General features: G+C 51.0%; 62 protein-coding genes, 6 tRNA genes and 9 pseudogenes (1 of these 77 only partly in view). 25 read left to right on the top strand and 52 right to left on the bottom strand.

Going from position 1 to position 53,868, the window contains the following annotated elements:
- Both lnt and ACNAU7_RS08970 read right to left on the bottom strand, forming a co-directional pair.
- A protein-coding gene (gene lnt, locus ACNAU7_RS08975) for an apolipoprotein N-acyltransferase (protein ID WP_416302002.1) crosses the window boundary here: on the bottom strand, positions 1-693 show its 5' portion. The gene continues 867 nt to the left of window position 1, outside the view; only the first 693 of its 1,560 coding nucleotides appear in the window; it begins with the start codon at positions 691-693; its stop codon lies off the left edge, out of view.
- 68 nt (positions 694-761) lie between these two features.
- Positions 762-1,368, bottom strand: a pseudogene (locus ACNAU7_RS08970) (DUF808 family protein).
- A gap of 195 nt (positions 1,369-1,563) precedes the next feature.
- Between ACNAU7_RS08970 and ACNAU7_RS08965 the strand changes: the two are divergent.
- The 3 genes and pseudogenes from ACNAU7_RS08965 to ACNAU7_RS08955 all read left to right on the top strand — a co-directional run.
- Positions 1,564-1,782 (top strand): annotated as a pseudogene (locus tag ACNAU7_RS08965) (potassium:proton antiporter); the annotation flags it as partial.
- Positions 1,762-1,887, top strand: a pseudogene (locus tag ACNAU7_RS08960) (IS5/IS1182 family transposase); the annotation flags it as partial. The pseudogenes ACNAU7_RS08965 and ACNAU7_RS08960, both read left to right, overlap by 21 nt.
- Before the next feature lie 223 nt (positions 1,888-2,110).
- Positions 2,111-2,401, top strand: a complete 291-nt coding sequence (locus tag ACNAU7_RS08955; protein ID WP_416302015.1) for a hypothetical protein — start codon at positions 2,111-2,113, stop codon at positions 2,399-2,401.
- Between the two features lie 62 nt (positions 2,402-2,463).
- Here the strand turns inward: ACNAU7_RS08955 and ACNAU7_RS08950 are convergent, their stop codons facing one another.
- From ACNAU7_RS08950 to tgt, 3 genes are all read right to left on the bottom strand, one after another.
- Positions 2,464-2,865 (bottom strand): c-type cytochrome, encoded by a 402-nt coding sequence (locus tag ACNAU7_RS08950; RefSeq protein ID WP_416302001.1) that lies wholly within the window; start codon positions 2,863-2,865, stop codon positions 2,464-2,466.
- Between the two features lie 190 nt (positions 2,866-3,055).
- Positions 3,056-4,138, bottom strand: a complete 1,083-nt coding sequence (gene hemH / locus ACNAU7_RS08945; RefSeq protein ID WP_416302000.1) for a ferrochelatase — start codon at positions 4,136-4,138, stop codon at positions 3,056-3,058.
- A 9-nt stretch (positions 4,139-4,147) separates the two neighbouring features.
- Entirely contained in the window at positions 4,148-5,263 is a 1,116-nt protein-coding gene (tgt, locus tag ACNAU7_RS08940) for a tRNA guanosine(34) transglycosylase Tgt (protein WP_416301999.1), read from the bottom strand.
- A 178-nt stretch (positions 5,264-5,441) separates the two neighbouring features.
- On the opposite strand from tgt, the gene ACNAU7_RS08935 reads away from it, so the two are divergent.
- The 11 genes from ACNAU7_RS08935 to ACNAU7_RS08885 all read left to right on the top strand — a co-directional run bounded on the left by ACNAU7_RS08935 (position 5,442) and on the right by ACNAU7_RS08885 (position 15,439).
- A tRNA-Val gene (locus ACNAU7_RS08935) sits at positions 5,442-5,518 on the top strand.
- Positions 5,519-5,570: 52 nt separating this feature from the next.
- Complete coding sequence (gene thrS, locus ACNAU7_RS08930; RefSeq protein WP_416301998.1) at positions 5,571-7,484, top strand: threonine--tRNA ligase; 1,914 nt, start codon at positions 5,571-5,573, stop codon at positions 7,482-7,484.
- 17 nt (positions 7,485-7,501) lie between these two features.
- Complete coding sequence (infC, locus tag ACNAU7_RS08925) at positions 7,502-8,023, top strand: translation initiation factor IF-3 (RefSeq protein WP_079453755.1); 522 nt, start codon at positions 7,502-7,504, stop codon at positions 8,021-8,023.
- A 146-nt stretch (positions 8,024-8,169) separates the two neighbouring features.
- Positions 8,170-8,367: a 50S ribosomal protein L35 gene (gene rpmI / locus ACNAU7_RS08920; RefSeq protein WP_002232040.1), complete on the top strand. Its 198-nt coding sequence runs from the start codon at positions 8,170-8,172 to the stop codon at positions 8,365-8,367.
- 12 nt (positions 8,368-8,379) lie between these two features.
- Positions 8,380-8,739, top strand: a complete 360-nt coding sequence (gene rplT, locus ACNAU7_RS08915; protein ID WP_416301997.1) for a 50S ribosomal protein L20 — start codon at positions 8,380-8,382, stop codon at positions 8,737-8,739.
- Positions 8,740-8,979: 240 nt separating this feature from the next.
- The gene (gene pheS, locus ACNAU7_RS08910; protein WP_107862566.1) at positions 8,980-9,972 is read left to right on the top strand and encodes a phenylalanine--tRNA ligase subunit alpha; all 993 of its coding nucleotides are present in this window, start codon (positions 8,980-8,982) and stop codon (positions 9,970-9,972) included.
- Between the two features lie 52 nt (positions 9,973-10,024).
- On the top strand, positions 10,025-11,410 hold the full coding sequence (locus ACNAU7_RS08905; protein WP_416301996.1) for a DNA methyltransferase: 1,386 nt from the start codon (positions 10,025-10,027) through the stop codon (positions 11,408-11,410).
- Positions 11,407-12,336: a CfrBI family restriction endonuclease gene (locus tag ACNAU7_RS08900; protein ID WP_107862565.1), complete on the top strand. Its 930-nt coding sequence runs from the start codon at positions 11,407-11,409 to the stop codon at positions 12,334-12,336. The genes ACNAU7_RS08905 and ACNAU7_RS08900 overlap by 4 nt, the downstream gene beginning before the upstream one ends.
- 72 nt (positions 12,337-12,408) lie before the next feature.
- The gene (gene pheT, locus ACNAU7_RS08895; RefSeq protein WP_416301995.1) at positions 12,409-14,772 is read left to right on the top strand and encodes a phenylalanine--tRNA ligase subunit beta; all 2,364 of its coding nucleotides are present in this window, start codon (positions 12,409-12,411) and stop codon (positions 14,770-14,772) included.
- Positions 14,773-14,844: 72 nt separating this feature from the next.
- A complete protein-coding gene (locus ACNAU7_RS08890; protein ID WP_416301994.1) occupies positions 14,845-15,147 on the top strand; it encodes an integration host factor subunit alpha in 303 nt (100 codons plus the stop codon).
- Positions 15,131-15,439, top strand: a complete 309-nt coding sequence (locus ACNAU7_RS08885; RefSeq protein WP_416301993.1) for a hypothetical protein — start codon at positions 15,131-15,133, stop codon at positions 15,437-15,439. The genes ACNAU7_RS08890 and ACNAU7_RS08885 overlap by 17 nt, the downstream gene beginning before the upstream one ends.
- 72 nt (positions 15,440-15,511) lie before the next feature.
- On the opposite strand, the pseudogene ACNAU7_RS08880 reads toward ACNAU7_RS08885, so the two are convergent.
- From ACNAU7_RS08880 to ACNAU7_RS08715, 34 genes and pseudogenes are all read right to left on the bottom strand, one after another.
- A pseudogene (locus ACNAU7_RS08880) lies at positions 15,512-16,181 on the bottom strand (IS1595 family transposase).
- 579 nt (positions 16,182-16,760) lie between these two features.
- Positions 16,761-16,835, bottom strand: a tRNA-Glu gene (locus ACNAU7_RS08875).
- 17 nt (positions 16,836-16,852) lie between these two features.
- Positions 16,853-16,929 (bottom strand) — tRNA-Arg (locus ACNAU7_RS08870).
- A 111-nt stretch (positions 16,930-17,040) separates the two neighbouring features.
- Entirely contained in the window at positions 17,041-18,714 is a 1,674-nt protein-coding gene (recN, locus tag ACNAU7_RS08865) for a DNA repair protein RecN (protein WP_416301992.1), read from the bottom strand.
- Between the two features lie 183 nt (positions 18,715-18,897).
- Positions 18,898-19,500, bottom strand: a complete 603-nt coding sequence (gene scpB, locus ACNAU7_RS08860) for an SMC-Scp complex subunit ScpB (protein WP_416301991.1) — start codon at positions 19,498-19,500, stop codon at positions 18,898-18,900.
- The gene (locus ACNAU7_RS08855) at positions 19,466-19,597 is read right to left on the bottom strand and encodes a hypothetical protein (protein WP_256206984.1); all 132 of its coding nucleotides are present in this window, start codon (positions 19,595-19,597) and stop codon (positions 19,466-19,468) included. The genes scpB and ACNAU7_RS08855 overlap by 35 nt, the downstream gene beginning before the upstream one ends.
- 3 nt (positions 19,598-19,600) lie before the next feature.
- Positions 19,601-20,542: a ribosome biogenesis GTPase YlqF gene (ylqF, locus tag ACNAU7_RS08850; RefSeq protein WP_416301990.1), complete on the bottom strand. Its 942-nt coding sequence runs from the start codon at positions 20,540-20,542 to the stop codon at positions 19,601-19,603.
- An 81-nt stretch (positions 20,543-20,623) separates the two neighbouring features.
- On the bottom strand, positions 20,624-21,478 hold the full coding sequence (gene rapZ, locus ACNAU7_RS08845) for an RNase adapter RapZ (RefSeq protein ID WP_416301989.1): 855 nt from the start codon (positions 21,476-21,478) through the stop codon (positions 20,624-20,626).
- Positions 21,459-22,421 (bottom strand): HPr(Ser) kinase/phosphatase, encoded by a 963-nt coding sequence (gene hprK / locus ACNAU7_RS08840; RefSeq protein ID WP_107862558.1) that lies wholly within the window; start codon positions 22,419-22,421, stop codon positions 21,459-21,461. Before hprK ends, rapZ begins: the two co-directional genes overlap by 20 nt.
- 3 nt (positions 22,422-22,424) lie before the next feature.
- Positions 22,425-22,874 (bottom strand): PTS IIA-like nitrogen regulatory protein PtsN, encoded by a 450-nt coding sequence (gene ptsN, locus ACNAU7_RS08835; protein WP_107862557.1) that lies wholly within the window; start codon positions 22,872-22,874, stop codon positions 22,425-22,427.
- Positions 22,875-23,058: 184 nt separating this feature from the next.
- Positions 23,059-23,949, bottom strand: coding sequence for a 4-hydroxybenzoate octaprenyltransferase (gene ubiA / locus ACNAU7_RS08830; RefSeq protein ID WP_107862556.1), 891 nt, complete (start codon positions 23,947-23,949; stop codon positions 23,059-23,061).
- A gap of 29 nt (positions 23,950-23,978) precedes the next feature.
- On the bottom strand, positions 23,979-24,455 hold the full coding sequence (locus ACNAU7_RS08825; RefSeq protein ID WP_416301988.1) for a chorismate--pyruvate lyase family protein: 477 nt from the start codon (positions 24,453-24,455) through the stop codon (positions 23,979-23,981).
- A 14-nt stretch (positions 24,456-24,469) separates the two neighbouring features.
- A complete protein-coding gene (gene bioD / locus ACNAU7_RS08820) occupies positions 24,470-25,117 on the bottom strand; it encodes a dethiobiotin synthase (protein WP_416301987.1) in 648 nt (215 codons plus the stop codon).
- On the bottom strand, positions 25,114-26,415 hold the full coding sequence (gene bioA / locus ACNAU7_RS08815) for an adenosylmethionine--8-amino-7-oxononanoate transaminase (RefSeq protein ID WP_416301986.1): 1,302 nt from the start codon (positions 26,413-26,415) through the stop codon (positions 25,114-25,116). The genes bioD and bioA overlap by 4 nt, the downstream gene beginning before the upstream one ends.
- A gap of 213 nt (positions 26,416-26,628) precedes the next feature.
- Positions 26,629-26,868: a hypothetical protein gene (locus tag ACNAU7_RS08810; protein WP_301002862.1), complete on the bottom strand. Its 240-nt coding sequence runs from the start codon at positions 26,866-26,868 to the stop codon at positions 26,629-26,631.
- Between the two features lie 88 nt (positions 26,869-26,956).
- Positions 26,957-27,034, bottom strand: a pseudogene (locus tag ACNAU7_RS08805) (IS1595 family transposase); the annotation flags it as partial.
- A 115-nt stretch (positions 27,035-27,149) separates the two neighbouring features.
- Positions 27,150-27,929 (bottom strand): annotated as a pseudogene (locus ACNAU7_RS08800) (DNA adenine methylase).
- A gap of 78 nt (positions 27,930-28,007) precedes the next feature.
- Entirely contained in the window at positions 28,008-28,124 is a 117-nt protein-coding gene (locus ACNAU7_RS08795) for a zinc finger domain-containing protein (RefSeq protein WP_079877739.1), read from the bottom strand.
- 138 nt (positions 28,125-28,262) lie between these two features.
- The gene (locus ACNAU7_RS08790) at positions 28,263-28,439 is read right to left on the bottom strand and encodes a hypothetical protein (RefSeq protein WP_416301985.1); all 177 of its coding nucleotides are present in this window, start codon (positions 28,437-28,439) and stop codon (positions 28,263-28,265) included.
- Complete coding sequence (locus ACNAU7_RS08785; protein WP_416302014.1) at positions 28,436-28,888, bottom strand: hypothetical protein; 453 nt, start codon at positions 28,886-28,888, stop codon at positions 28,436-28,438. Before ACNAU7_RS08785 ends, ACNAU7_RS08790 begins: the two co-directional genes overlap by 4 nt.
- Positions 28,888-29,490: a phage tail protein gene (locus ACNAU7_RS08780; RefSeq protein ID WP_416301984.1), complete on the bottom strand. Its 603-nt coding sequence runs from the start codon at positions 29,488-29,490 to the stop codon at positions 28,888-28,890. The genes ACNAU7_RS08785 and ACNAU7_RS08780 overlap by 1 nt, the downstream gene beginning before the upstream one ends.
- Positions 29,491-29,740: 250 nt before the next feature.
- Positions 29,741-31,948, bottom strand: a complete 2,208-nt coding sequence (locus ACNAU7_RS08775; RefSeq protein WP_416301983.1) for a pyocin knob domain-containing protein — start codon at positions 31,946-31,948, stop codon at positions 29,741-29,743.
- 39 nt (positions 31,949-31,987) lie between these two features.
- Positions 31,988-32,566 carry a phage tail protein gene (locus ACNAU7_RS08770; RefSeq protein WP_416301982.1) on the bottom strand — a complete coding sequence of 193 codons (579 nt, stop codon included), beginning with the start codon at positions 32,564-32,566 and terminating at the stop codon, positions 31,988-31,990.
- Positions 32,566-33,453 carry a baseplate J/gp47 family protein gene (locus tag ACNAU7_RS08765; RefSeq protein ID WP_416301981.1) on the bottom strand — a complete coding sequence of 296 codons (888 nt, stop codon included), beginning with the start codon at positions 33,451-33,453 and terminating at the stop codon, positions 32,566-32,568. The genes ACNAU7_RS08770 and ACNAU7_RS08765 overlap by 1 nt, the downstream gene beginning before the upstream one ends.
- Before the next feature lie 20 nt (positions 33,454-33,473).
- Entirely contained in the window at positions 33,474-33,800 is a 327-nt protein-coding gene (locus ACNAU7_RS08760) for a GPW/gp25 family protein (protein WP_416301980.1), read from the bottom strand.
- Complete coding sequence (locus ACNAU7_RS08755; protein ID WP_416302013.1) at positions 33,797-34,393, bottom strand: phage baseplate assembly protein V; 597 nt, start codon at positions 34,391-34,393, stop codon at positions 33,797-33,799. The genes ACNAU7_RS08760 and ACNAU7_RS08755 overlap by 4 nt, the downstream gene beginning before the upstream one ends.
- A gap of 205 nt (positions 34,394-34,598) precedes the next feature.
- Positions 34,599-34,811 (bottom strand): helix-turn-helix domain-containing protein, encoded by a 213-nt coding sequence (locus ACNAU7_RS08750; protein WP_002243493.1) that lies wholly within the window; start codon positions 34,809-34,811, stop codon positions 34,599-34,601.
- Between the two features lie 11 nt (positions 34,812-34,822).
- Positions 34,823-35,104, bottom strand: coding sequence for a hypothetical protein (locus ACNAU7_RS08745; RefSeq protein ID WP_002234829.1), 282 nt, complete (start codon positions 35,102-35,104; stop codon positions 34,823-34,825).
- 36 nt (positions 35,105-35,140) lie between these two features.
- Positions 35,141-35,344, bottom strand: a complete 204-nt coding sequence (locus ACNAU7_RS08740; RefSeq protein WP_021438033.1) for a hypothetical protein — start codon at positions 35,342-35,344, stop codon at positions 35,141-35,143.
- A gap of 69 nt (positions 35,345-35,413) precedes the next feature.
- On the bottom strand, positions 35,414-36,757 hold the full coding sequence (locus tag ACNAU7_RS08735) for a tyrosine-type recombinase/integrase (protein ID WP_416301979.1): 1,344 nt from the start codon (positions 36,755-36,757) through the stop codon (positions 35,414-35,416).
- 231 nt (positions 36,758-36,988) lie between these two features.
- Positions 36,989-37,504: pseudogene (locus tag ACNAU7_RS08730) on the bottom strand (host-nuclease inhibitor Gam family protein); the annotation flags it as partial.
- Positions 37,505-37,613: 109 nt separating this feature from the next.
- On the bottom strand, positions 37,614-37,847 hold the full coding sequence (locus ACNAU7_RS08725; protein WP_416302019.1) for a hypothetical protein: 234 nt from the start codon (positions 37,845-37,847) through the stop codon (positions 37,614-37,616).
- Between the two features lie 105 nt (positions 37,848-37,952).
- Complete coding sequence (locus ACNAU7_RS08720) at positions 37,953-38,222, bottom strand: hypothetical protein (protein ID WP_416301978.1); 270 nt, start codon at positions 38,220-38,222, stop codon at positions 37,953-37,955.
- 89 nt (positions 38,223-38,311) lie between these two features.
- Positions 38,312-39,226 (bottom strand): AAA family ATPase, encoded by a 915-nt coding sequence (locus tag ACNAU7_RS08715; RefSeq protein WP_416301977.1) that lies wholly within the window; start codon positions 39,224-39,226, stop codon positions 38,312-38,314.
- Between the two features lie 45 nt (positions 39,227-39,271).
- On the opposite strand from ACNAU7_RS08715, the gene ACNAU7_RS08710 reads away from it, so the two are divergent.
- Positions 39,272-39,529: a GntR family transcriptional regulator gene (locus ACNAU7_RS08710; protein ID WP_304672758.1), complete on the top strand. Its 258-nt coding sequence runs from the start codon at positions 39,272-39,274 to the stop codon at positions 39,527-39,529.
- A 66-nt stretch (positions 39,530-39,595) separates the two neighbouring features.
- Here the strand turns inward: ACNAU7_RS08710 and ACNAU7_RS08705 are convergent, their stop codons facing one another.
- Together ACNAU7_RS08705 and ACNAU7_RS08700 are read right to left on the bottom strand one after the other, a co-directional pair.
- On the bottom strand, positions 39,596-41,548 hold the full coding sequence (locus ACNAU7_RS08705; RefSeq protein WP_416301976.1) for a Mu transposase C-terminal domain-containing protein: 1,953 nt from the start codon (positions 41,546-41,548) through the stop codon (positions 39,596-39,598).
- Between the two features lie 28 nt (positions 41,549-41,576).
- On the bottom strand, positions 41,577-41,753 hold the full coding sequence (locus ACNAU7_RS08700; RefSeq protein ID WP_416301975.1) for a DNA-binding protein: 177 nt from the start codon (positions 41,751-41,753) through the stop codon (positions 41,577-41,579).
- Between the two features lie 107 nt (positions 41,754-41,860).
- Between ACNAU7_RS08700 and ACNAU7_RS08695 the strand changes: the two genes are divergently transcribed.
- Both ACNAU7_RS08695 and ACNAU7_RS08690 read left to right on the top strand, forming a co-directional pair.
- Positions 41,861-42,256 (top strand): helix-turn-helix domain-containing protein, encoded by a 396-nt coding sequence (locus ACNAU7_RS08695; protein ID WP_070496323.1) that lies wholly within the window; start codon positions 41,861-41,863, stop codon positions 42,254-42,256.
- A 203-nt stretch (positions 42,257-42,459) separates the two neighbouring features.
- Positions 42,460-42,876: pseudogene (locus tag ACNAU7_RS08690) on the top strand (S24 family peptidase); the annotation flags it as partial.
- Positions 42,877-43,143: 267 nt separating this feature from the next.
- Here the strand turns inward: ACNAU7_RS08690 and ACNAU7_RS08685 are convergent.
- The 4 genes from ACNAU7_RS08685 to rnr form a co-directional block, all read right to left on the bottom strand.
- Entirely contained in the window at positions 43,144-43,332 is a 189-nt protein-coding gene (locus ACNAU7_RS08685; protein WP_416301974.1) for a hypothetical protein, read from the bottom strand.
- A 12-nt stretch (positions 43,333-43,344) separates the two neighbouring features.
- On the bottom strand, positions 43,345-43,626 hold the full coding sequence (locus tag ACNAU7_RS08680; RefSeq protein WP_416301973.1) for a hypothetical protein: 282 nt from the start codon (positions 43,624-43,626) through the stop codon (positions 43,345-43,347).
- A 142-nt stretch (positions 43,627-43,768) separates the two neighbouring features.
- The gene (locus tag ACNAU7_RS08675) at positions 43,769-43,954 is read right to left on the bottom strand and encodes a hypothetical protein (protein WP_416301972.1); all 186 of its coding nucleotides are present in this window, start codon (positions 43,952-43,954) and stop codon (positions 43,769-43,771) included.
- A 21-nt stretch (positions 43,955-43,975) separates the two neighbouring features.
- Entirely contained in the window at positions 43,976-46,330 is a 2,355-nt protein-coding gene (gene rnr / locus ACNAU7_RS08670; protein WP_416302012.1) for a ribonuclease R, read from the bottom strand.
- 88 nt (positions 46,331-46,418) lie between these two features.
- Here rnr and ACNAU7_RS08665 point away from each other — a divergent pair.
- From ACNAU7_RS08665 to ACNAU7_RS08630, 8 genes and pseudogenes are all read left to right on the top strand, one after another.
- Positions 46,419-46,505, top strand: a tRNA-Leu gene (locus tag ACNAU7_RS08665).
- Between the two features lie 32 nt (positions 46,506-46,537).
- Positions 46,538-46,624, top strand: a tRNA-Leu gene (locus ACNAU7_RS08660).
- Positions 46,625-46,662: 38 nt separating this feature from the next.
- Positions 46,663-46,753 (top strand) — tRNA-Ser (locus tag ACNAU7_RS08655).
- 174 nt (positions 46,754-46,927) lie between these two features.
- Positions 46,928-48,139 (top strand): tyrosine-type recombinase/integrase, encoded by a 1,212-nt coding sequence (locus ACNAU7_RS08650; protein WP_416301971.1) that lies wholly within the window; start codon positions 46,928-46,930, stop codon positions 48,137-48,139.
- Between the two features lie 39 nt (positions 48,140-48,178).
- Complete coding sequence (locus ACNAU7_RS08645) at positions 48,179-48,355, top strand: hypothetical protein (RefSeq protein WP_167435370.1); 177 nt, start codon at positions 48,179-48,181, stop codon at positions 48,353-48,355.
- A gap of 344 nt (positions 48,356-48,699) precedes the next feature.
- Complete coding sequence (locus ACNAU7_RS08640) at positions 48,700-48,870, top strand: hypothetical protein (protein ID WP_021439734.1); 171 nt, start codon at positions 48,700-48,702, stop codon at positions 48,868-48,870.
- A gap of 538 nt (positions 48,871-49,408) precedes the next feature.
- A pseudogene (locus ACNAU7_RS08635) lies at positions 49,409-50,342 on the top strand (KilA-N domain-containing protein).
- Between the two features lie 197 nt (positions 50,343-50,539).
- Positions 50,540-51,019 carry a DUF4760 domain-containing protein gene (locus tag ACNAU7_RS08630; RefSeq protein ID WP_002241413.1) on the top strand — a complete coding sequence of 160 codons (480 nt, stop codon included), beginning with the start codon at positions 50,540-50,542 and terminating at the stop codon, positions 51,017-51,019.
- 202 nt (positions 51,020-51,221) lie between these two features.
- Here the strand turns inward: ACNAU7_RS08630 and ACNAU7_RS08625 are convergent, their stop codons facing one another.
- From ACNAU7_RS08625 to ACNAU7_RS08595, 7 genes are all read right to left on the bottom strand, one after another.
- Entirely contained in the window at positions 51,222-51,437 is a 216-nt protein-coding gene (locus ACNAU7_RS08625) for a hypothetical protein (RefSeq protein WP_192882675.1), read from the bottom strand.
- Positions 51,379-51,720, bottom strand: a complete 342-nt coding sequence (locus ACNAU7_RS08620; RefSeq protein WP_416301970.1) for a hypothetical protein — start codon at positions 51,718-51,720, stop codon at positions 51,379-51,381. The genes ACNAU7_RS08625 and ACNAU7_RS08620 overlap by 59 nt, the downstream gene beginning before the upstream one ends.
- On the bottom strand, positions 51,721-52,260 hold the full coding sequence (locus ACNAU7_RS08615; RefSeq protein WP_416301969.1) for a TIGR02594 family protein: 540 nt from the start codon (positions 52,258-52,260) through the stop codon (positions 51,721-51,723).
- A gap of 65 nt (positions 52,261-52,325) precedes the next feature.
- The gene (locus ACNAU7_RS08610; protein ID WP_416301968.1) at positions 52,326-52,583 is read right to left on the bottom strand and encodes a hypothetical protein; all 258 of its coding nucleotides are present in this window, start codon (positions 52,581-52,583) and stop codon (positions 52,326-52,328) included.
- Positions 52,584-52,593: 10 nt separating this feature from the next.
- Complete coding sequence (locus ACNAU7_RS08605) at positions 52,594-52,968, bottom strand: hypothetical protein (protein WP_304668677.1); 375 nt, start codon at positions 52,966-52,968, stop codon at positions 52,594-52,596.
- A gap of 18 nt (positions 52,969-52,986) precedes the next feature.
- Positions 52,987-53,460: a hypothetical protein gene (locus tag ACNAU7_RS08600; protein WP_416301967.1), complete on the bottom strand. Its 474-nt coding sequence runs from the start codon at positions 53,458-53,460 to the stop codon at positions 52,987-52,989.
- Positions 53,457-53,868 (bottom strand): DUF4376 domain-containing protein (locus ACNAU7_RS08595; RefSeq protein ID WP_416301966.1); only part of this gene is annotated, 412 nt, incomplete at its 5' end. The genes ACNAU7_RS08595 and ACNAU7_RS08600, both read right to left, overlap by 4 nt.

The following is a 53,868-nucleotide window of genomic DNA, read 5'->3' as shown; positions in this document are numbered from 1 at the left end:
GGCGACGGTGCTGCGGCTGCCGTCTGGGCGGGTAAAGTTGGTCTGTTGGGCGGTGTAGCCTGCGGCAAGCAGGGCGGCAATCAGGATAATTGGAAGCAGGCGTTTGCCCGAACGTGTGGTGTTATCACTCGCCAAAACCAGCCAGACACTGAGAAAGGCGGTCGCCAGTGTAACCATATGGATGCCGCCCAAGGGGGCGAAACCTGCCAGCGGGCTGTCCGGGGTGATTTGGGAGTAGCCGATTGCGCCCCAGCCGAATCCGGTCAGGAAACGTTCGCGGGCAAACTCGGTCAGTGTCCACAGGATGGGCAGTACCAAACCGATTTTTATGCCCCGAGGCAGGATAAATTTTTTCCACAGCCAGAAACACAGTGCCGGATAAAGGGCAAGGTAGGCGGGCAGCAGGAAGGTCAGCGGTACGGCATAGAGGTCGGGCAGGCCGGAAACGTCGTGCAGGGCAGTGTGTATCCAGTAGAATTGCGCCGTGTATGCGGTCAGACCGAACAGGTAGGCGGAAGAGGCGGCAAAACGCGGACGCAGTTCGATGAGGCGGACGAAGGCGCCGAAAATCAACGGCATCAGCCAAAAGTGGTAGTAGGGTGCGAAGGTAAAGGGGGTGGCGGCGGCAAAAAGGATGAGCAAAGGCCAGTAGAGGGCGGGGTGCTGCCAGTATTTGTCCAGTTTGGAAAACATATTCGTCTGCCTGTTCGGAAGATGCCGCCTGAACGTCTTTCAGACGGCATCGGTATTTGAAAAAAGAATCAATGCCTGCCGAAACGATTCATCAGCGGCAAGGCGGGGTGCAGGCAATCGAACCGGAAAGCAGTCTGACAACGAGGTTGGCGAAGTACTCCGCCCAGCCAGCGTTCCAGTGTTGCGCGTGCAGGAAATCGTGTAGAAGGCCGAGATTGTGGGCGGCGCATCAGCAGCATGCCTAAGTCGTCGAGTTTGACGATGACGGCGACGATTCCGTACACCAAAACAGTCATGCCGATGCCGATTGCCGCCATTACGAGCATGCGCGTCATGTCGGTGCAGAAACTTGTGCGGCAGCTTTTCCACGCCTTCAAAGCACAGATAAATCCCGCCTGCCGTCAAAAGCGGCGTAATGAGTTGCGGCAGGAAGGCGGAAAGCAGCAGGGCCGCATGCACCAAAACCGGCTTGTTGGCAAAAGAACCTTTCGCCACCGACCAAACAATCGGCAACTCGCGTTCTGCCGATACGCCTGTAGCCCGGTTGACATTGAATGCCAAATCGTCGCCGACCACGCCGGCGGTTTTCTTTACGGCGGCTTTGGTCATCAGGGCAACATCGTCCAAAACGGCGGTGATGTCGTCCGGCAGGGTAAATAGTGAGGCAAATGCCATTAAAGAATCCTGAAATGCGGCGCAAAGTCCGACATTATATAGGAGAACGCGGATTTGGGCGGTTTCAGGCGGCATGAAACAGGAAAATGCCGTCTGAAGGCGGTGGCGGACGTGAAGTAAAGTTTCGTGAAAAGAAAATGCCGTGTTACAGTCTTTCGATTTTAATTTCATAAATTTTAAGGGAGAATCGTTAGCATGGATTGGATGGGCAGTCTGTTCCTGCCGGGTGGCGCACTGTTGTTTCTGAGCGTGGTTTCGACCACTTTGTCCGCACGTTTGGGAATGCCTTTGCTGCTGGTTTCTCCCGCCGGCGTGTTGGACGGGGCGGCGTAAGCCTTGGCGATTGCGGCGTTCCTGATGTTGGTCGCGCGTCCGCCGGCAGTGTTCGGCGGTTTGTGGAAATTCAATTATAGTGGATTAAATTTAAATCAGGACAAGGCGGCGAAGCCGCAGACAGTACAGATAGTACGGCAAGGCGAGGCAACGCTGTACTGGTTTAAATTTAATCCACTATATTTGGCTGGCGGAAAAGGAAATTGTCAGAATGTCGGCGTTTAAAGTGGTTGCCGAATCTGAAGCGGAGGGATACCATCCCGATACGGTCGAACCGATTTCCGATTCGTTTGACGCACGCTGTTTCGCATTGATACGCAACGGAAGCCGAATCGAAATGCAGTCCGACACCGTGCTTCAGGCGGGGGATTTGGCGTGGTACATCCTGTCCGACGGCAAGGTCGATAAAATGGCGAAATACTTTACCGAGACGGGTATCGGCGTCCGTGAGTATTTTGATTTCTTCGGCGAGTTTGTCATTTCGCCGGAAGCACGTTCGGGCGATTTGGCACTTGCTTACGGTTTGAAGCTGGAAGCGGGCGAAGAGGGTTTGAGCCTTGCCGAGCTTTTCGATAAGCGTTCCGACAGTCAGGAGCCAGTCGAGGGTGGCCGTATTGACATCGGCGGCTTTATGCTGACCGCAAAGGAGGTTGACGGTGGCGGCAATATCGGGTCTATGGGGCTGAAAGTACCGCGTTAGAAAGGTTTGATTTGAATGCCGTCTGAAGCCGGATTGCCGGTTTCAGACGGCATTTTGTCTGTTTAGTTTTTTTTGCTTTTTGCCTGTTTTACGTCTTTTTCGGTAACGCTTCCGCCGCCGTTGTCAAAGGCGTTCATGATATAAGTGGCGATGGCGGCAATGTCCGCATCGCTGATGGCAGTTGCGGGCATGAATCCGTTGTAGGTTTTGCCGTTGACTTTGATTGTACCGTTGATGCCTTTGACCATACTGTGCATCAGCACCTGCGGTTTTTTCATGATGAAGTCGGAGCGGTAGAGCGGCGGAAACATGGTTCCGCGACCTTCGCCCTTTTTGCCGTGGCAGGCGACGCAGTTGGATTCGTACACTTTTTGTCCTTTTGTCATGATGCTGTTGTCGGCGGCAGAAGCGGCGGCGCAGAGGCAGCCCAAGACGAGGGCGGTCGGCAGTCGGGTTGTGTTCATTGGTGTTTCCTTAATGTTTGAAACCTTGTTGTTGATTTTGCGTAGCGGGTGAAAGATTTTTTTGCCGAATCGGTAGTAAGGTTGCACTTGATGTGTTGTCCGGCATAGATGCCATCATACGCTAAAGTAGCGGGAAAATGCCGTCTGAACACGGCGTTCAGACGGCATTTTAGACATGGGTCAAACAGTTTCAACGCCAGCCACCAAGGTTTTCTTCGGCAAGTGCGACGAGTGCGTCTATCCAGTCGGGGTTGTCGTTGAGGCAGGGGATATAGCGGTAGCTTTTGCCGCCTGCTTCGTAAAACTGTTCGCGCCCCATCAGGGCGATTTCTTCCATGGTTTCCAAACAGTCTGCCAAAAAGCCCGGGCAGAATACGTCCAGCTCGGTTACCCCCTGTTTGGGCAGTTTGCCGAACAAATCCTGCGTGCTCGGTGTAACCCATTTTGCCCTGCCGAATTGGCTTTGGAACGATACGACATATTGGTCTTCGGTCAGATTTAGTGCTTCGGCAAGCAGTTTGGCGGTGTGGCGGCACTCGTCGGGATAGGGGTCGCCGAGGTCGTAGTGCTTCTGCGGTACGCCGTGAAAACTCAACATCAGTTTTTTCCCACGTCCGTGTTCCGCCCAATATCGGAGGATGTGGTTTTTCATCGCATCAATGTAGCCGGTATCGTCATAAAAGCGCGAAACGGTGCGGACGCTCATTTGGTTCCGTTGCAGCAGTAATTGTCCGCACACTTTATCTACTGCCGCTCCGCTGCTGGAGGCGGCATATTGCGGGTACATCGGGATGACCAGCAGTCTGCCCGCGCCTTGCGCCTTCAGTTCCGACAATACGTCTGCCACCGAAGGATTGCCGTAGGTCATAGCGTGGCGGACGATGAGGTCGGGCATACGTTCGGCAAGCGCGGCAGCTTGGCGTGCTGTGTAAACTTCTAGGGGAGAACCTTCCTTAAACCAGATTTTTTCATAGGCGTGCGCGCTTTTTTTGGGGCGGAACGTCAGTACCAGACCATGCAGAATGGGATACCACAGCCATTTGGGCAGTTCGACGATGCGCCGGTCGGTCAGAAAGGACTTCAGATAAGGTCGTACCGCCTGCGCGGTCGGTGCGTCGGGCGTGCCGAGGTTCAACAGCAAAACGGCGGTACGGTTTTGTTGCGTATAGGAAAGGGAGGGTTCTGGAAGGAATGGAAGCATGATCGGTTTCTGAAAAATAGTGGGGGTAGGGTAAAGCGGCAAAATGCCGTCTGAAGCGGCTTCAGACGGCATTGCCGGGAGTCAGTCTGTGCCGCGCGCGCGGTTTTCGTGGAATTGCGCCTGCCAGTCGGCAAATTTGCCTTGTTCGACGGCATCGCACATTTCCGCCATAATGACTTGGTAGAAATGCAAGTTGTGGATGGTGTTGAGCTGTGCGCCCAAGATTTCGCCGGTGCGGTGCAGGTGGTGCAGGTAGGCGCGGCTGAAGTTTTGGCAGGCGTAGCAGGTGCAGCTTTCGTCTATCGGACGCTTGTCGGACTTGTGTTTGGCGTTTTTGATTTTCAAATCGCCGAAACGGGTAAACAGCCAGCCGTTGCGCGCATTGCGGGTGGGCATCACGCAGTCGAACATATCGATACCGTGCGCCACGCCGTACACGAGGTCTTCCGGCGTGCCTACGCCCATCAGGTAATGCGGCTTGTGTTCGGGCAGCATCGGACCGACGGCGCGCAGCATACGGTACATTTCGGGCTTGGGTTCGCCGACGGACAAACCGCCGACGGCAAGGCCGGGAAAATCAAACTGTTCCAAACCGCGCAGCGATTCTTCGCGCAAATCCTCATACATCGCGCCTTGCACGATACCGAACAGCGCGTTCGGGTTTTTCAAATCTTCAAAGGCTTTTTTGCTCCGTTCCGCCCAGCGCAGGCTCATTTGCAGCGATTTTTGCGCTTGGCTGTGCGTTGCTTCTCCAGGTGTGCATTCGTCCAACTGCATCACGATGTCGGAATTCAATACGGTTTGGATTTTCATCGACACTTCGGGCGAGAGGAACAGTTTATCGCCGTTGATCGGGCTTTGGAATGTACAGCCTTCTTCGGTCAGCTTACGCATGTCAGACAATGAGAATACTTGGAAACCGCCAGAGTCGGTCAGAATCGGTTTGTCCCAGCCGATAAAGCTGTGCAGGCCTCCGAATTGCCCGATAACTTCCAAACCGGGGCGCAGCCACAAATGATAAGTGTTGCCCAAAATAATTTGTGCCTTGATGTCGTGCAGGTTTTGCGGGTTCATCGCCTTAACCGAACCGTAAGTACCGACAGGCATAAATACCGGCGTTTCAATTTTGCCGTGGTTCAACTCCAGCGTGCCGCGTCGGGCGAGACCGTCTTTTTTGTGTAAGGTAAATTTAAGCATAAGATTGAATGTCAGTTGGGCGACAGGGGTCGAAATATATTTTAAAAGACGGCATTATAAATGATTTCCCACGGTTTTTCAGACGGCATCCCCAAATCTTGCCGCAATGTTGCATAAAGAAACGCACATACCTCTTGCAAAAATTAAAACGACCCGATAAAATACAAAAATTCTTTGAAGGCACGTAGCTCAGTTGGTTAGAGCACCACCTTGACATGGTGGGGGTCGTTGGTTCGAATCCAATCGTGCCTACCAAATCCCCATAACGGCATTTATGCCGTTATTTTTTAATCTTTCGGAGCGTTTGATGTTGAATATTACCTTGCCGGACGGCTCAGTCCGCCAATACGAATCCCCCGTTACCGTGGCTCAAATTGCTGCGTCTATCGGTGCCGGTTTGGCGAAGGCGACGGTGGCAGGCAAGGTAAACGGCAAATTGGTCGATGCTTGCGATCCGATTGTTGAAGATTCTGCTGTTCAAATCATTACTCCGAAAGATCAGGAAGGCATCGAAATCATCCGCCATTCCTGCGCACATCTTGTCGGGCATGCCGTCAAGCAACTCTATCCTAATGCAAAAATGGTTATCGGCCCCGTCATTGAAGAGGGCTTTTATTACGACATTGCCACGGAAAAACCGTTTACACCGGAAGATGTTGCCGCCATTGAAGCGCGTATGAAAGAATTGATTGCCCAAGACTATGATGTGGTCAAAATCATGACTCCGCGTGCGGAGGCGATTAAAATTTTTCAAGAGCGCGGCGAAGAATACAAACTGCGCCTGATTGACGATATGCCCGAAGTGGAAGCGATGGGGATGTATCATCACCAGGAATATGTCGATATGTGCCGCGGCCCGCACGTTCCGAATACCCGTTTCCTGAAAAACTTCAAACTGACCAAGTTGGCGGGCGCATACTGGCGCGGCGACAGCAACAATGAAATGCTGCAACGCATATACGGTACGGCTTGGGCGACAAAAGACGAGTTGAAAGCCTATATTCAACGTATCGAAGAAGCCGAAAAGCGCGACCACCGCAAACTTGGCAAGCAATTGGATCTGTTCCATCTGCAAGACGAAGCACCGGGCATGGTGTTCTGGCATCCTAAAGGCTGGGCTTTGTGGCAAGTGATTGAACAGCATATGCGTAAAGAGTTGAATGCTGCCGGTTATAAAGAGGTCAAAACGCCTCAGATTATGGATAAAACCTTCTGGGAAAAATCCGGCCACTGGGAAAACTATAAAGACAATATGTTCTTGACCAGTTCAGAAAAACGCGAATACGCGGTGAAACCGATGAACTGTCCGGGTCATGTGCAAATTTTTAATAACGGTTTGCGCTCATATCGCGATTTGCCGATGCGTTTGGCCGAGTTCGGTTCTTGCCACCGCAATGAACCAAGCGGTGCATTGCATGGTCTGATGCGTGTTCGCGGTTTTGTGCAAGATGATGCGCATATCTTCTGTACCGAAGATCAAATCGTTGATGAAGCACGTGCATTCAATGAATTGCTGGTTCGTATTTACAAACAATTCGGCTTCCATGATGTTGCTGTGAAGTTGTCCCTCCGCCCTGAACAACGTGCAGGTTCTGACGAAGTTTGGGATAAGGCCGAACAAGGCTTGCGTGAGGCATTGACCGCTTGTGGCGTAGAGTGGGAAGAGTTGCCTGGCGAAGGTGCATTCTATGGTCCTAAGATTGAGTATCATGTCAAAGATGCCTTGGGTCGCTCTTGGCAGTGCGGTACCCTGCAGTTGGACTTTGTATTGCCGGAGCGTTTGAATGCCGAATATGTAACTGAAAACAACGATCGTGCGCGTCCTGTAATGTTGCACCGTGCTATTTTGGGTTCATTGGAGCGCTTCATCGGTATTCTGATTGAAAACCATGCAGGCTCATTCCCATTGTGGCTTGCGCCGGTTCAAATGGTGATTATGAATATTACCGAAAATCAAGCGGATTACTGCCGTGAAGTGGCTGCTAAATTGCAAGCCGCTGGCTTCCGTGTCGAATTGGATTTGCGTAACGAAAAAATCGGTTACAAAATCCGTGACAACAGCCAATACCGTTTCCCTTATCAAATCGTTGTCGGCGATAAAGAGAAACAAGAAAACAAAGTTGCGGTACGCCGCAAAGCAGAAGACTTGGGTTCTTTGAATGTAGATGATTTTGTTGCACAATTGCAGCAAGAAATTACTGATGCCCTCGTCAATCATTAATTTTTATAGGAGTATTCATCATCGCTCAAGAACGCGAAGCACGAATCAATGGTGAAATTACCGCCAAAGAAGTGCGATTAATCAGTGAGTCAGGCGATCAGCTTGGTGTCGTTTCAGTTCGTGAAGCTTTGGCTATGGCCGAAGAGCAAGATGTCGATTTGGTAGAAATTTCCCCGACTGCCAAGCCGCCCGTATGCAAACTGATGGATTACGGTAAATACAAATACCAACAAGCCAAGAAGCGCGACGAAGCCAAGAAAAATCAAAAGCAGGTACAAATTAAGGAAATTAAATTCCGTCCGGGTACGGATGAGGGCGATTATCAAATCAAGATGCGCAACATTAACCGCTTCCTTGCCGACGGCGATAAAGTCAAAGTAACATTGCGTTTCCGCGGCCGTGAAATGGCTCACCAACAACTCGGCGCGCAACTTTTGGAACGTGTGAAAGAGGATTTGGCGGAAGTGGCGCAAATCGAGTCCTTTCCCAAAATGGAAGGTCGCCAAATGGTGATGATGATTGCGCCGAAGAAAAAATAAAGCTATAATTCTCCGCTTACTCCGATTGCCGCTTCGGAGTAAGTTTTCAATTGCGGCAAAAAACCGTGGTATTGTGGGTTCAAGTGTTTGAAACCGATGTTTTAAAACCCCCTAATGCCTTATCCGATAACGAATGGAGTTTTCCCATGCCTAAAATGAAAACCAAGTCTAGCGCGAAAAAACGCTTTAAAGTACTGGGTAACGGCGGTGTGAAACGCGCTCATGCGTTCAAACGCCACATCTTGACTAAAAAGACCACCAAAAACAAACGCCAACTGCGCGGTACCTCTATGGTAAATGATCGCGATTTGGCTTCTGTTGCTAAAATGTTACCCTACGCTTAAGGAGTTTAGAATATGCCACGCGTAAAACGCGGTGTTACCGCCCGTGCCCGTCACCAAAAAATCTTCGCGTTAGCCAAAGGCTATCGCGGTCGTCGTAAAAACGTTTACCGCGTTGCTAAACAGGCGGTAATGAAAGCCGGTCAATACGCATACCGTGACCGCCGCCAACGCAAACGCCAATTCCGTCAATTGTGGATTGTCCGTATCAATGCAGGTGCGCGTGAAAACGGGTTGTCTTACAGCAAATTTATGAACGGTCTGAAACGCGCCTCTATCGAAATCGACCGCAAAGTATTGGCTGATTTGGCCGTGTTCGATAAAGCCGCTTTTGCAGAATTAGTTGAAAAAGCCAAAGCTGCTTTGGCTGCTTAATCCAAAAAATTGAAAAGGAAGCTGCGGCTTCCTTTTTTCTTTGTTTGCAGAAATTCTATGTAATTGATTTTCTTTCTTTAAAGTCTATTTTTTTAAATAAATTTGCGTTAAAATGCAGAAAATTTATCCAATGGATTGGCCGTGAAGAAAATAAGGTCGTCTGAAGAGTCTGATATGTCAGGCTATACAGGCGACCTCGTTGTTTCAGGTGGCATATCATTAATTGACAGACTTGATATTATGGAAAATGTAAACCGTATCGTTGCAGAAGGCATTGTTGCAGTAGAAGCTGCGCAAGATTTCAATACTTTAGAACAAATCAAAGCCCGTTATCTTGGCAAAACCGGCGAGTTGACCGGACTTCTGAAAACCTTAGGTCAAATGTCGCCTGAAGAGCGCAAAACCATAGGTGCGCATATCAATGAATGCAAAAACCAGTTTCAGATGGCCTTTAACAATAAACGCGATGCCCTCAACGAAGCCAAGCTGCAAGCCCGACTTGCCGCCGAAGCCCTTGACATTACCCTGCCCGGACGCGCTCAGGAAGGTGGCAGCCTGCATCCCGTAACCCTGACCTTGCAACGTGTGGTCGAACTCTTTCACGGAATGGGTTTCGAAGTGGCGGATGGGCCTGAAATCGAAGACGATTTCCACAATTTCCAAGCCCTGAACATCCCTGCAAACCATCCTGCCCGTGCGATGCAGGATACGTTTTACGTTGAAAACGGCGATGTTTTGCGTACGCACACTTCCCCGATTCAAATCCGCTATATGCTTGACAAAAAAGAGCCACCCATCCGCATTATCGCTCCCGGCCGCGTTTACCGTGTGGACAGCGATGCCACGCACTCGCCTATGTTCCATCAGGCGGAAGGTTTGTGGGTAGAAGAGGGCGTAACCTTCGCCGATTTGAAAGCCGTGTTCACCGACTTTATCCGCCGCTTTTTTGAACGCGATGACTTGCAAGTGCGTTTCCGTCCGTCTTTCTTCCCATTTACCGAGCCTTCTGCCGAAATCGACATCATGGGTGAAAACGGCAAATGGCTGGAAGTAGGCGGTTGCGGTATGGTACATCCTAACGTATTGAAAAACGTCAATATCGACCCTGAGAAATATACTGGTTTCGCTTTCGGTATCGGCCTCGACCGCTTCGCTATGCTGCGTTACAACGTGAACGACTTGCGTCTGTTCTTTGATAACGATTTGAACTTCTTGAAGCAGTTTGCGAAATAATCGTGCAGGCTGACTGAGAATTAAATTATATTTAAATATAAATGATATATATATGTTAAGCAAAGAGTATATTAAACAAATTAAACAACATACCCCTCATATTTTCCCTTTACTTATTGAAGAATACCAAAATAATGTTGGTAGTATATTGTTTATTTTGAAAAATTTAGGAAATCTGCCTAAAAATTTTCGAACTGATTGGATTGAGAAATTATTACAAAATGATAATGAGCAAGTCCGTTTTTGGGCAGTTAAGACATTAGGAAAGGTAGAAAATAGTCAGTTACTTGATTTGTTAAATTATGTAGTCCTAAGCGATAGTAGCACAATAGTAAAACGAGAGGCTGTTTCATCTATTGGACGCATGCGAGATCCAAAAATTCAGACGCTGCTATTACAATATTTGCAGAGTTACGATCCTAAAATTATTTGTCAGGCAATACGAGGTTTATTGCCATTTAAAGGACAACCTGAAATTGATAATGCTTTACGTAAATTAGTAAATCATGAGAATGAAATGGTTCGTTCTGTTATCTATAAAGAATATTTCACACAGAAGGTAAATAAAAAAACATTATTGCCCCATACTGAAACCTATCCTTTTTTGAAAAATGTCGTAGTTAATAGCGATGTCCGAGATGTGTTGCAGTTAGTACCTGAAGATAGTGTTCATCTAACTTTTACATCGCCACCATATTATAATGCACGTGATTATTCTATTTATCCAAGTTATGAGGCCTATTTGGTTTTTTTACAAGAAGTATTTAAAGAAATTCATCGCATTACAAAAGAAGGACGATTTTTAATTGTTAATACTTCCCCTGTTATTGTGCCACGGATTAGTCGTGCTCATTCTAGTAAGCGTTATCCAATTCCATTTGATTTACACCACCGTTTAATTCAAATAGGTTGGGAGTTTATTGATGACATTGTTTGGATGAAACCAGAATATAGTGTTAAAAATCGAATAGGTGGATTTCAACAACATCGTAAACCTTTAGCATATAAACCTAACTCAGTAACAGAATATTTAATGGTTTACCGAAAACAAACTGATAGATTACTGGATTGGAATATGAACCAATATGATAAACAAACTATTGAGGAAAGCAAAGTAGCTGATGGCTTTGAAACAACGAATGTTTGGCAAATTCATCCAAAATCTGACAAAGTACATTCAGCTATTTTTCCGGCAGATTTGTGTAAACGTATAGTGGAATATTATTCGTTTAAAGATGACTTGGTATTTGATCCATTTGGCGGAAGTGGCACATTGGGTCGTGTAGCGAAAAAATTAGGGAGGCATTTCTTTTTGACTGAGAAAGATGAAAAATATTTTGAATATATGCAAACTTTCCAGAAAAAAGATAGATTATTTCTTGAACGAGATACCAAATTTTTAACATTAACTGAATTTGCAGGCAGTATAATAAAATGAGAATAACCAATCAAGTTACAAAAAACATTATTAAGAGAGTTATTAAATCTGAAGATTATAGAATAGAAATTGTTAATTTGCTCAATGCGGAATTTTTACAGTTTTCTATTGATTTCTTTAAAAAAGTTGTTACCGCTAAATTAAATTCAAAAGATATTACAATTGATTGGTATAAGGAACATTTTTTAGCGAAAAATTCACCTAAAGGTGAATTAATTATTTATTCAGGATTAAATGAAAAAACAATTACAAATATGTATGGAACCGCTAAAAAATCTGTTGTTATTGATGCATCAATAGAGCATTTTGAAACACTTTATAGCAGTATTCAAACGTTAGTAGAAAATGAACAAAATGAAATTGATTTAACATTAACAATTAAATTAAAAAATGTAAGTGTGGATTTAAGTATTAGTGAAAGTTTGATTGTTATCAATACATTAGCAGTTAAGCGATCACAATTGCGTGGGGGATTATGGAGTACTGCAGGTAAAAGCGTTGAAAAATATTTAATGCTTACATTGTGCCAATTATATCAAGTTCCCGAAGATAATTATGATGCTAGTACATTTGTAAAAGATAAATCCAAAAGTGTAGATAGAGAAATTGATTTTTATTTAATTAAAAATCAAAATAGATATTTGTGCGAAGTGAAGCTAATGGGTAAAGGTAATCCTGAAAGCGCAGATGCTATTATCGCTCGTAATACACAAATTTTTATTGCAGATACATTATCTCAGCAAAATAAAAATCAATGCGATGAATTAAAAGTTGAATGGGTTGCTTTGCGCGAGCAGCAGGGTTTTCTTAAGTTTGAGAAAATTTTGCGAACATTTGATATTCCTTTTATTTCATATCAGTATGAGGATGGCAATAAGCTTGATTGTAATTTAGATGATATATTAAATCGTTTGTTGGATGATTAAGATTTAAGTAACTTAGAGGTCCTATTAAGTAACTTAAGAGGCTCTGTAGTGATAAAACAAAGGTTAAGTGACATGCAATTCTCCTATTCATGGCTGAAAACCCAAGCCGATACCGAACTTTCTGCCGATAAACTGGAACATCTTTTGACCATGGCCGGTTTGGAAGTGGAAGAAATCGATACTGCCGCCCCTGCTTTCAGTGGCGTGGTTGTTGCCGAAGTAAAATCCGTTGAAAAACATCCGGATGCCGACCGTTTGAACGTTACCCAAGTTGATGCCGGCACGGGTGAGTTGGTGCAGATTGTGTGCGGTGCGCCGAATGTGAAAGCGGGCATCAAAGTGCCGTGTTCGCTGCCGGGTGCGGTGTTGCCGGGCAATTTCAAAATCAAGCCGACTAAAATGCGCGGCGTGCCATCAAACGGTATGTTGTGTTCCACCGACGAACTCGGTCTGCCCGACGACGGTGTGAACGGCCTGCACATTCTGCCTGAAGACGCGCCCGTCGGCGTAAACATCCGCAAATATCTGGATTTGGACGACACAGTGTTCACGCTGAAAATCACGCCGAACCGCGCGGACTGCCTGAGCATCAAAGGCATTGCGCGCGAAGTGTCCGCATTGACGGGTTGCGCGTTCAGGCAGCCCGAAATCCATACCGCGCCGATCACGGGCAGTCGAAAACAGCCCGTGCAGATTGACGCGCCTGCCGACTGCGGCCGTTTTATCAGCCGCGTTATTGAAAATGTCAATGCGAAAGCGGATACTCCCGATTGGATGAAACAACGTTTGGAGCGCAGCGGCATCCGCAGTATTTCCGCGCTGGTGGACATCGGCAATTATGTGATGCTGGAAATCGGTCAGCCGATGCACGTTTTTGATGCCGACAAACTTTCCGGCAGCCTGCACATCCGCCGCGCGCGCGAAGGGGAAACGCTGGAATGCCTGAACGAGAAAACCGTTTCCCTGTCTGAAAACACGCTGGTCGTGGCGGACGAAAAAGGCGTGTTGAGTTTGGCGGGCTTAATGGGCGGCGCGGCGAGCGCGGTTTCAGACGGCACGCAAAATATCGTGCTGGAAGCGGCTTGGTTTGCGCCCGAAATCATCGCCGGCAAATCGCGCCAATACGGTTTCGGTTCGGATTCGTCGTTCCGCTTCGAGCGCGGCGTGGATTACCGTTTGCAGGCGGATGCCATTGAACGTGCTACCGAATTGGTGTTGCAGATTTGCGGTGGTGCGGCAGGCGAGATGGTGGAAGCGCAAGGCGAATTGCCTGAAGCGAAGCAGGTTGGATTGCGTTTGGACCGTCTGAAAACCGTGTTGGGCGTGGACATTCCTGCCGAACAGGTGGAAACCATTTTGCAACACTTGGGCCTGCAGCCCGAGAAAACGGCGGAAGGCTTCCGCGTTACCGCGCCGAGCTTCCGTTTTGACATCGAAATTGAGGCTGATTTGATTGAAGAAATCGGACGCGTTTACGGCTATGAAAACATCCCCGACGATTACACGTCAGGCCGTCTGAAAATGCTGGAACTGCCCGAAACACGTCGCTCGCGTTTTGCCGTTTACAACGAAATGGCGGCGCGTGGCTACCGCGAAGTGGTCAGCTATGCCTTCGTTGACGAGCAGTGGGAACAAGATTTTGCCGCCAACGCCGACCCCATCCGCCTGCAAAACCCGCTGGCGGCGCAATATGCCGTGATGCGTTCCACACTCATCGGCGGCTTGGTGGAAATTTTGCAAAACAACCTGAACCGCAAACAAAACCGCGTGCGCGTGTTTGAAATCGCCCGCGTGTTCGGCAAAGGTTCAGACGGCCGGTTTGTCCAAAACGAACGCATCGGCGGTCTGTGGTACGGCGCGGCAATGCCCGAACAATGGGGCGGGAAAACGCGCAATGCGGATTTTTACGACATTAAGGCAGATGTGGAAAATCTGTTGAAAAACAAAGCGGTCGAGTTCGTTAAAACCGGACATCCTGCCCTGCATCCCGGACGCGCCGCCAATATCGTTTCAGACGGCAAAGTCATCGGCTTTGTCGGCGAACTGCATCCGAAATGGCTGCAAAAATACGACCTGCCGCAAGCGCCGCTGGTATTTGAAATCGATATGGCGGTTGTGTTGGAATGCGGGAAAACGCGCTATCGGGCCGTATCGAAATTCCAGCCGGTGCGCCGCGATTTGGCGTTTGTCATGCCGGAAGCTGTGAGCCATGATGATTTGCTGCTTGTCTTGAAAGGCGCGGCAAACAAGTTGGTACAGGAAATCAGCGTGTTTGACGTGTATCGCGGCACGGGACTGCCCGAAGGGATGAAGAGCGTGGCGGTCAAAGTGATTTTGCAGGATATGGAAAACACGCTGACGGATGAGGCGGTCGAGCCGCTTATCGGAAAACTGATTGGCGCGGCAACGGAGGCAGGGGCGCGGCTTCGCAGTTAAAAATAAATATTCGCTTGAATTTTAAATAAAAATTGGTAATAATCCACAACTGTTACAACAGAAGGTAATCATATGACTCTCACTAAAGCCGAATTGGCCGATATTTTGGTAGACAAAGTCAGCAATGTAACCAAAAACGATGCCAAAGAAATTGTCGAACTCTTTTTTGAAGAAATCCGCAGCACTTTGGCGCACGGCGAAGAAATCAAAATTTCCGGTTTCGGAAATTTCCAGTTGCGCGACAAGCCGCAACGCCCGGGCCGTAATCCCAAAACCGGCGAGGAAGTGCCGATTACCGCCCGCCGCGTGGTAACTTTCCATGCCAGCCAGAAACTCAAAGGCATGGTGGAACACTACTATGACAAACAACGTTAATTTGAAGGTTCCCGCAAAACGCTATTTCACGCTGGACGAGTTGTGCGGACTGTTGCAAATCAGCCCCTATGGTTTTGCGCAATGGCAGCATGATCACGGTGTGGTTGTCGGTTACGGCGGCGAACACTACACCCGTTTGGATGTGGTGAAACTGTTGAAACTGAAGAGCACGTTTGCACCGTATGCAGAAGGTGCGGAATCGGGTTCGGACGGCAACCGTCTGGTTACGCTTCAGGAAATCGGAGACGGTCTGAAAGACCTGTTGGCTGATTTGGATAAGGAATTGTGCTGATTTGAGGCCGGTTGCAGGTATGCAGCCGGTTTTGTTTTACACGCTAAAAAAATAAGGGGCTGTCCTAGATAACTAGGATAAACTCGATTTTACTAATTGTTTTAAGATGGAACAAGAACTTTTATCTCACTGTTGTTAAAACGCCATTCGCACTCCTTTAAATACAGCTCAAAAATGCTCTTTGGGAATGCCGTTAAACTTGCGTAAATGACGTTTTGCCTGGTTCCAAAAGTTCTCACTTCCATTGATATGGTTTTGTCGTTCAGCAAAATGTGTGTTGTGATTGATACGAAAACGAAGTTTCAGCGAAGCTAAAATGGCTAAATTCGCCCACATCTAATACATCATAGCTACGATAACAATCCGTATAAACAATGCTGTCAGGTTTCACTTGTTCACGGATAATAGGAAATAAAGTAGCGGTTTGAGTATTCGGTACAGTAACCGTATAAACCTTATATATTGTGCCCCATCAGAGGGGCGCATTACTTTTCTTACCATTTCGCTTCAAAAGACCGAATACGGCGACTTTACCGGCAGCACCGCAACCGCGTTTGCCTTTGCGTTGCCCGCCAAAATAACTTTCATCTGCTTCTACTTCGCCATCAAACATTTCTAAATGCGGACTGTTTTGATAAATAAGTAATCGTAAACGATGAAAATAATAGGCTGCGGTATTTTTATTAACGCCTACTAACTCTGCTGCTGTTCTTGCAGTTACACCTGCGACAAATAGCTCAATGAGTTTATTTTGTTTATACTGGCTTAGACGAGTTTTCTCATAGGGATAATTCTAACTTAATTTGAATTTCCCTAGTTATCTAGGACAGCCCCTAAAGTTATGATACCTCCAAAGCCTAAATATATCGCAAATATTATTTGCATAATCGTTGTTTGCAGAAAGTTAGAACCCGTTATCACGTCTTGGATAAAGGCCAAAACTATTGTGATTCCGAAAATTAAAAAGAAAAATTTCGGAATCCTCATCCTTTTCTGAAACCTGATTGCGGTATCCATGGCTTTGTCTTTGTCATTTAAGTTTGTGTTTATGTTTTTAACTTTCTTTGTTGCTAGAATCCTTTTTAAATTGCAGACTTTACCAGTAATATCTGCTCCTCAACTGACAGGCATATTAAATGCCTAACCATAGACCTACTTTCATTCCAGTATCTATGCCAATACATTTAACATACTATAACGCCAAAACCCAACGATAATAGGTAATCAATGGATAAAATAGAATATATACTTCGAAGGAATATATCCGTATATAAAAACGGAAATTGAAAATGCCTCCGATATAATCGGAGGCATTTTGAATTGGCACGCCCACGGGGAATCGAACCCCGGTTACCGCCGTGAAAGGGCGATGTCCTAACCGCTAGACGATGGGCGCATATTATATTTTCTTACTGGCGCACCCGGAGCGATTCGAACGCCCGACCCTCTGGTTCGTAGCCAGATACTCTATCCAACTGAGCTACGGGTGCGGCACAATCACTTGTTCAAGTGATTAAGAAAGCGTGATAATACGGATTTATCTGAGTTCTGTCTATTATTTTAGACTTTTATTTTTAGTTATTTTTTATAACTTATTGATTTTAAAATAAACTATTTTCCGACGCAAGTTGCAGCAATTCTGCCGCATGTTGCCGCGTCGTATCGGTAATGATTTCCCCGCCCAACATACGGGCAACCTCTTCGATCCGTTGGATTTCATCCAATATACTGATTTTGCTGACGGTTTGCTCTCCCTTGCTGTGCTTGCGCACCCGCCAGTGGTTTTCGCCGCAGGATGCAACTTGCGGAAGATGGGTAACGGCAAGCACCTGATGTTTTCTGCCCAACGCACGTAATGCCTTGCCGACCATTTCAGCCACTCCCCCTCCAATACCGGTATCGACCTCATCAAAAATCAGGGTTGGAATTTCCGTGTATTGGCTGGTAACAACCTGTAAAGCCAAACTGATGCGGGCAAGTTCGCCGCCGGATGCGACTTTGTTCAGCGGACGGGGCGGATTGCCTTTGTTGGCGGCAACTTGAAACTGTACTTGCTCCAAGCCGTGCGACGTCGGGGAAGACGGCAGTAGGGCAATGTCAAAACGCGCACCTTTCATGGCAAGATGCTGCATATTTTCTGTCGTCTCTTCACTAAGCCTACCGGCAGCCTGATGGCGCATAGCGGAAAGAATGTGGGCGGCTTCCTGATATTCGGCAAGGTTGCGGGCAACGGTTTGCGTCAATGCTTCCAAATCGGCGGCAGCTTGCAGGCTTTGCAGGCACTCTTCGATTTCTGCCAACTTGGCAGGCAACTCTTCAGGTTCGATCCGGTATTTCCGCGCCATCCCCATCAGTTCGCCCATACGCTGTTCCTGTGCCGCCAATTCATTGGGATTGATGTCGCTCCAACCTGCCACATCGCGCATATTGGCACTGATTTCGCCCAATTCGGCTTCGATGCTTGCCAACATATTCAGGCTCTCGGCAAAGCGCGGCTCGATGTTTTGCAGATTGGCCAATAGCTTTTGACATTGATAGATATGGCGTTGGATGCCGTTGTCGCCGTCAATCTTGCTTCCGACTTCTTCGGCGGCCTGCAACAGCTCGGCAGAATGGGCAAGGCTGTCGTGGCTTTGGCTGAGGGCTTCCCATTCGCCTTGTTTAATGTCCAACTGATTCAGTTCGTTAAACTGCCATTCCAGACGCTCCCGCTCGATAATGACGGCATCGGCGTGTTCCTGCGCCTCTTGGAGGGCTTTTTTCGCATTGGCCCAATTTTGATAAAGCTGCCTGACGGTTTCCGCCTGCTCCCTGCTACCCGCAAATGCGTCCAACAATTCGCGCTGGGCGGCTTCCTGATTAAGCGAATGATGGGCGTTTTGCCCGTGGATGTCGATAAGCTGGCTACCGACGGATTTGAGTTGCGCCAAGGTAGCGGCCTGATTGTTGATAAAGCTGCGGCTTTTGCCTTTGGCATCGATAATGCGGCGGATACTGAGTTCTTCTTCTCCGTCGTTTAAAAGCCCCTGTTCATACAATTCTGCTTTTAAAATAGGCAAATGGGAAATATCGAACAATGCCGACAACTGCGCTTCTTTTGCACCGCTGCGGACTTGGCTGTAATCGGCTTTGTCGCCCAACAGCAGACCAATCGCATCCAAAGTAATGGACTTGCCCGCGCCGGTTTCTCCGGTCAATACGGTAAAGCCGCTTTGAAAATCCAGATTCAGATTTTCGACAATGACAAAATCACGCAAAGAAAGTGTTAGAAGCATCGTGAGGATTCCTTAGCAATTCTACCGACAAAAGCAATATCAATTTTAGATATACGAATTATAACTAAGATTTTTTAAATTAAAAATAAGTTTTTCCTTAATTTTGCTTAGTACTTGTTTTTATCTGCTTATTTGTTGCAATGCCGTCTGAAGCAATGTGCGTTTCAGACGGTATTTGGAATTTCAGTTGGGCAGGGTATCGGACGGTACGGCTTCCGGCTCTTCTTCATCCGTAAGCGGCATTTCTATCAAATCGGGCAAAACCAGTTCGCCCAGTTCGGTCAGCGGAGGAAGTTCTTCCAAACCGTCCAAGCACAAATCGCTGAGGAACGTTGCCGTTGTTGCCCACAATGCGGGTTTTCCCAATGTGTCCCGATGTCCGATGACTTCAATCCACCCCCGATCCTGCAAGGTCTGCATCACGTTCTGCGACACCGCCACGCCGCGTATACCTTCGATGTCGCCGCGCGTTACGGGCTGCTGGTAGGCGATAATCGCCAGTGTTTCCATCACGGCGCGGGAATAGCGCGGTGCACGTTGTTCTTGCAGGCTGCCCAGCCGCTCGAATGCCGTCTGAACAATCTGAAAACGCCAGCCTTCTTGCGTATGCACCAGTTGCAACGCCCTATCCTGCCAACGCGTTTTCAACTGCGCCAACACATCAATCAGTTTGTCCTGCGACAGTGGCGGCACACACAATTCGCGCATAGATTTCTCGTTCAGCGGTTCGGTTTGGGTCAGCAGTGCGGCTTCAATCAGCGCGTCGGGAGAAATTTTGTCGGTCATACGGGTATCCGTGCTGAAACGGCATGGGTTTGGATATGCCGTCTGAAATCGGTTGGAGTAGAGAGAAGCTGCCTGAAAAATATTTTTCAGACGGCATTCTTTATGCTTCCGAAGGTTTCTGTCCTTTGCGCTCTGCTTTTCTGGCTTCGCGTATGGCTTTGAGTTCGGCTTCTTTCTGACGGGCTTTTTTGAGCCAAGTTTCCCATTGGTTCGGCGTTTCGAGGGTGATTCTGCCGATTTTGCCTTCGCGGAAGTCGGTAAGGATGTTTTCGGCGGCTTTTTGGTAGTTGATCCGTCCGCCACTAAGGACTGCGCCGCGTTTTTTGGCTATCCATTCGAGCCACGAGTTGTCGTCCCAGTGGCTGCTGGGATCTTTGTCGGCTTGGTAGCGTTCTTGCAGCATGGGGAGGTAGTGGCGGCGGAGGTAGTCTAAAAGTTCGAGGGCGACTTCTTCTTCGTCCAATGCGTTGCGTCCGACTGAGCCGCCGGCGGCGAGGTTGTAGCCGCTTTCTTCGACAATGATTTTCGGCCACAGCATTCCGGGGGTGTCGTACAGCCAGAAGTCGTCGGCAAGAAAAAGGCGTTGTTCGGCTTTGGTGATGCCGGGTTCGTTGCCGGTTTTGGCGGATTTTTTGCCTATCATGCCGTTGATAAGGGTGGATTTGCCGACGTTGGGAATGCCGCAAATCAAAACGCGCAGGGGTTTGTCTATGCCTTGCCGGTGGGGAATCATCGCGCGGCAGGCTTGGGTGATTTTGCCGTGTGTGCCTGTTTCGGAGGAATCGAGGGCGATGGCACGGGTGTCGGGGCGGCTGTTGTAGTATTCGAGCCAGATTTTGGTGCGTTCGGGGTCGGCAAGGTCTTGTTTGTTTAGGATTTTGAGTTTGGGCTTGCCTTTGGAAAGCTGCGCCAACAGTGGATTTTCGCTGGAGGCGGGCATACGCGCATCCAGCATTTCAATCACCATATCGACGCTTTTGGCGCGCTCGGCGATGGCTTTTTTCGCCTTGTTCATATGGCCGGGAAACCATTGGATTGCCATGTCTGTTCTTTCTTCTCAATATTTTAAATGCCGTCTGAAACAAAAAAGCGGGGTTTCAGACGGCATAATTGTTTAACGGGATTAACGGCTCGGCAGGTTTTGCGCCTGTCTGTGCCGTATCAGCAATTCATAACGCCCTTTCAACCTTCGGGCGAGTTTTTCGACAATATAGACGGAACGGTGCTGTCCTCCCGTGCAACCGATGGCGACGGTAACGTAGCTCCTGCTTTCATCCTCCAAACGCGGCAGCCAACGCGTAACAAACCTTTCGATGTCGTCAACCATTTCCTGCACAAGCAGCTGTCCGTCCAAATAATCCTTGACCGGTTGGTCCGTACCGGTAAACGCCCTCAGTTCAAGATCGTAATACGGGTTGGGCAGGCTGCGCATATCGAACATAAAATCGGCGTTGTTCGGCACACCGTATTTGAACCCGAAGGACTCCAAAATCACCAGCAGCCCGGTACGTTCGACCTTCAGCCACTGCCGGACTGCATGGCGGAGCTGTTGGGCATTCATCTTGGAAGTGTCGATACAGTAGGCGATTTCCTTAAGCGGAAACAGCCATTCGCGCTCTTTTTTCAGGCTTTCCAACAACGTCATGTCCTGACCGGTCAGCGGATGTCCGCGTCGGGTTTCGGAAAACCGGCGGACCAGCACGGCCTCTTCCGCCTCGACAAACAAAACTTCAACCATGTGCCCCAGTCCGCGCAGATAAGCAATCTGTTCCCGCGCCTGTCCGATGTCTATGCCGGAACGTACATCGACGCTGACCGCCAATTCGGTTTCGTCCGCACGCTCGATATGATACGACACCAGCGCGGGCAACATTTCCAAGGGCAGGTTGTCCACGCAGAAATAACCCGAATCTTCCATTTGCCGGAGGGCGACGGACTTGCCCGAACCGGACAGGCCGCTAATCAGGACGATCTTCATTGTGTTGCTCGTTTTCTTTAAGCTGCGTCTGATGGCGTTCCAAAAATTCGCGCGTACTGTCTTTGCCGCGCAACTGCAAAATGTAATTGCGTACCGCCGCCTCAACCAAAACGGCGAGGTTGCGTCCGACGGCGACGGGCAGCGTAACCGAACGGACGTTGACGTTGAGGATGGATTCGGTTTCGGTGCGGATACTCAACCGGTCGAGCTGCTTCATATACTCGTCGTCCGCCTCGACCAAATTGATAATGAGTTGCAGGATTTTTTTGGGGCGGATGGAAGTTTCGCCGAAAATATGGCGGATATTGAGTATCCCCAAACCGCGCACTTCCAAAAAATCGCGCAGCATAGGCGAACAACGCCCTTCCAATGTTTCCGGACCGATGCGGAACAGCTCGACCGCATCGTCGGCAATCAGGCTGTGGCCGCGCGAAATCAGTTCCAATGCCAATTCGCTCTTACCCAAACCCGAATGTCCGGTAATCAGCACGCCGATTTCAAACACATCGAGAAATACGCCGTGTTTGATGGCTGAAGCCGCCAAGGTGCGTTGCAGGTAAATCCGCAACACGTCCATCAGATAGGGGCTTTCGAGTTTGGAAGTCAGCAGTGGAATATCGTTTTTATGGCAGTAGTCGCGCAGTCCCGGGGAAACCGGCAAGCCGTTTGCCACAATAACCAAAGACATGGAAATATCGAACAGGTCTCCGAACTGATAACCCGTTTCCCCCGATTCGAGGCGGTTCAGATATTCCGACTCTGCCAAACCGACCACTTGGATTTGGTTGGGGTGGATAAAATTCAGGTGTCCGACCAGGGCGAGGACGGGCTTGTCCGCCTCTACGCCGATACGGTTGTCCGCACCCGAATTGCCGGCGGCCCAGGCAAGTTGCAACTTGTATTGGTTGTCATCAAACAGTCGGCGGACGGAGATACTGGGCATATTTTATTCTTCGGTCAGAATGGCGCGGGCTTCTTCCGCAGAAGAAACGGTCATCAGCGATTCTCTGATGCTTTTTTGAGAAAACTTGCCGGCCAGTTTGGACAATACTTCCAAATGCTCGCCCGTCGCATTCTCAGGAACCAGCAAGATAAAAACCAGGGAAACCGGCTTGCCGTCCGGCGCGTCGAATACGATGGGTTCGCGCGTGCGGATAAACGCGCCCGTCGCCTGCTTCACGCCGGCGTGGCGGCCGTGTGGGATGGCGACACCCTGTCCCAAACCGGTCGAACCAAGTTTTTCACGGGCAAAAAGACATTCGAAAACATCAGCATGAGGCAATGATGCCTCGCGTTCCAAAAGCAGGCCCGCTTCCTCAAACAGCCTTTTTTTACTGCCCACCTCCATATCCAAAACAATATGGGACAAAGGCAAAATTTCGCCGATAAGGCTCATAAGCTTCTCTTTTCAGACATCGCAAAACAGAAGGATTGTACCGACTGCCGGGGCAAATCTCAATCCCGCATACGGTATGGGCTGACATAACACAGCGTTTTAAAAACATATTTTAACGCTTTTCGGCACAGATAGAAATGCCGTCCAAAGCAGTTTACGGCTCTTCAGACGGCATTGCCCTGCCTTATTTCGCGAAAAACGTATGGGCAAAAATGGCGGCAAACCACACCCAACCGATTCTGTTGTTTGCCAAAAACGTTTCAAAACAGATTTGCCGGACGCGGCTTTTGATGGCGGCATATTGGCGGTATTGCAGCAGCAGAACGATGGGGATTGCCGTCCAATATGCCCATGTCGCACCGATAACCGCCCCTAATACTGCCATCAGCAGGGTAAAGCCGCCATGACACAGCATAACGGCGGCGATGTCGTAATGCCCGAACGTGACGGCTGACGTTTTAATGCCGATTTTCAAATCATCTTCTTTGTCCGCCATCGCATAGACGGTATCGTAAGCTAACGTCCACAATACATTGGCAGCAAATAGGATCCACGCTTCAAAAGGTACGTTTCCGACGACTGCGGCAAACGCCATCGGGATACCGAAGGAAAAGGCAAGTCCTAGATAAAATTGGGGAATCGGAAAAAAACGTTTGGTAAACGGGTAAGTCAGCGCAAGAAACAGCGCGGGCAGGCTCATCAGCCATGTCAGATGATTCAGCGGAATCAGGCACAATGCGGCAAGCAGGCACAAAAATGCCGTCAGCAGCAGTGCTTCTTTTTTTCCGACCCGGCCCTGTGCGAACGGACGGTTTTTAGTGCGCTCGACAGCCCCGTCAAAATCGCGGTCGGCAAAATCGTTGATGACGCAACCGGCACTGCGCATTAAAAACGTGCCGATTGTAAACGCCGCCAATACCGCCAAATCGGGAATGCCGTCTGAAGCCAGCCACAATGCCCAGTAGGTCGGCCACAGTAAAAGCAGCGTCCCAATGGGCTTGTCCGCCCGCATCAGGCGAAGGTACACATCCAAACGGTCGGACAGGCGTAAAAATAAAGGGGATTTAGGATTCATATTGCCGCGCAGCTTGAAAAAACGGTATTTTATCCGATAAAGCGTTTCAGTTCGGGCAGAAAATACTCGGTCAGCAGCATTTCCTCGCCTTGATGGGAAAACCGAGAACGCCGCGCGGCAAAGTACCGCCCGCATCCTTCGCCGGCAACGGCAAACTCAAATGCCGAACGCGCCCCTTCCAAATCGGCTTGAAACAGACGTTCGCCCAAAGGACGTGTGCCGCAGTCCAAAATGTTTTGCCAAAACGCCGAACCGATACGGCATTCGCTCCTTGCCGCGACAACAGGGATACCGTCCAGCTTCAACAAAACTTCGCGCACCAGCCGCCCTCCGCATTCCGTTTCCAATTCGCCCAGTTTCAGTAGTTCCACCGAAAACAGATGCGGCAAGGTGCGCAATGCGGCGGTCAGCGACCGGGCTTTCAATAACCGGCTCATCGGCAGGTCGATGCCGTCTGAAACGGTGGCGGGCAAGTCGGGCAGCCATTTCCCAAATAGGTGTTCCATATTTTTCCCAATCTTTATACCGTGTCTGTTTTTGCCAACTCCATCCATTCCGCTTCGGAAAAATCGGCTTTCAGACGGCATTGCAGATAGTTCAGGCTGTCTTGCGCAACGTATTCGTCGGAACTGTCGTGGATATGGTTGAACACGAGACTGTGCAAACGAATACCGTATTGTTTGAGCGCGGCAAAACTGAGCAGGGTGTGGTTGATGCTGCCGAGCCGTCCGCCGGTAACGAGGATGACGGGATAATCTTGTTGCTGAATATAATCAATGGTTAACAGATTTTCCGTCAGCGGAACCATCAATCCACCCGCGCCTTCGACCAATACGATTTCGTATTGCGCCGCCAGTTGCTGCGTGGCGTTGCGGATTTTGTCCAAGTCCAAAACCCTGCCGTCCAGACGGGCGGCAAGGTGGGGCGAAGCGGGATAGCTGAAGATTTCAGGCATAGTCAGCCGCTGTTTGTCCGCTTCCTGCATCGGGATGCCCATAATTTTGCGGTGGGCGGCGATGTCGTCGGCAATGTCTTGGCAACCGGTTTGCACGGGCTTTTGCGTGATTACGCTTTTGCCCTGCTGCAACAATTTTTTTGCCAACACGCCGGTGGCGACGGTTTTGCCGATGTCCGTATCAATGCCGCTGACGAAGTAAACGCCTTTCATTTGCTGTGTTCCCTCAAAATTTTCACGGTTTTGTCGGCAAGTTCGGTCAAAATGCCGTCTGAAATGATGTAAGGCGGCATCAAATACACCAGCCTGCCGAACGGGCGCACCCAAATGCCCTGCGCCACGCAATCCGCTTGAAAACGCGCTATATCCACGCCTTTTTCCAGCTCGATTACCCCGATGGCGCCCAAAACGCGTACGTCTTTCACACCACGAATGTCCCACGCGGTTTTCAGACGGCATTTTAAGATGCTTTCAATGCGGCGGATATTTGCCTGCCAGTCTTGAGACAAAAGCAGCTTGACCGAAGCGCAGGCAACGGCACACGCCAGCGGGTTTGCCATAAATGTCGGACCGTGCATAAACACGCCCGCTTCGCCGCGCGAAATCGTTTCGGTAACTTTTTGCGAAGTGATTGCTGCCGCCAGCGTCATATAGCCGCCGCTCAAACCCTTGCCGATGCACATAATATCCGGCACGACCTCCGCGTGTTCGCAGGCAAACATCTTGCCCGTGCGCCCGAATCCGGTGGCGATTTCATCAAAAATCAAAACGATATCAAACTCGTCGCACAAATCGCGCAATCCGCGAAGATACTGCGGATGATAAAAATACATGCCGCCTGCGCCCTGCACGACCGGTTCCAAAATAAAGGCGGCAATATCCGCATGATGCGCTTCAAACAAGGCGCGGACAGGCTGCAAATCCGCCTCATCCCATTCATCGTCAAAACGGCTTTTCGGGTTATCGACAAAATAACGCTGCGGCAACGCGCTGCCAAAAATATGGTGCATCCCCGTTTCCGGATCGCAGACGGACATCGCGTTCCAAGTATCGCCGTGATACCCGCGCCGCACCGTCGCAATATTCTGCTTCGCCGTCAAACCCCGCGCCTGCTGGTATTGCACCGCCATCTTCAGCGCGACTTCTACCGAAACCGAGCCTGAATCCGCATAAAAAATACGGTCCAGCCCCTGCGGCAAAATCCCGACCAACAACTTGCCCAGTTCTACCGCAGGCTCATGCGTCAAACCGCCGAACATCACATGCGACATCTGTTTAATCTGCACCTCAACCGCCTGATTTAAAACGTGATGATTGTAACCGTGTATCGCACACCACCAAGACGACATCCCGTCAATCAGCCGTGTGTCGTCCGCCAATTCGATAAACACCCCTTCTGCACGTTTGACAGGATAAACGGGAAGCGGATCGGTCATGGAAGTATAGGGATGGAGCAGATGGGTACGGTCGAAATCAAGTAATGATGATGTGTGTTGATGTTCAGACGGCATAAGTTTCTCTCTTTTCTTCTTACTGTATTCAAACGCAAACGCGTATTCTACTCCGACAGACCGTTTCCCACACCTCTCCATCCGTTTCGGGCGCAAAACCGCGAAACAAATCGTTCCGCAACATAAGCGCACACCGTTTCGCATTCCTCAAGCCTGATTGGAATCAGACGACCCAACGCCCAATACCGTTTCACGCAGCCTCCGCCCAACGCTTCAATCAGTCATAGACAAAACGGCAATCCATACGATACAGATCATAGCAACAGCCATCGCAACAACGTTGGCAAAATCAGGGGACTCCGACATAGGCGCATAGCATCTACCGATGCACAGCTCCTCATTCGGCTCTATGAATACCATACCCATCACAAAATCCACCGCCAAAACCAGGCACGGCTTCTTATACTTATGATAGATTTCCACCATCCTGCCCCATATATCCCAAACATTCATACCGCATATCCCGCAGGCAACAAATTCCGATTGAAGGTTACAGCCCTATTTTATAGTGGATTAAATTTGGGGCTGTACTAGATTAGCCCTAAATTCCACACCAATCCCGCAGGATTTTAAGCTGTTGAGACGGTGTGCCGAAGTTAAATCGAAATTCGCATTCTTTTGAAGCGCACCGAGAAAAATCTCGGCATTTTCTGAGAAAAAACTTTGGCAGTTTATTGCATTATTTGCAACTCCCTTGCACTTTTATAAAAGCGACGATAACCGTCGCTTTTGCTTTACCAGTTGCAGATAACCAGTTCGCCGCTGGTTTTTTGCGTTTTTTCCCGACCAACGGAATAGATAAGCTCAAGGCGGGTGGTTCGGAAATCTTTGAACAACTCTCTAATATCGGGATGGTCGTTAATAGACATCATTATTTTGCCTTTGCTCTCAGCCATCGATTTTGCCAATAGTTCGTACTGCATCCAATCAAAAGAACGGTCATAGCCTGCTGTTTGCCAATACGGTGGGTCGGCATAGAAGAAGGTATGTTCGTGGTCGTAGCGTTTAAAGCACCGTTACCACGGTTCGTTTTCAACGAATACGCCGTTCAGTCTGGTTTTGGCAGCGGTCAGTTTTGCTTTGATTTGAGAGGCGTCCCATGCTTTAGATGTGGTTGCGGTACCGAAATGCTGTTGGACGGTTTTGCCGCCGAAGGCATTGTGCTGGAGATAGAAGAACCGTGCGGCACGTTGGATGTCGGTCATGCAATCCGGTGGGGTGCTTTGCAGACGGGCAAATACCTCGCGACTGGTCAACGTCCAATCGAATTGGCGGACGAACTCGTCAAAGTGGTGTTGTACCACGCGGTATAGGTTGATGAGCTGTCCGTTGATGTCGTTGAGTACCTCTACTTTAGCAGGCGTTGGGCGCATAAAGAACAACGCTGCGCCGCCGGAAAACAGCTCAACATAACACGAATGCTCGGGAAACATGGGCAACAGGTGTTTTGCCAATCGACGTTTGCCGCCCATCCAAGGGATAATCGGTAGAGTTTGTTGTGTTTTTTGCATCATATATATACTCCTAGTTTACGGCATTCTGGACGCTCGAAACAGATTTAATATGATGCTCAACGGCACTCTGCTGATTTTTTAGTTACTGAATGAATTGATGTTTTTACAGCGTGCACATTTGATTTGCACGTATCCGCTGCCTTTTGCAAGCAGCCTGCCGCAATATTTGCAGCGCAGTTCGCGGTAGTTTTGCATTTGCACCCACTCCAATTTTGGATAGAATGCCCAAGTCTCTAAAGACTAAGGCGGCCTTGAAGTCAATGCAGCTTGCCCTGCTTGGCTGGCGTACCGGTGTTCCGGCACCGGTACGTCGCCGTCCCACTTTAATATTTTTTATCCTCCTTTATTGATGTTATTTCCATCAGTTGCATAGCGTTTCTGGATCATTTGATAATTGGCAATTTCTTTTTCCGCCCGCTCAAACAGGGCAAGATCGCCGGTTTCCGATGCGTATCTGCCGACCCTCATCCATTCGTCGATTTGGGTCTGACAAAATTGAGAGGGTGTCATACAGCCTCCCTCCGGAACATTGCTGCCAAATCCCCGGGCGAGAACCGCCAACCTTCGGTTATTCCCATTACCGTCGCACAAAACTCGCTACAGAACCAACGGTTTTTGCTCTGAGTCAGACGGAATACCGTCCCAACTGCTCCCATCCAGTCGTAACGGCAACCGCGTGTCTGAGCATATAGGCAGACGACCGAACTGTACGCGGATGGCGGCAGCGGAATCAAATCCCACTTGTCAGACGGCAGCGGCATCACTTTCATACGTACACCGCCGTCGCGCCCACTGGCGGAATAACAGGCATAAGAAGAGGCGCAGTATGTAGGGAGCCGCACGGCGATTTCGCAGTGACTGTACTGACTGCGAGTTATAGTACGTATCAGCCAATCCTCAAACCTCACACGTATTCCGCACGCCTTTCCTTTGTAAAGTGCCAGATAAACCTCCGCCATCATCCAGCCTCAGCTTTCAGGTCAAAGACGAGCGATATATCAGCCAATTCATCAAGATTTGCTGCGGCGTTGATTTTGTCTTCCGCCGCCTGCCTCAAGCCTGCCACATAAGCGGTCAACCGCTCGAATTTAAGCGTTTTTTCATAAGCTTTTTGTCTTAAAGCATCGGGCGGCACGCCTCGAGAAGCGGCAATGGCGTCAAGCGTCGGCGTTGCAGCATTCTGGTCGGCATGCCATGCCTTCTCCTCAAATGCCTGCGTTGTCCAAGTTGCCACCTCAAATTCTGGCACTTTATCCAAGCACGCTGCACGGTCGATATAGGATTGCGCGGCGCGGTTTATTTCCGCCAGTTTTTCAGACTTCGCCTGTTGCAGCATTTTCTTTTGGGCAGTCGGTTTCAGCACCCAGCTGCCGCCGTCCCATTCGTGGTAATCGGACGGGCGCGGCGGGGAAACGGTCAAATCGTCGGACACGATGCAGCCGGAATTGAGGGCGGCGAGCAGCCCGGCGTGTTGTTCGGGGCTTACGGGGCGCGCGCCCTCGGGGGCTTGGTCGGGGGTGTCGCAGTCGTAAAAGGCGCGGTCTTTGTAGTAAATGGTCATTGGTTTTCCTTTCGGGTCGGTGTTACGGATTGGCGGCGGGTCGGCAATGCCGTACCCTGCGGGCAGGCTTCGCACTCTGAAGGGGGCGGCGGCTTTTTGCGCGCTTATTCCCGCCTTTCGTTATTCCCGCCCCTTTGTTCGTCATTCCCGCGAAGGCGGGAATCTAGAATCTCGGGGTTTCGGTCATTTCCGACAGATTCCTGCCGCGTCGGGGGTCTGGATTCCCGCTTTCGCGGGAATGACGGCAGCGTTATCGGATGCGGGCTAATAATCTTTCAATCTCTCTTCGTGTTTCTTCATCGATTTCAGGTATTCCGGGGACTATCGGGGAGCTGGCGGCGTTTCCCGAGGCGGCTTTGCCGATTGCCATCCAGTCGCAACTGCCTTCGTACCAGTTGGTGATAATGGCGGCGGCGTGGTTTTTTGCGCGGATAAACAGCCAGTTGTATTGCCTTTCGCCGTTGGCGCGTCCCGAATGGCGTTCGGATACGAAGCATTTGACGTTGCCGTCGGCAAAGGCGACGGGGAAGACGACTTCGTTTTCTATGGGGCCGCCGCTTCGTGCAAACCTGTAACTGCCGGTCTGTATCATTGTGCCGTCGGGGAATCTGACAATATCCACGCCGCCGATGGTTTGGCGTGTGAATTGCGCGGCAACGGCGGTGCTGATTTTTTCGTCCAGCCCTTGGATTTGGGCGGCGGTGTGGGTGTGGTCGCGGTCGGCTTTGTCTTGCAAACCTTGCGCCAGCGTGCCCGCGTCCAATGCGCCGGCATTAACGGTTTCGCCGTGGGACTTTATCCAGAACACGGCTTCGCCCAAGGTGTCGGCGGCTTTGATGCACAGTTTTAAAACCAGTGCTTTGGGGCGGTTTTCTGCGCCGCCCGTTGCCATTTTGCTGTCCGGGCGCGGGGTTAAAAAGCCGTTGTCGCTTAAATCGCCGTCCGTCCACGTCGATACGATCGCGCTTCTCTGCCTTTCGTTGCGGTCTTCGTAACCGACGGCGGCCGCGTCCGGGTGGTTTGTCCAGTGTGAAAATACTTTGTGGACGTGCCGTTTGATTTCGTCTTCCTGCTTCGTTCCGACTGCCAAGCCGTTGCCGGCGTTGCGGATAAAGCGGTCTTCCGCCTGCGGGACGTTTCGGATGCTGCCGTATTTGGCAACCAACAAACGGTACAACTCGGGATAAGCGGTTTCGGTTACGCGCTCTCGGATGTCGTCAAACGAGAGCCAGCCGGTCGGGATTCGGTCGGACGGAAACCAGGCGGTGATGCCGATGTCGGTACGGCTCAAATCGGGCAGGCGGTTGCTGTTGCCCAAGGCGCGGTAAAGGTCGGGGAAGGTGTTTTGCGCAAAGGTCGTGCCGTCTGCCCGCAAATAGCCTGCGGGGTTTCGGACGGCTTTGGGAAAGGATACGATCGCGCCTACGGGGATGCCGTCCGAATTGAGTTTTTTCCACGCGCTCCAGTCGTCGTTTGCGCTGCTGACCTGGTGGCGTTCGTACACGTCGCCGGTGTAAGCTACATAGCCCAATTGACGGCACCAGCCGGGTTGCGTGCCGGCGATGACTTGGATATGGCAGGCGGTGTTTTCAACGGGCAGGTTCGAGCTGCCGACCGCCGTCGGCAGGGAATAGACGCCGTCTGTTTTGAGGGTGTTCAAATCGCCCCGGAATGTTTCGACTTTGAAATTGCCGATGCCGTAGCCGGCGAGCGTGTCCGGCTTGCCTTCGATGTCTTCGGCAAAACGCGGTTTGTTGGCGGCGTGGAAGATGTTGTGGTTGTTGTAGGAAATGCGGTTGTTTGCGCCGTGCAGGCGCAGGGTGTCGTCGCCGAAGACGATGTGGGCGTTGTCGTTATCCGCGCCGATGTAGGCTTTGTAGCCGGCGTTCCAGTGCGTCGGGTTGGCGGACAGGTGGATGCCGCTTTTGAATTGGGTTTGGGCGGTAAAGGTTTTTTGGCCGTTGACGGTTTGGTCGCCGGTGAGGGAGACTTTGAGGTTGGCGGTCGCGGCGGCTGCCAAGGCTTTGTCGTAGGCGGTTTTGACGGCTTTGGGGGTGGCGGCGGTGTCTTCGGCTTCGCTTATGGTATTGTCGAGCTGAACGATGCCCGCGCGCGTCGTGGTGGCGGTGTCGATGGCGTGGGTGTGGCTGTTTTCTTGGACGGCGTTTTGGCTTGTCGCGGTGATTTGCCCGGGCGGGGCCAGTGCGATGGTGCGGGAAGCGGTCAGGTTGCCGCCGCCTGTCAGTCCGTCGCCTGCGTTGACGGCGGTGCTTGCGGCGGCTTTGGTGTCGGATGCCGTCTGAAGGGCTTCGGTTTGGTTTTTGAGCCAAAGGGTGCGGTTGGCGAGGGCTTGGAGCGGCTGGTTGACGGGCGCGCCGGGGCCGCCGACGACGCTGTCGCCGGGTTCGATGAGGCGGACGGCTTGGTCGAATTGGTTTTGTTCGGTTGCGTTTGCCATTTTTGGGGCTTCCTTTTGTTTGTTGGTTTTCGGGGGGCGTTATGCCGCGCCGAAACTGTATTCGCCGTCAAAGCGGATTTCGCCGTTCCAGCGGTGGGGATGGTTGCGGTAGTCGAGCGCGGTAAGTTCGCACCGCAAGGGGGCGATTTCCGCCAACAGGGCGCGGATGCGGGCGGCTTGGCGGATGCTGACGGGGCGCGTCAAGACTATGCGGTATTCCGCCCAGTCGCCTTCGCGCCCTCCGAAACGGCGGCCGCCGTCGAACAGGGCTTCGCCGTCCCATTTGAACTCGTTGGCGCGTTCGATGATTTGGATTTCGCCCAGCCGCAAGATGCGGAAGAGTTGGCGGATGGCGTACGGCGTGCCTTTTCGGGCGTGGATTTCGGCAAAGCCTGCGATGAGGGCGCGGCGGGCTTCGTCGGTGTCGGCGAAGTCCCAGCCTTCTTCTTCGCCGATGCTTCTTGTGAAGGCGTGAAAGGGTAAAAATCCGGGGTCGCATCTTTGGGGGTCGAGTTGGCGGGAGACGGCGGCGGTATCGAGCGCGGCGGTTTCGCGTTCTGTCAGCTTTGCCAGTGCGTGTTGCAGGGGGCTGTTGTTGGACGGGATGGTGCTGTTCATTATTCGTGCTCGGTGATTTCGGTGATGCGGATATATTCGCCTTCGCCGCAAACGATGTCGGCGGCGGGGCTGTGCAGTGTGATTTTTTTCACGCCGGGGGTGTCTAACGCGCCGATGATTTTAGACAGGGCGACGGATGCGCCGATGCGGGCGTTTTGCCGCCATAGGTTTTCCAAGGCTTCGCGGGCGGCTTGCCGTTCGGCTTGGATATCGGCGGCGGGGTGGTATTCGGCGGCATACGCTACCGCCGCGTCTTTCGGCAGGGCGGCGGTTACTTGCACGTTGTCGCAAAGGGGGCGGCGGGTTTCGGCGGACAGGTATTCGCGCGCGGCGGTCAAAATGGTTTCGTCGGGCGTGCCGCTTTGGGTTTTGATGTATACCTCTACCGTGCCGGCGGCGCGGCGGACGGCGCGGGCGTGTGTGATTTGGGGGTGTGCGTCGATGGCGTGGGCTTCGTAGGCGGCGCGCGGCCCGGCGGCGGCGTATTTTTCGGGATGGGCTTGGACGCGGGCGCGGAGTGCGTCGTCGGTTTCGTATTCGGCGGCAACCGGCGGGTTCGTGTCGGGGTCGGCGGTGCGGATGGTTTTGCGGATCAGTCCGTATTGGGCGGCGATGTGGTCGAGGTCGCTGCCTTGTGCGTATGCCAAGAGGTTGGCTTTGACGGCTTCGTTGATGCGGTTGCGGACGAGCAGCTCTTGATAGGCTTGTTGTTGCAGGTCGATGGTTAGGGGTTCTGATTCTAATTCGAGGGTTTGGGCGACGGTTTCGCGGATGCTTTCGGGGCATAGGGCGACGAGGGCGGCTTTTTTGCGCGCGAAGATGCTTTCAAAGTCGGTTTCTTCGATGGCGGCGGGCGCGGGGAGTTGGCTTAATCGGTTGTTTTCCATTTTTTGTCCTGTTGTTTTTATTATTCGATGCGGTAGGTTCGTCCGTTGCCGTCGGCAAGGGTTACGTCTAGGCTTAATTTGATTTTGCCGGCGGCGATGGCGGCGGTGTCTGCCTGTATGCGGCGGACGGTTATGCGGGGTTCCCATCTTGCGAGGGCGGTAACGGCGGCCTGGTGGATGAGGGCGATGGCGGCGGGGCCGGCGGGCATATCGATTAAGTCGGGAATAAAACTGCCGTATTCTTCGCGCATGAGGCGCGTTCCTATCCTTGTGAAGAGGATGTTGCGGATGGATTGGGCGATGTGGGCGGGGGTGTCTTGCCCGCGTCCGTTTTCTGCGTCGGTCATTGGGGTTTTCCTGTCGTGCCGCCGGAGTCGCCGGGGTGGGTGTGGTCGGACAGGCTGATGCCGTTGCTGACAACCGCCCCTGCGTTGGTCAGTGTGCCGTTGTGGTTGATGGGGCCGTTGATGTTCGTGCTGCCTTGTCCGCCCATGCCGTTTTGGTAGCTTAACAGCCCTTTGGCGATGGTGGTTTGGTTGACGGTCAGGTCGCCGGTTATGGTGGTTTGGGGGGTATCGATGGTCAGCCTTTCGATGGCCTTTAATTCCATTGCGCCGGTTTGGTGGTTGTAGCGGATGTGCGCGCCGTCGGGAAATCGGACGACGGTTTCGGCGGGGTCGGCGGACGGGGCGGGGTATCGGTCGGAGGCTTGGCCGCATAAAACTACGCCGTTCTCGGGTTCGCCGGCGGGGGATAAGATGGTGCAGGCTTCGCCGACACTGGGGATGCGCCATACTGACACGCCGCCTGCAAAGGGGACGATATAGGGCAGCCAGTCGGTGGTTAGGCCGCCGTGTTGTGCGCGGACGCGGTTGGACGCGGGGTCGGTGTCGGCGATGGTGGCGGGTTTGATGAGGTTGTCTATTTGGCGGTCGGTCATTTCTGCCTCGTCTTGATGTGGGAAGCCGCCCCGTAATGGCGGAACGGGGCGGCTTTTGCCGTTTCCGGCGGGCTTCCAACAGAGCGAGGTTATTTTGGGGCGGCGGCGGGTCGGGGGCAAGCGGTGTGGGGCTTGGTTGTGGTTTTTAGGTTTTTGGGGGTAAAAAATGCCGCACCCTACGGGCAGGCTTCGCACTCTGAAGGTTTCAGACGGCGTTTGTTTTTTCTATCCAATCGAGGAACTGTCGCCATTTTTCCAGCGGCATATCGGCCCGACGGGTTTCGGTATCGGGTTCGGCTTCCCAGCGGCCTACCTGTATGTAGTGCTTCACCCCGACGATTTGCGCCAACTCGGCCTGTGTCAGTTTGCAGCGGTTGCGCAGGGTGCGGAGGTTGTAAGGCGTGTAGCCGAGTTCCATGTCGTTGCGGTTTATTTTGTTTCGCATATTTTTTTGACTGCCCTGCGGCAGGTTTCGGTAAGGACGGCGGCAAATCGGGCTTCGTCTGCCGGTTTGCCGTCGAAAAAAATAAAATCGTAAAGGGTGATGCCGTTTTCGGAATGGCGGTAATGCCCGCCCGGGCATTCGCCGTCTGTCTGCCTGTGGATTTTGGCAATCAGGCGGGGATAGCGGCAATGGGTAATGAAACGGCTCGCGCCGTCTTGCCCGATAATCCATTCCGGGTAGCGGTTGAATAGTGCGGCTCTGTTCATTTTGTTGAGGGATAAAGCCCCTTGCGGGGCTTGTGGTCAGGCAAATTTGAATATCAGTGCCAACACGGCGGCGATGGCGGTAACCAGACCGGTTGCCGCCATCATGGGATACCAGCGGGACTCTTGGGCTATTTTTACGGATTCGGCGTTGATTTTGTGCGCGTCGGCAATGATTTTGGCGATTTCGGCATCTATTTTTCTTAACTCGGCGCGTTTCGTTTCTTGTTCGATTATGTTCATTGGATTTCCTTTCGTTTTTGGCGGTTGCCGCCGCTTGTCGGATGGCAGGATGTCTGCCATGTATGTATATTAATACCTTTTAGGTTTTATTGCAAGTGTTTTGGGCAGGATGCCGTCTGAATTTTTTTCAGGCGGTTTTTTGTTTTGCGGGGTTTTGGCGGCGGCTTCGTATGCTTGGCGGTGGCGGCGGCTGTACCATTCGGCGAGTTCGCGCCGCTCTTGGAGGCGGTAGCTGTCGGCGGTCAGGTAGTGGTGCAGGCTTGAGAAGCCGGCGCGTTGGAGGGCGGCGCGGCTGATGTGGCCGAGGGCGAGGTCTGTTGTGAGTGTGTCTTTTCCGGCGGTCAGGCTGATGTTGGTGAAGAGGTGGCGGAATCCGTGCATTGTGTGTTTGGATTTGCCGGGGGTGCTGCCGTCATAGCCCAGTCGTCGGATGGCGTTGTGGGCGAATTTGATGCTGATGTGGTCGGGATGCGGGGCGGGTTTGCGCCGTGGGCGGATGCCTGGGAAAAGGTGGATGTTGTCGCCGGTCTGTGTGTGCAGCTCTCGGAGTATTTCTACCGCCCAGTCCGACAGTGGGACGGTAAAGGGGTGTTTGGTCTTCATGTCGGCGGCGGGGATGTGCCATAACCGAGCGGTGAGGTCGATGTCTTGCCAGCGGGCGGAAAGCAGTGCGGACGGACGGGGGACGGTCAGGGCGGCAAGCAGCAGCAGGGGGCGGGCGTACGGGTGCAGGTCGTGGGCGGTTTGGAGGGCGTGGTAAAAGTCGGTCAGTTCGTCGGGGCGGATGTGGGGCTGGGGTTTGGGTTTGCTTGTGTTTAGCAGTGGGCGGGCGGTGGCTGCGGGGTTGCGCCGCTCGTCGGTTATGATGCCGCGCCGGACGGCATAGTCCCATATTTGGGCGAGGATTTGGACGGTGCGCCGGGCGCGGGCGGGGATGTTGCGGCGGTTGAGGTGTTCGATAAATTTTGATACGCCGGCGGTGGTGATGTCGTTGATGTCGGTGTTGTCTTTGTAGTAGTCAGTCAGGTAGGCGAGTGAACGGCGGTCGCCTTCCAGTGTGTTGTCGGCGCGTTGCCCTTGACGGCTGCCGTACCACGCGCGGGCGATTTCGGGCAGGCTGCGCCCGCTGCCGGGACGGGTGCGGCGGCGTTCGGCGACGGGGTCGATACCGGCGGCGGTCTGCGCCCGGGCGGCGCGGGCAAGTTCGCGGGCCTGCTTGAGGCTGACGGCGGGATATACGCCCAAGGCTAGGGTTTTCTCGCGCCCGCCGTGCCGGTAGCGCATCCGCCAGTATTTGCTGCCGTTGGGGTGCAGCAGCAGATATAAGCCGCCGCCGTCGGTCAGCTTGCTTTGTTTGCCGTCTGCCTTGGCTGCTTCTATTTGTTTTTGGGTCAGTTTGTTGTGTGCCGCCATTTTGTTTGCCTTTGGGTTTGGGTTTGGTCGGGGTGCTTCTGTGGTCGGGCTTGTGTTTTATACCCTGATTTGTACCCGCTTTTTTGTGTTGCTTGCGGTGTGGGACAGTATAGGCGTGGGGGTTGTCTTTGCAAAGGGGTTTTTGTATATCGCTGTTTTTTATTTTGTTTTGTGTGTGGGTGTGGGTAGGGGTTGGGGGCGTTCGTTTTTAGAAGCCGTTTTCCATAGTAACAGCTCCTGCTCCGTCGGCTCAATTACAAAATCCTCAAGCCCCGACACAATCTTAATTCCCGGAACTTGGCCGTCTGAAAAACGCTCTTTTTGATTCAGGATGGCGTCTTTGTCGATTTCCTTTTTAGTGCGGACAAACTCGGCAAAGGCGGATTTTTCCGAGAGCCACGCCAAGACGGCGGCCACGCCCGTTACCTTGACGGATGGCGGACGGATGCGCCATTTAATCAGGCCGGTAGTAAAGTCTACGGTTTTGGTTTTACCGTTTTCCGTCAGCTCGTCCTTATGTGCCTCGCAATATGCGGCCACACGTTCGGTCAGGCTCATGATTTCGGCACACATCGGCGCGGCTTGGGCGGCATATTCTTCTTCGATGGCCGCTTTTTTGTCTCCGGCTTCGGTTTCCAGGCGTTTGACTTCGCGCTGCAAGTCGCCGATTTGACGGATAAACGCAGTGACTTCCGCTTTGTCTTGTGCTGCTTCGATAGCGGGTTGTTTGATTCGGGTTTTAGCCATTTTCTTTTCCTTTCAGGTTGGGTTTAACATTTCGGCTTGCTCAAGCCTTGTTCGCGTTCGCGCTTGGCAAGTGCTTCAACTTTTGCGCGGTTTCTCAAAAACTTAAACATCACGCTTCCTCCCATAAAGTTATCGCCTGAGCCAAAGTTCCCGCCTCGGCAGTCTTCCACATCCCGTCTGGCGCACGCGCTGCAATCACAAAGCCTTCGCCGTCCTTATCTTCAAACTGCGCCTGATATTCCTCAATTTCACGCTCCCGGCTTTTTTGCGCCATTCGCGCCGTGGCACGCCTGCGGTGTTGTCCCCAAGCCTGCCAATCCGTATTACGTCGTCCGAAACTCATTTCACACATCCTTTCACAATCGCCTTATCGCCATATTTCGCACGGATTTCCTTAAGCGCACGTTCCAAAGCCTCTTTTTTCGCCGCAGGGCTCAATAAAATTGGCTTATCGCTCATAAACAATCCCCTTCATTTTTTTCTCGACGCTCATTGACTCGTATTGCTCTTCCCATACCTTGACCTCCAAATCCGCCTGTCTTTCCATCGCCTCAACCTTCGTCGGCTCTTTCGCAACCGGTTCGGGTTCTTTCGCGCAGGAATGCAACGCCATCCCCGCCACAAAACACCACACGCCCACCGTCAAACCAACCGGCACACACCGCCAAAAAGAGCGTGCCACAAACATCTTCCAATCAACTTTCTTCAAAACTTGCATTTTGCGTTTTCCTTTTAAAACAACAACTTATTAAAATCATAGGGTAAAAAAATATATAGCCCTGTCAGAGACTTACCGTTTCAGACGGCCTATCGGATAATCAGGGAGCTGTATTTCTTAACGATACCGGCCTGCATCTTGATACCGTTCTTGTTCGCCGTGCGTACCGCGCCGCGCATCAATTTGCTCATCCGGCGCGTATTGCCGTTGCTATGTTTAACCAGTTCCAAGAGCGTTTCTTCGTCCGCATCAGGCAAAGCTGCTCTCGCAATCTCAAAGAGTTCGTCATCCGGCAAAAATTCGCCCAAATTCAGCGCAACAGACACGCGGCTGTAAAGCTGTACCAGCTCGCCATGCTTACCGCGCAGGTTGGCCACCAGTCGGGGCATACCGCTCAACACCAAACCGCAGCCCGTTTCATCATGCAGTCGGCGGATAATCTCAAGGGCGCGCAGGGGCAGGTTTTCCGCTTCATCGACCACAATCAGACGGCCCGAATCGCGCAGACGGTCAGATACAGACTCAAACAAATCATTCAGGCTGCCCATCGCCGATACCTTCGCCGCAGTCGCCAACTTGCGCATCAAGACCAAAGCCGTAAAGCTCGGATTAGCCTCAATCAAGATGGCCGCAGGGTTTTTCTCGCAGTAGTTTTTGACCGCCTGAGTCTTGCCCAAACCCGCCTGACCGTAGATCACCACCGTTTCGCCGCCTTCGTGCGCATCGCGCATCACTTCCGCGATTCGGCGTGTCGTCTTAGTCGATACAAATCCCAACACCAGCTCTTCACGTTGCGCCTTACTGTCCTGCATCTCCAAAAACGCCTCGATTTTCGGCTCGATGGTTTCATAATTGCCGCCTTTATCGGCATAAGTGCCGTTCAGATACATACTGATGGATGCCGGCGAAGTACCGATACCGCGTGCCAGTTGGGTTTGGTTCATACCCGATTTAGCTTTAAATTCAGCCAGTTTTTGTTGCAATGCTTGATTAATTTGTTTCATTTTTAATATCCTTGAGTTTTAAACAACCTTTAAAGGCCGTCTGAAATGAAAGAGTTTCCCGATTTAGAAAAACGCCTGATCATGCTGGAAGTCGCCGTTCAAGACTTGGAAGACAGATCGCTTGCCGATTCTTTCGTACTTTCCTGGCTGCTCCAGCGGATTACCCGTCAAGAGCCGACTTCGATTGAGCAGGTTCGCAGTTTCCTTCAAGCGCAGGCAAAAACGTTTGAGCCTGATTCCGTTCAGCGGGAACACCTTGAATCTTTGCTTGAGCTCGTTGAATCCGCCCAAGGGCTCGCTTGAGTTTCAATTTTTCAACAAGCTCGGTCGAAAACGCTGCATTTTGCTGTTTGTCCATCATGTTTTCCTTTATCTATCCGCCTCAAATAGCACAAAATCGTCCGTGCCCGTTTTCGGCAATACCGCATACTCCGCCTCGATGACGTTTCCGCCCAAATGTCTCAGCTCGTCCCAAGCTGCCGCCTGTTCCAGTGCCGGATTGACTTCCGCATTTGCGAGCTTGATTGCATTTTCCGCCCGCTTGATTTTGCCTTTTCGGCGGTTTTCCGCCAGTTGGTCGATACGAGCCGTCGGGAAAGCCTCGCGGGTATTGCCGTTGGACTGCGCCTTAGTGATAAACTTGCCGTCCATATCAAACACATTGACCGCCGACGCATCGTCCAAATCGTAGCTGACCCGTACCTCGTCTTTGTGATACTCCGCCAGCCCGGTTGAGAAATAAGAGTTGTTGAACAAATCCAGCCAACCGCGCTGTACCTTTCGCACCTCCTGCGGCATAAACATCGTTGCCAGCTCTTGCGCCGACAACATATCCGGCGCGATACCGTCCTGTTCCAGCCTCATTTCCCGATAAGCCTTCGGCGTATAATGCCCGCCGTCTGGATGTCGGGGCAGCTCGCCGTGCGGGCGGTTGTTGTATTCGTCGATACACTTGGCCACATCCGCGATAAAACGCGACCAGCTTGGCAGTTTTTTCAAATATTTCTGTTGTTCCTCCGTCAAATCCTTGCCTTTTTCCAAAGCATTAAAAGCACTTTCCATCTTGCGGTACATCAGGTTCTTCGTGCTGCTGTCCATCCCCGCGCCTGCAAACGTCTCATACTGCCGCGCCATCTCAATCAGATTGTCTTTCCACCATCGTTCGATGATGCCGCGCCCTTGCGGGTTGCCCGCGATACCCGTTTCATGGCGGATACCCAATCGGGACGTAATACCCGTGATTTCATGGTCTATCGTCTTGCCGGTTTGGCCGCCGCCGTTATCCGAGTAGTAGATAATAGGCAAACCAAAGTGCTTGACCCCGATACGCAGAGCGTCCGAAACCGCCACACAACTTTCAGCCAACGACACCGAAAAACCCACCACAAACCGCGTACAACCATCAATAATCACCGTCACTTCAGGCTTAAACGGTCTGCCGTGTACAGGGTGCGCCACCTTTGCCTTAAAGCTGTGGCCGTCGCCGATCCAAACATCGTTCGGCTTCAAAGCCCCCCAATCACGTTTCACATAAGGCAGCAGCGATTTATAAGCCGCCCCCGTTTTCCTGCCGCGCTCCTGCATAATCAGCGGGAGTTTTTCCCAAACGCGCCGCACCATACTCAAGTTAGGCACATCGTTAACCGGCATATTTTCCGCTTCTGCCCACTGCACAAATCGGCGGTAGCTGTGTGCCAGTTTCGGAGCCGAAGGGATGTTGTGAAACTGCATAAACATCGGCAACCATCCGTAACTTTCAATCGGCTTGACCGCCTTCGTCGTCTTCGGAGCCAAAGCAACCAACCGCTCCGTCGCGTTTTCCGCTTTCAAATAAGCAGATATCCAGCCGTCTAAAGTACGTTCGCCAACCTTCGCCGACCGGCTGCGGTCATTGGCCTTTTCCAAATTCCCTAGCGTGACCGCGTCCAATTTACCTTCTGCCAGCAAGCCCAAAAACTGAGCCACCGCAGCCTTCGCAGAGCAACCGTATTGGTATTTAATCCCCAACACCGCCGCCACCACCGCACAGCGCGCATCCGCCACCGACCGTTGTTTCTCGTTCAACAGCTTAGCCGCTTCAGCCAGTGCTTGAGCCGACATCGCCGTCCCCGGTCTGACTTGGGGCAGGGTTTTCGGCATCTTCTCCGCCAGCTCGTCCGACTGCCGTTTCATGATGGCTGCTCGGATTTCGGCAGGGAGGGAAGCGATTAAGTATTTTTTCAGACGGCCTCCACGCGCTTTGCCAACTTCTTCGATGTACGGCCAGTTTTCTTTTAAGGCTCTTTTGTGTATGGCAGGTTGCGAGACTTTTAAAACTACCATCAACCCTTTGGTATCAATAGTTTCCATCTCATTTCAACCCCAGTTTTCGAGCAATTTCAAACCCCTTACCGTATTTAGCTTTATTCTGACCGCCGACAACTAAATAAACTTCTCGCGGTTTATAGCCGTTTTCACGCGCACAAGCTGCCAGCGTCTTACCGTCCTTTTCAAAATTTTCCTTTAATTTTTCAATAGTTATAGCCATAGATAGCCCTTTCTCTTTATGTTAAAATGCTGAACTAATACAGAACCAATCTCGGATTTGTTATATACATAATATGAACTTTAGTTCATATTTGCAAGGATTTATATATGAATAAAAGTTCAGAAGTAGCTAATAGATTGAAAGATTTGAGAATTAAATGGAATAAAACCCAGACTGAAATGGCAAAAGACTGTGGAGTATCCCCTAGAATGTGGATTAAATATGAACAGGGTCTAAGTTTTCCTGGTGGTGAAATATGGTTAGCCTTGGCAATAAATGGAGCAGATGTGAATTACCTGCTTACTGGATGGGAGGTTTCAGACGACCCTCAAGACGTAAGCTTAAAAGAAGATGAACTAAAATTGATTGTTGACTATCGTCAATCAACTAAGAAAAGTAAGGAAATAATTTTGACAATTGCTGAAATGGTAGACAAGAAGCCAAATAAAAAAGAACCGGCATCTGATAATGACATCGCTCTATTTATTGCTGACTTAGAGTAACGAAACCCTCCCTAATCAACAGAAAAAACTGGGGTCTTAATAACTGAACCTTAATTCTCAGTTATTAAGACCTTTTCCTTTTGAATTAATATTATATTTATATATTATTGATTTTTATATTACTTTTATATAATAACTAGATTTTCAGGTTATTTAGATGGTTATTAAGAAGATCTATATGCTCGGCCCCCCCGTTGGTGCGCAAATTCGTCTTTATTCCGCGATACAACGTTGAAGCGGCGGCAGGGCATGGACAAGCAGTGAATGATGAAAAACCATTATTCTGCATGGCTTTCCGGAGATACTGGATAGAAAACTACGTTACCCGGCAGACAGACAAGCTTTCTGTAATCGCCGTTAAAGGCGACAGCATGGAAGGCATCCTGAACCACGGCGACAACATCCTAATCAACCACGCCGAAACCGAGCCGCGCGACGGCCTGTACGTCCTACGCATAGGAAACGACCTGTTCGTCAAAAACATCCAACGCCTGCCCGGCCGGCTCTTGGTTAAATCCGCCAATCCTCTCTACGAACCTTTTGAAATCGACCTCACAGCCGAAAACACCGATACAGCCATCATCGGCCGGGTAGAATGGTTCGGCCGTACCGTAAACTGATTTTAAAACCCTCTTAAAATAGTTTTAAAAAATTCCCAATCCCGTCAACTTCAAACAAAAAACCGCGCATTCCGGCGCGGTTTTGTGAAAAAGCTGGCGTAACTTTCCCGGATACAAAAAAACGCTGAAATCCACGTCTTTCCGAGATTTCAGCGTTTTTTTACTCTATTTGTTCCTTGTGCAAAAACTAACAGTCCCCCACAGGGAGTTGCAAATAATGCAATAAACTGCCAAAGTTTTTTTTCTCAGAAAATGCCGAGATTTTTCTCAGTGCGTTTCATCCGCCGTGGCAATCTGCATCAAACCGCAAAACAGCACGTAATCCGCCCTGTCCTTGCCGCATGGATATTCGGCAATCGCCAGATTCCGCCCTTTTTCCGGACACGTGCCTTTTTGGTAGTTCAGATTTTCCGTATCCGCTTCCCAACCGGCTTCGCGCAGTTGGACATCAATCAACAGCAGGCGGGTTTATTTTTCATCCACATCCCGCATCTGGCGGCTGTGGGCAAAATGTTTGTCCAATTGGTCGCGGCGTACCTGTTGTTCTTTTTCGCTTTTCGCCGCCAATTCCGCGTGCAATTTTGCCAATTCCGCTTCTTGCGCTTTCAACAGGCGTTGCTCTTCTCCGTTGGAAACCGGCGGATTTTCTAGCGTATTTTGTGTCTGCAAATAGGCAGGATTAAAGGCTTCCGACACAAAATCTTCCTGCCCGTCGGCAAAATGCGGCAAAACCACAATGCAATCTGCCACGCCGCCATCAAACTTTCTACCTCCGCTTTACGGTCGTCGTTAAATACGTGCGTTGCCGCATTGCCGGATTTACGCAAGCCGTGGAAAAGATGCAGCATATCTTAATCAATGCCATAACGTGCAACTGTTTGAGCAGATCCGACTACGAACCGTTTTCCAACTTCGCCAGTCCATAGTTTGCCGCCACGGTTTTCGCCGTCAGCTCGGCAAACTGACGGGTTTTCATCAACAACGTATTGGAATCGTCGGCAAAATAGCGTTCCGCATTGCGCACAAGCGTAAACAGAATGGTGAAATCGGATTGGGAAAAGGTCAAGTTCGACCGCATCGGCAACTTCCTCGATACGGATTAGCGGTTATTCTTGGCTTTCTTTATTTTGATGGAAACGGATTTTTTACTTTTCCCCTTCTGCCCTTTCCCTCCTTTTTCCAATTTGCTGTTTGACGGGGTATTCTTCTTGGGTGGTTTGGTTTTTTTTCTTTTGGGTTCTGCATTGGGCATTTTGTTTTTTCCGGAATGCTTTCTGTCGGACGTGCCGCCCGCAATCAAGACAAAGTCAACTTTTCCGGTATCCAAATCGGCACGGGCCACTTTAATGGCAACCCTGTCGCCCATATTGAAACGGATGCCACTGCGTTCACCTTCGATTGCCATGATTTCGGGGCGGAAGTTGAAATAATCTTCGCCCAAATCGCTGATATGCACCAGACCGTCGATATGGATATCGTCCAAAGTGACAAATATTCCAAAATTTGCCACCCCGGAAATTTTGCCTTCAAATATTTCGCCGACCTTATCGCGCATATAATAGGTTTTCAGCCAGTTTTCCACGTCGCGGCTGGCGTCGTCGGCACGGCGCTCACAGAACGAGGTATGCACGCCTAAAGCCTGCCAGCTTTTGTTTGGCGTGTAGGTTTGCTGATTCAACACGGCTTTGATGGCGCGGTGTACGGTTAGGTCGGGATAACGGCGGATGGGCGAGGTGAAGTGGGCGTATGCTTCGTAGGCAAGACCAAAGTGTCCGTCGCAATGCGGTTCGTAAACCGCCTGCTGCATGGAGCGCAGCATCATAACTTGCAGCAATTCGGCATCAGGTCTGCCTTTGAACTGTTCGGCAAGCACGGCATAGTCTTTCGGCGACGGGTTGTCGCCGCCGCCAAGTTGAAGCCCCAACAGACCGAGCTGCTCGCGCAGGGTGGCGAGTTTTTCGGGCGTGGGACCCAAATGGTTGCGGAACAAAGCCGTATGTTTGTTTTTCAGCAAAAACTCTGCCGCGCAGACGTTCGCTGCCAACATACATTCTTCAATCAGCTTGTGGGCATCGTTGCGGACGACGGGGACGATTTTTTCGATTTTACCGTTGTCGTCGAAAAGCATTTGGGTTTCGACGCTTTCAAACTCCACCGCGCCGCGTTTGAAGCGTTTTTTCTGAAGGATTTTGAAGAGTTTGTAGAGGGTGTCGATTTGGGTTTTGAACGGATGCCCGATGCCGCCTGAAAGCCATTTCCAAACTTGGTTGTAGGTCAGGCGGGCATGAGAGCGCATCACGGCGGGGTAGAAGCGGTATTCTTTGATATTGCCCGCGTAAGTGATAACCATATCGCACACCACACACAAACGCTCGACATTAGGATTGAGCGAGCAGATACCGTTGGACAGGTTTTCCGGCAACATGGGAATCACGCGGCGCGGGAAGTAAACACTGGTGCTGCGTTCCTGAGCGTCCGTGTCGATAGCGTCATCGGGGCGGACATAATGGCTGACATCGGCAATCGCCACGACCAGACGGTAATTGCGTCCGATTTTTTCGGCAAACACCGCATCGTCAAAATCTCGAGCCGTTTCGCCGTCAATCGTTACCAAAGGCAGGTCGCGCAAATCGACGCGGCCTTTCAAATCGCTTTTGCGTACATGGTCGGGAATTTTTTTCGCGGCTTTGGCACACGCTTCACTGAATTGGTGCGGCAAATGATGCTTGCGCACGGCAATTTCAATCTCCATGCCGCTGTCGGCATAATCGCCCAAAACTTCGATGATTTTTGCCACTGCCGGCCGGTTTTGCTCAGGATAAACCTCAATTTCGCCGACGATGACCTGACCGGATTCAGGTTTGAAACGCGCCACGCCGTCCGGTTCCAATACGATGCTTTGGTTCAGACGCTTGTCTTCCGGCTCCAAAATCGCCACGCCCCTATCCATATAGAAACGGCCGACAACTTTGCTTTGCGCGCGTTCGACAATATCCAGAACCGTCCCTTCGCACCGCCCCCTGCGATCTATGCCGACAGGGCGGACGGTAACAATGTCGCCGTGCATGACACCACGCATCTGGCGTTCGTATAAAACGAAATCTCCTTCGCCCGTCGGCATGAGCGGTACGGCGAAGCCGAAACCGTCCTTATGCGCCTCGACGCGGCATTTGACCAAATCCAATTTGTCCGCCGCGCAAACCGCGCCCCGGCGGTTGATTAAAACCTGACCGTCCCGCACCATCGCTTTCAGACGGCGTTCAAAAAAGACATACTCGTCTTCCGTAATCGAAAGCTCGCGTGCAAGCGATTCAATTTTTGAAGGTACACCTTTGCGCTCCAACAATTCAATTATCCATTCCCGACTGGGCAAAGGATGTTCATAACGCTGTTTCTCCCGACCCAAAAACGGATCTTTTTCCCGTAAATTTAAATATTTAATATTTTTGTTTATTTTGACCGTTGACATTCTTTTTATGACCTATATAATAGCGACTTCTTTGCGGAAGGACACTGTACCGCAAAACAGTAAATAAAGCAAAGCCCAGGTGGCGGAATTGGTAGACGCGCTAGCTTCAGGTGCTAGTATCCTCACGGGTGTGGAAGTTCGAGTCTTCTCCTGGGCACCAATCATACTTTGCTTTATTTGGATATTTATATTGCCCAGGTGGCGGAATTGGTAGACGCGCCAGCTTCAGGTGCTGGTATCCTCACGGGTGTGGAAGTTCGAGTCTTCTCTTGGGCACCAAATAATAAATTATCCCGATTGGGATAATTTCCGCCATTAGAGAGGTGGATGAGTGGTTTAAGTCGCACGCCTGGAAAGCGTGTATACGTGAATAGCGTATCGAGGGTTCGAATCCCTTCCTCTCTGCCAGATACAAATCCCAAACTTTTACAGTTTGGGATTTTTTGTTACTTACGCATTGATTTTATTGCATAAAATCAGCTACAACCCATTACCTTACGTTACCATTGATTACTATCCGTTACCGTTTTTTTATGGTATGTTTTATGGTACGTTTTAACCACTTTCCCCCGTACCACAAAAATGCCAAAAATAATAACCCCACTAACTGCCGCCCAAGTAAAAAACGCCAAACCCAAAGACAGGCTGTACAAGCTGGCAGATGGCGGCGGGCTGGCGTTATGGGTTAAGCCTAATGGATCCAAAGTGTGGCGGTTTTCTTTCAACGGCGAAAACGGTAAACCGCAAACGCTGACATTGGGCGCATATCCCCTATTCAGCCTCGTGCAGGCGCGGGAATGGCGGGACGAACAGAAGCGGAAGCTCGCGTTGGGGCAAAATATCAAACGCGTAAAAGTACGGACGGCATACACCTTGGAGAAAATCGCCCGTGAATGGCACGAGAAATGGCGCAAGGATATGGCTGAAAAATATACAGTCCAAGTTATGCGCAATTTTGAGCGGTATATTTTCCCCGTTATTGGAAACCGCGATATAAGACAAATCAAGACGATAGATGTTGTCGAATGCTTGCGCATTATGGAGCGGCGGGGCATTGCCGACAGTTTGCGGAAAACTAAAAACAGCCTGAATCTGGTCTTTTCCTATGCCGTGGGCAGCGGGCTGATTGAGTACAACCCTGTTTTACAAATCGGAAAACAGGTGTTTGAAAAACCAAAAAACCGGCATATGGCAGCCCTACCCCCTTCAGAGCTTCCACTCCTGATAGATTTTTTAGAGCAGCGCAACGGGTTTGCCAATCCGACCAACCGCCTGAAAATCACGCCGACGACACGGCTTGCTATCTATTGGCTGCTGCTGACTATGACGCGCGTACAAGAAACCGCACTGGCACGATGGGACGAAATAGATGAGAAATCGGGTCAGTGGATTATACCGGCGGAACGGAAAAAAGAACGCAGAGAGCATATCGTCCCCCTATCCACTGCTATGAAACAGATATTGCAGCAGGCGCGGGAACTGAACGTGAACGGCGTATATCTGTTTGAAAGCTACAACTACCGAAGCCACATCAACAAGGAAGCTCCGCGTATGGCAATGCAGCGTGCAGGCTTGAAAACGACCGCCCACGGCTTGAGAAGCCTTGCCAGAACGTATTTGCGCGAAGAATTGAACATCGACAACGACGTTGCCGAGAAACTGCTTGCACACTCGCTTGGCACAAAAACGCAAACCGCCTACAACCGTTCCGAACTGCTGAAAGAGCGTGGAGAAGCATTAGAAAAATGGGGAAATGTCATTTTAACGATGATGGGCAATTCGCAACAAGAGTAACGCCGGATGTGTGAAATTTTTAAAAATCAAGGATTACCTATGGTTGATGAAAAACTGGCCGAATACCGCAAACGGGCGGCAGCCAAGCGGACGATAAAAAATGTCTCTTTTAACAACGAAGCCGAGAAAGATTTACTTGAGTTTGCAAATAAAGTTGATTTTTCCCAATGGGTTAAAGAACAAATACGAAAAGAGTTTAAAAATCGGCTCAAGTAACATAAATGCCGTCTGAACAGGGTTTCAGACGGCATTTTTCTTTGATTTTATTGGAGGAAAGGCTTGACTTTTTTCGTAACAACGAAATATAATACAACCATTCAGAAAGCACTTAGCCCCGAGAGGCGGCAACCAAATCGGGGCAAGTTAAGTCTGAATGGAAAGGAGCAGCAAAATGAATTGGAAACTGTTTATATTGCTGATAATTTTTCTGATTGCAAACTGTTCGGGGATGTAATTAGAAAATAGCTTTTAAACAAAGGGGTGGCAGATCACCGCGCCCCTTCCAATTCAAACCTGCTGCCATTTTAACGCAATCCGATAAAAAATCAAGGAGCATACCTATGGAAGAAGACAAAATAGCCGAATCAAAAAAGAGATACGAAAAGGAAAAGCGGGCGCATCGCGGCGTTTCATTTAACCGCGATACCGAACAAGAGTTATTGGATTTTGTAGATAAAGTTAACTTTTCCCAATGGGTTAAAGAGAAAATCCGCGAAGAGATGCAAAAATAGCCCGACCGCCGCCAAGCCGCAAACTTGGCGGTTTTTTGTTGCCGCTTTACACGAAGGCGGTTTTTTTGTATAGTTTGGTTCACGAGGTGTCGTAACCTCTTCTACAACGGCAATCACTCCGTCAATGTGATTTTTTCATGTCTAAAGTTTCCTTGTTTGGTTGTTTGTTTCGATAGCACAACCGAAGTTTACTTTTGACCGCGAGGGCTGCGAATACAATACCTGTTCAACAGGGAATAAGCACAGCCTGTTTGTAGAAGGCTTACGAACCTCGCGGTCGCCCGTTTGGGCTAATTCTCTTGACACATTTCCATAACTCTATATAATATTTCCCACGGTGCTTGAAAACACCTGACAAACAGCGTATATCCAACACGATAGAGTGGAATTTTTTACGTCTATACGTATCAAATCGATTTACTCCTATGTGGGGGTGCGCCTACCCGTAAGGCTGGCGGCACGTCTGTTTGCGTGTTTTCAACACCCCTGCGCCCGCGCTTGAAATCGCGGTTTTAAATCTCTCAAACAGGAGTAAATCATGTCTATCCAAACTTTCTCTTTCAACCAATTTTCTGTTTCTTTCCAAGAAAACGGCTATCTGAACGCCACTGCGATTGCCGAACAATATGACAAACGTGTCGGCAACTATCTCCGCAACGAACGCACACAGGAATATATTACTGCTTTGACCAAAAGGCTGTTTAATCCCGAAACGCGAAATCGCGCAACGGCAGAAAATCAGTTAGTTATCATCAAAAAAGGCGGGAACGACAAAAAATCACAAGGTACATGGCTGCATCCCAAACTTGCCGTAGATTTCGCCCGTTGGCTTAATCCGAAATTCGCGGTTTGGTGCGACGAGCAGATTGAAATTTTACTTAACGGCAAAATTTCAGACGGCATAAAAACAGTTACCCCCAAACCCACCCGCGCCCTTCCCAACGGTTTGACCGGCGAACAAATCGAAGCCGTCAAAAAACTGCACAACGCCCTGACCAAATCCGCACCCAAAGAAGCGCAGGCGCGTATCGCCATCACCCTTTGGTCTGCCGTCAAAAGCAAGTTCGGATGCAGCTACAAAGAAGTACCAGCCGAACAGTTCCCCGAAGTTTTAAGCGTGATGAGCCGCGTGGCGGTTGAAAACGGCGTGCTGTACGGCGAAGTCCTCGACCGCGAACCGTTACCCGCGCCGCAACCTGCCCTGCCCATCAGCGGCAACTCTTTAGCCGACATTGCCGCTATGCTTTATTACGGCACATGGATGATTGAATTGGGCAAAGACATCTCTGCGCCGCTGAAGCAGCTCGGCTGCAAACAGGCGGTAACGATGTGGACCGGTCTGGGCGGAAACGCGCAGCCGCCTCAAAGCCGCTGCAAACGCCCTCGAAGCCTTAAGCGCACACGCCGACGCGGAACACGCGGAAAAAATCCGCCCGATACTGCCCGAAATCCGCAACCTGTCGGCGGTTTGACGCTCGGGTAACAACAATGCCGTCTGAAATTCAGACGGCTTTTCAGGATTATCTGCATACAGAATCTTGAAAATAGTCAAGCAATGCCGTATATTCCGACGCAAGGATTTATTTTCAACATCAGCTTAAGGGGATGACAATGGGACATATTTATTCGGAAAGCCGTGATTTCCGCCTTTCAGACGGCTGGGACGGCAATGACTGACAACCTAATACAGATAGCAACGCCGATATTGACTGTTATCGGCGTTTTTGTTGCCGCTTACGGCATCATGAGGAATACGGAAAACGCCAAAAAGCGCGCCACCATCGACATGATTATGGCCGAACGTAACAATGCCGCCCTTCAAGAAGCCATAACCATAGTAAACGGGCTGGCAAAAACAGACGGATGCATACTCGCCACCTATACATCAGATACCCCGGACAAGAAGAAAGACCGTGAAGCCATACTGACAGTTTTAAACCAGCGCGAATTTGTCTGTGCGGGCGTATTGGGCGGAGCACTGCACGAGAAAATGTATAAAGATTTCGAATACTCCATGCTGTTACGTGACTGGGACAACCTAAGCAGCTTCATTTTTGAAATACGCCGTATCAGGAGTGCACCGACGGCCTTTCAAGAATTTGAAGCCGTAGCCCGGAAATGGAAGAAAAAGCCTCTGAAAACCAAATAGTTTAACAGCTTAACATCCGCCGAAACAATGCCGTCTGAAGTTCAGACGGCATTGCTGTTCGTCAGTTGTTGCAAAAAATGCAACCGCTGCCCCTTTGTGCAAACAAAACGGAAAAAATTTATCACGCCGAGCCCGATATATAAAAAATCGGGGGAAATTTTGACACTTCCCCCGATGCAACCGTCAACTTTCGGTTGACAATTCAATCCGCGCCCAACGCCCGTACCAACGCGCCGTGCCGCGCCTTGCAGTCCTTGTACATTCCGACCACCGTCAGCGACCACGGCAGCACGTCCGCGCCCGCGTTCCCCTCAAGGTGCGGCAGTTTCGGGCAGGGCTGCACCAAATCGGCGGGCGGCTTAATCATCGTCAATGGCGGCATTGAGTTCGCGCACGCCGTCAGCATCGAGACAGACATTGCGGTAAACAGGATTTTCAATGATTTTAAGCGTTTGCACATAGCGCACCCTTTCCTTTTCCTCACGCGCCGCCTTTTGCGCCTGATACGCGGCGGACGATTTGCGGGCGTGTTCGGCGTGTTCGAGCGCGGCGGCTTTCAAACGTTCCGAAACCTCCAGCACCGCCGCACCGTATCCGCGCCGGTATTGCGCCGCCCTGTCCTGCCGCCAAGAAACGGCGAAGAACGCGATTGCGGACAAAATAAGCAGCGGCTTCCAATTTTTCAGCAAAAACCCGAGCATTTATGCCTCACTTGCGCCCTGTTTTGCCGTTGCCGCAACGTCTGTCAGACGGTAGCGTTCTTCGGCGGGGAATGACGGCACGGCTTTTCCGTCAATCAGTTTTGACGGCCAATAATAGCCGTCAATGTCCGCAGGGTTGAACGGCACGATGGAAACCGTATTGCCCTGATTGCCGCCCAGTCCCAAGATTCTGCCTTTCGCATCCCTGCCCACGACAAAGAAAACGTGTCCGCCGCCCTGACGCGATTTGACGGCAAGGCAGCCGTATGCAGGTGCTTTGAGTTTCGTCAGCCCGGATGTTGCCCACGCTTTGGCGCGATACCAGTCTTTGATGACCGCGCGTCCCGCTTTGCCAAGACAGTGTCCGACAAACAGCCCGCACCACGGCGTTTCGTCTTCAAAATACCAAGACTTTGCCGCGCCGGGAAAGCTGCCCATTTCTTTGAGCCACTGCACAATCGTCGGATTGTGTTTCGCGCCGACGATTTCTTTCAAGCCGATGTGTTTTCTTGCCTCGGCTATCCACGGTAATTCCGTCATTTTTAATCCTTTCTGTAAAAGACGGGCTGTAAACTTTCGGTTTACACCTCAAGCCTTTCAAAGTATTACCAATCTTTCGCGTCCAGATGGCGCAGCCGCCATGTCTGCGCCATAAAGTAGGCTGCGATGCTTACGTTTAAAAGAACATCGGGCGGGGTGCGTATCTGCCCCGACAGGTTGGATGCGGCTTCGCCGATGGATGCGGCCAGCAGCATGGCGTGTATCCATAACTCGGGCTGCTTTATCTTCCATTGCTGCACGCTCAGGCGGCAACCGCAATGGGCGATAATCGCCAACGATGCAAGTATGTTGATACTGCTCATAAACATAGATTCATCCCCCCGTTTTCTTCTTGACCCACGACAGCGCGTAATCGCGCAGCAGCGGCATCAGCCACGGCCAGCAGCCGCCGATGGCGACGGGCAACAGCGGGCGCAGCAGTTCCTCGCCGCCGTCCGACAGACCGATGTGTTTCGCCGCCCAGCCCATCAACAGGGGGGTAAGCGCCCCCGCCAACAGCATAGACAGCATAATGGAAAAAAAGCCCGCGCGACGGGTGGATGCGGGGCGCAAACCCTGCACCACGGCACCCGTCAGGCCGCCCAATATCAGCGCGTCCAGCGGCAGGCCGAACAGCGTACCGGCGATGCCGATCACACCGATATTGACCAAGTAGCCGCCGGCGGCGGCAGATGTCTCAAACGGCATAGTTTCCTCCGTAAAAAATTACATTTTGCCCGCGCTCTTTGCCGACGCGACGGCGGCGAGGTCGTTGGGCGAAAACCGCCAGCCGTCGGGGATGCCCATTACCGCCGCGCAAAACTCGGAGCAGAACCATTTGTTTTCACTTTGGCGGATTTTCAAAACCGTGCCGATTGCGCCCGTCCAGTCGTATTTCTTGCCCTGTGCCGCCTGCCAAACGCGGTCGAGGTCGTCGGGCGTTGCGTCGTGCAGCGGTATCAAATCCCACTTTTCAGACGGCAAATCCATTTTTTTGACGCGCACGCCGCCGTCGCGGATGGAGGACGAATAGCAAAGGTAGCCGCCGTTTGCGCACGGGTCGGCGATTTCGCAATGGGAATAGATGCCGCGCGTGATTTTGCGCGTTATCCAGTCGCCGAATCGGGCTTTAATCGAGGCAATGCCCCAACCCTCACGGTTGCCCTTGTACAGGGCGAGGTACAGCGTTTTTTGCGTCATACTTCCTCCCGATAGTTTTCCGTCCAGCCGTCCGAATAGTCGTAATGTTCGGGGTCGTCCGACTGTTCCATTAAAACGCGGTGGCGTTCGGCGTTGGCGAAGTCCTGCTGTTCGTCGGCCAGCAGCTTGAGGCTTAATTCGTCCAAGAGGGCGCGCGTCAAATTGACGAATCCGCCGTCCATCGTCTTCCACATCAAATCGGGCGGCAGTTGGGGGAGCGTGCGCATAAAGGTGTATTGCTGCCGCGCTTCGTCGGTGTTGTGAAACCACTTATCAACCGATTCTACATATACGCCGCCCCGGAGGTTTTCGTGGCGTTTCTGTTTGATTTTTTCCCATACGGCGGCGACGGCGGCGGCTTTTTTGCGCGCGGCGGCATCTTTGCCGATTTTCCATTTTTTGCCGTCC

It is taken from the genome of Neisseria sp. LACPHL-SPEC-2024-00856, from assembly GCF_047915665.1.
Lineage (GTDB): Bacteria > Pseudomonadota > Gammaproteobacteria > Burkholderiales > Neisseriaceae > Neisseria > Neisseria polysaccharea.
This window is presented reverse-complemented; position numbering and strand designations above follow the sequence as displayed.

Bases quoted from the DNA above. Each gene is read 5' to 3' on its own strand.
- ACNAU7_RS08955 (WP_416302015.1), top strand. From the start codon at position 2,111: ATGGCGAAATACTTTACCGAGACGGGTATCGGCGTCCGTGAGTATTTT.
- ACNAU7_RS08950 (WP_416302001.1), bottom strand. From the start codon at position 2,865: ATGAACACAACCCGACTGCCGACCGCCCTCGTCTTGGGCTGCCTCTGC.
- hemH (WP_416302000.1), bottom strand. From the start codon at position 4,138: ATGCCGTCTGAAGCCGCTTCAGACGGCATTTTGCCGCTTTACCCTACC.
- tgt (WP_416301999.1), bottom strand. From the start codon at position 5,263: ATGCTTAAATTTACCTTACACAAAAAAGACGGTCTCGCCCGACGCGGC.
- thrS (WP_416301998.1), top strand. From the start codon at position 5,571: ATGTTGAATATTACCTTGCCGGACGGCTCAGTCCGCCAATACGAATCC.
- rpmI (WP_002232040.1), top strand. From the start codon at position 8,170: ATGCCTAAAATGAAAACCAAGTCTAGCGCGAAAAAACGCTTTAAAGTA.
- rplT (WP_416301997.1), top strand. From the start codon at position 8,380: ATGCCACGCGTAAAACGCGGTGTTACCGCCCGTGCCCGTCACCAAAAA.
- pheS (WP_107862566.1), top strand. From the start codon at position 8,980: ATGGAAAATGTAAACCGTATCGTTGCAGAAGGCATTGTTGCAGTAGAA.
- ACNAU7_RS08905 (WP_416301996.1), top strand. From the start codon at position 10,025: ATGTTAAGCAAAGAGTATATTAAACAAATTAAACAACATACCCCTCAT.
- ACNAU7_RS08900 (WP_107862565.1), top strand. From the start codon at position 11,407: ATGAGAATAACCAATCAAGTTACAAAAAACATTATTAAGAGAGTTATT.
- pheT (WP_416301995.1), top strand. From the start codon at position 12,409: ATGCAATTCTCCTATTCATGGCTGAAAACCCAAGCCGATACCGAACTT.
- ACNAU7_RS08890 (WP_416301994.1), top strand. From the start codon at position 14,845: ATGACTCTCACTAAAGCCGAATTGGCCGATATTTTGGTAGACAAAGTC.
- ACNAU7_RS08885 (WP_416301993.1), top strand. From the start codon at position 15,131: ATGACAAACAACGTTAATTTGAAGGTTCCCGCAAAACGCTATTTCACG.
- recN (WP_416301992.1), bottom strand. From the start codon at position 18,714: ATGCTTCTAACACTTTCTTTGCGTGATTTTGTCATTGTCGAAAATCTG.
- scpB (WP_416301991.1), bottom strand. From the start codon at position 19,500: ATGACCGACAAAATTTCTCCCGACGCGCTGATTGAAGCCGCACTGCTG.
- ACNAU7_RS08855 (WP_256206984.1), bottom strand. From the start codon at position 19,597: ATGCCGTCTGAAAAATATTTTTCAGGCAGCTTCTCTCTACTCCAACCG.
- ylqF (WP_416301990.1), bottom strand. From the start codon at position 20,542: ATGGCAATCCAATGGTTTCCCGGCCATATGAACAAGGCGAAAAAAGCC.
- rapZ (WP_416301989.1), bottom strand. From the start codon at position 21,478: ATGAAGATCGTCCTGATTAGCGGCCTGTCCGGTTCGGGCAAGTCCGTC.
- hprK (WP_107862558.1), bottom strand. From the start codon at position 22,421: ATGCCCAGTATCTCCGTCCGCCGACTGTTTGATGACAACCAATACAAG.
- ptsN (WP_107862557.1), bottom strand. From the start codon at position 22,874: ATGAGCCTTATCGGCGAAATTTTGCCTTTGTCCCATATTGTTTTGGAT.
- ubiA (WP_107862556.1), bottom strand. From the start codon at position 23,949: ATGAATCCTAAATCCCCTTTATTTTTACGCCTGTCCGACCGTTTGGAT.
- ACNAU7_RS08825 (WP_416301988.1), bottom strand. From the start codon at position 24,455: ATGGAACACCTATTTGGGAAATGGCTGCCCGACTTGCCCGCCACCGTT.
- bioD (WP_416301987.1), bottom strand. From the start codon at position 25,117: ATGAAAGGCGTTTACTTCGTCAGCGGCATTGATACGGACATCGGCAAA.
- bioA (WP_416301986.1), bottom strand. From the start codon at position 26,415: ATGCCGTCTGAACATCAACACACATCATCATTACTTGATTTCGACCGT.
- ACNAU7_RS08810 (WP_301002862.1), bottom strand. From the start codon at position 26,868: ATGAATGTTTGGGATATATGGGGCAGGATGGTGGAAATCTATCATAAG.
- ACNAU7_RS08795 (WP_079877739.1), bottom strand. From the start codon at position 28,124: ATGCAAAACTACCGCGAACTGCGCTGCAAATATTGCGGCAGGCTGCTT.
- ACNAU7_RS08790 (WP_416301985.1), bottom strand. From the start codon at position 28,439: ATGACACCCTCTCAATTTTGTCAGACCCAAATCGACGAATGGATGAGG.
- ACNAU7_RS08785 (WP_416302014.1), bottom strand. From the start codon at position 28,888: ATGGCGGAGGTTTATCTGGCACTTTACAAAGGAAAGGCGTGCGGAATA.
- ACNAU7_RS08780 (WP_416301984.1), bottom strand. From the start codon at position 29,490: ATGACCATTTACTACAAAGACCGCGCCTTTTACGACTGCGACACCCCC.
- ACNAU7_RS08775 (WP_416301983.1), bottom strand. From the start codon at position 31,948: ATGGCAAACGCAACCGAACAAAACCAATTCGACCAAGCCGTCCGCCTC.
- ACNAU7_RS08770 (WP_416301982.1), bottom strand. From the start codon at position 32,566: ATGAACAGCACCATCCCGTCCAACAACAGCCCCCTGCAACACGCACTG.
- ACNAU7_RS08765 (WP_416301981.1), bottom strand. From the start codon at position 33,453: ATGGAAAACAACCGATTAAGCCAACTCCCCGCGCCCGCCGCCATCGAA.
- ACNAU7_RS08760 (WP_416301980.1), bottom strand. From the start codon at position 33,800: ATGACCGACGCAGAAAACGGACGCGGGCAAGACACCCCCGCCCACATC.
- ACNAU7_RS08755 (WP_416302013.1), bottom strand. From the start codon at position 34,393: ATGACCGACCGCCAAATAGACAACCTCATCAAACCCGCCACCATCGCC.
- ACNAU7_RS08750 (WP_002243493.1), bottom strand. From the start codon at position 34,811: ATGGAACTCGGCTACACGCCTTACAACCTCCGCACCCTGCGCAACCGC.
- ACNAU7_RS08745 (WP_002234829.1), bottom strand. From the start codon at position 35,104: ATGAACAGAGCCGCACTATTCAACCGCTACCCGGAATGGATTATCGGG.
- ACNAU7_RS08740 (WP_021438033.1), bottom strand. From the start codon at position 35,344: ATGAACATAATCGAACAAGAAACGAAACGCGCCGAGTTAAGAAAAATA.
- ACNAU7_RS08735 (WP_416301979.1), bottom strand. From the start codon at position 36,757: ATGGCGGCACACAACAAACTGACCCAAAAACAAATAGAAGCAGCCAAG.
- ACNAU7_RS08725 (WP_416302019.1), bottom strand. From the start codon at position 37,847: ATGAGTTTCGGACGACGTAATACGGATTGGCAGGCTTGGGGACAACAC.
- ACNAU7_RS08720 (WP_416301978.1), bottom strand. From the start codon at position 38,222: ATGCAAGTTTTGAAGAAAGTTGATTGGAAGATGTTTGTGGCACGCTCT.
- ACNAU7_RS08715 (WP_416301977.1), bottom strand. From the start codon at position 39,226: ATGAAACAAATTAATCAAGCATTGCAACAAAAACTGGCTGAATTTAAA.
- ACNAU7_RS08710 (WP_304672758.1), top strand. From the start codon at position 39,272: ATGAAAGAGTTTCCCGATTTAGAAAAACGCCTGATCATGCTGGAAGTC.
- ACNAU7_RS08705 (WP_416301976.1), bottom strand. From the start codon at position 41,548: ATGGTAGTTTTAAAAGTCTCGCAACCTGCCATACACAAAAGAGCCTTA.
- ACNAU7_RS08700 (WP_416301975.1), bottom strand. From the start codon at position 41,753: ATGGCTATAACTATTGAAAAATTAAAGGAAAATTTTGAAAAGGACGGT.
- ACNAU7_RS08695 (WP_070496323.1), top strand. From the start codon at position 41,861: ATGAATAAAAGTTCAGAAGTAGCTAATAGATTGAAAGATTTGAGAATT.
- ACNAU7_RS08675 (WP_416301972.1), bottom strand. From the start codon at position 43,954: ATGCGGTCGAACTTGACCTTTTCCCAATCCGATTTCACCATTCTGTTT.
- ACNAU7_RS08650 (WP_416301971.1), top strand. From the start codon at position 46,928: ATGCCAAAAATAATAACCCCACTAACTGCCGCCCAAGTAAAAAACGCC.
- ACNAU7_RS08645 (WP_167435370.1), top strand. From the start codon at position 48,179: ATGGTTGATGAAAAACTGGCCGAATACCGCAAACGGGCGGCAGCCAAG.
- ACNAU7_RS08640 (WP_021439734.1), top strand. From the start codon at position 48,700: ATGGAAGAAGACAAAATAGCCGAATCAAAAAAGAGATACGAAAAGGAA.
- ACNAU7_RS08630 (WP_002241413.1), top strand. From the start codon at position 50,540: ATGACTGACAACCTAATACAGATAGCAACGCCGATATTGACTGTTATC.
- ACNAU7_RS08625 (WP_192882675.1), bottom strand. From the start codon at position 51,437: ATGTCTGTCTCGATGCTGACGGCGTGCGCGAACTCAATGCCGCCATTG.
- ACNAU7_RS08620 (WP_416301970.1), bottom strand. From the start codon at position 51,720: ATGCTCGGGTTTTTGCTGAAAAATTGGAAGCCGCTGCTTATTTTGTCC.
- ACNAU7_RS08615 (WP_416301969.1), bottom strand. From the start codon at position 52,260: ATGACGGAATTACCGTGGATAGCCGAGGCAAGAAAACACATCGGCTTG.
- ACNAU7_RS08610 (WP_416301968.1), bottom strand. From the start codon at position 52,583: ATGAGCAGTATCAACATACTTGCATCGTTGGCGATTATCGCCCATTGC.
- ACNAU7_RS08605 (WP_304668677.1), bottom strand. From the start codon at position 52,968: ATGCCGTTTGAGACATCTGCCGCCGCCGGCGGCTACTTGGTCAATATC.
- ACNAU7_RS08600 (WP_416301967.1), bottom strand. From the start codon at position 53,460: ATGACGCAAAAAACGCTGTACCTCGCCCTGTACAAGGGCAACCGTGAG.